General features: G+C 65.0%; 49 protein-coding genes (1 of these 49 running past the window's edge). 25 read left to right on the forward strand and 24 right to left on the reverse strand.

All coding sequences use genetic code 11. From position 1 onward, the window contains the following. The 5 genes from BV95_RS09080 to BV95_RS24020 all read right to left on the reverse strand — a co-directional run. Positions 1–455, reverse strand: a 455-nt coding sequence (locus BV95_RS09080; protein WP_037450395.1) for an AMP-binding protein, incomplete at its 3' end; no start/stop codon positions are given. A gap of 57 nt (positions 456–512) precedes the next feature. Beyond that, the gene (locus BV95_RS09085) at positions 513–2,795 is read right to left on the reverse strand and encodes a TonB-dependent receptor (RefSeq protein WP_037450399.1); all 2,283 of its coding nucleotides are present in this window, start codon (positions 2,793–2,795) and stop codon (positions 513–515) included. Between the two features lie 52 nt (positions 2,796–2,847). Then, entirely contained in the window at positions 2,848–3,342 is a 495-nt protein-coding gene (locus tag BV95_RS09090) for a flavin reductase family protein (RefSeq protein ID WP_037450402.1), read from the reverse strand. Between the two features lie 52 nt (positions 3,343–3,394). Further along, positions 3,395–4,639 (reverse strand): MFS transporter, encoded by a 1,245-nt coding sequence (locus BV95_RS09095; protein WP_037450406.1) that lies wholly within the window; start codon positions 4,637–4,639, stop codon positions 3,395–3,397. A gap of 729 nt (positions 4,640–5,368) precedes the next feature. Continuing rightward, positions 5,369–5,515 carry a hypothetical protein gene (locus BV95_RS24020; RefSeq protein ID WP_162179733.1) on the reverse strand — a complete coding sequence of 49 codons (147 nt, stop codon included), beginning with the start codon at positions 5,513–5,515 and terminating at the stop codon, positions 5,369–5,371. Between the two features lie 296 nt (positions 5,516–5,811). Between BV95_RS24020 and BV95_RS22685 the strand changes: the two genes are divergently transcribed. From BV95_RS22685 to BV95_RS09125, 6 genes are all read left to right on the forward strand, one after another. Beyond that, on the forward strand, positions 5,812–6,618 hold the full coding sequence (locus BV95_RS22685) for an alpha/beta hydrolase (protein WP_162179734.1): 807 nt from the start codon (positions 5,812–5,814) through the stop codon (positions 6,616–6,618). 54 nt (positions 6,619–6,672) lie between these two features. Then, positions 6,673–7,812, forward strand: coding sequence for an LLM class flavin-dependent oxidoreductase (locus BV95_RS09105; protein WP_037450408.1), 1,140 nt, complete (start codon positions 6,673–6,675; stop codon positions 7,810–7,812). Positions 7,813–7,977: 165 nt separating this feature from the next. Further along, positions 7,978–8,652, forward strand: coding sequence for a GntR family transcriptional regulator (locus BV95_RS09110; protein WP_234703133.1), 675 nt, complete (start codon positions 7,978–7,980; stop codon positions 8,650–8,652). 313 nt (positions 8,653–8,965) lie between these two features. Beyond that, the gene (locus BV95_RS09115; protein ID WP_051749675.1) at positions 8,966–10,837 is read left to right on the forward strand and encodes a potassium transporter Kup; all 1,872 of its coding nucleotides are present in this window, start codon (positions 8,966–8,968) and stop codon (positions 10,835–10,837) included. An 85-nt stretch (positions 10,838–10,922) separates the two neighbouring features. Then, the gene (locus BV95_RS09120; protein ID WP_037450413.1) at positions 10,923–11,987 is read left to right on the forward strand and encodes a type III polyketide synthase; all 1,065 of its coding nucleotides are present in this window, start codon (positions 10,923–10,925) and stop codon (positions 11,985–11,987) included. Continuing rightward, positions 11,987–13,105 carry an NAD(P)/FAD-dependent oxidoreductase gene (locus tag BV95_RS09125; RefSeq protein WP_037450416.1) on the forward strand — a complete coding sequence of 373 codons (1,119 nt, stop codon included), beginning with the start codon at positions 11,987–11,989 and terminating at the stop codon, positions 13,103–13,105. Before BV95_RS09120 ends, BV95_RS09125 begins: the two co-directional genes overlap by 1 nt. Here BV95_RS09125 and BV95_RS09130 read toward each other — a convergent pair. Next, entirely contained in the window at positions 13,056–13,754 is a 699-nt protein-coding gene (locus BV95_RS09130) for a methyltransferase domain-containing protein (RefSeq protein ID WP_037450417.1), read from the reverse strand. The genes BV95_RS09125 and BV95_RS09130 overlap by 50 nt on opposite strands. Positions 13,755–14,041: 287 nt before the next feature. On the opposite strand from BV95_RS09130, the gene BV95_RS09135 reads away from it, so the two are divergent. Beyond that, complete coding sequence (locus BV95_RS09135; protein ID WP_037450419.1) at positions 14,042–15,337, forward strand: amino acid permease; 1,296 nt, start codon at positions 14,042–14,044, stop codon at positions 15,335–15,337. Positions 15,338–15,429: 92 nt separating this feature from the next. Here BV95_RS09135 and dnaJ read toward each other — a convergent pair whose 3' ends face one another. Then, entirely contained in the window at positions 15,430–16,563 is a 1,134-nt protein-coding gene (gene dnaJ, locus BV95_RS09140; RefSeq protein ID WP_037450420.1) for a molecular chaperone DnaJ, read from the reverse strand. Positions 16,564–16,626: 63 nt separating this feature from the next. After that, positions 16,627–18,525, reverse strand: coding sequence for a molecular chaperone DnaK (gene dnaK, locus BV95_RS09145; protein ID WP_037450421.1), 1,899 nt, complete (start codon positions 18,523–18,525; stop codon positions 16,627–16,629). A 178-nt stretch (positions 18,526–18,703) separates the two neighbouring features. Here dnaK and BV95_RS09150 point away from each other — a divergent pair, with 178 nt between their 5' ends. Beyond that, entirely contained in the window at positions 18,704–19,177 is a 474-nt protein-coding gene (locus tag BV95_RS09150) for a copper chaperone PCu(A)C (protein WP_037450422.1), read from the forward strand. Then, positions 19,174–19,644: a hypothetical protein gene (locus BV95_RS09155; protein WP_037450423.1), complete on the forward strand. Its 471-nt coding sequence runs from the start codon at positions 19,174–19,176 to the stop codon at positions 19,642–19,644. The genes BV95_RS09150 and BV95_RS09155 overlap by 4 nt, the downstream gene beginning before the upstream one ends. 259 nt (positions 19,645–19,903) lie before the next feature. Here the strand turns inward: BV95_RS09155 and BV95_RS09160 are convergent, their stop codons facing one another. The 4 genes from BV95_RS09160 to BV95_RS09175 form a co-directional block, all read right to left on the reverse strand. Then, on the reverse strand, positions 19,904–21,178 hold the full coding sequence (locus BV95_RS09160) for a cyclic di-GMP phosphodiesterase (protein ID WP_037450424.1): 1,275 nt from the start codon (positions 21,176–21,178) through the stop codon (positions 19,904–19,906). A gap of 65 nt (positions 21,179–21,243) precedes the next feature. Further along, positions 21,244–22,680, reverse strand: coding sequence for an efflux transporter outer membrane subunit (locus tag BV95_RS09165; RefSeq protein ID WP_037450425.1), 1,437 nt, complete (start codon positions 22,678–22,680; stop codon positions 21,244–21,246). A 10-nt stretch (positions 22,681–22,690) separates the two neighbouring features. Then, a complete protein-coding gene (locus BV95_RS09170; protein WP_037450429.1) occupies positions 22,691–24,247 on the reverse strand; it encodes a DHA2 family efflux MFS transporter permease subunit in 1,557 nt (518 codons plus the stop codon). Continuing rightward, entirely contained in the window at positions 24,244–25,410 is a 1,167-nt protein-coding gene (locus BV95_RS09175; protein ID WP_420806750.1) for an HlyD family secretion protein, read from the reverse strand. The genes BV95_RS09170 and BV95_RS09175 overlap by 4 nt, the downstream gene beginning before the upstream one ends. 77 nt (positions 25,411–25,487) lie before the next feature. Here BV95_RS09175 and BV95_RS09180 point away from each other — a divergent pair, with 77 nt between their 5' ends. After that, positions 25,488–25,919, forward strand: coding sequence for a MarR family winged helix-turn-helix transcriptional regulator (locus tag BV95_RS09180; RefSeq protein ID WP_013848803.1), 432 nt, complete (start codon positions 25,488–25,490; stop codon positions 25,917–25,919). 253 nt (positions 25,920–26,172) lie between these two features. Here BV95_RS09180 and ilvD read toward each other — a convergent pair whose 3' ends face one another. Next, the gene (gene ilvD / locus BV95_RS09190; protein WP_037450435.1) at positions 26,173–28,026 is read right to left on the reverse strand and encodes a dihydroxy-acid dehydratase; all 1,854 of its coding nucleotides are present in this window, start codon (positions 28,024–28,026) and stop codon (positions 26,173–26,175) included. Between the two features lie 96 nt (positions 28,027–28,122). Here ilvD and BV95_RS09195 point away from each other — a divergent pair, with 96 nt between their 5' ends. Next, positions 28,123–29,040 carry a LysR family transcriptional regulator gene (locus BV95_RS09195; protein WP_037450571.1) on the forward strand — a complete coding sequence of 306 codons (918 nt, stop codon included), beginning with the start codon at positions 28,123–28,125 and terminating at the stop codon, positions 29,038–29,040. A 13-nt stretch (positions 29,041–29,053) separates the two neighbouring features. Here BV95_RS09195 and BV95_RS09200 read toward each other — a convergent pair whose 3' ends face one another. Then, the gene (locus tag BV95_RS09200; RefSeq protein ID WP_037450436.1) at positions 29,054–29,851 is read right to left on the reverse strand and encodes a DUF2189 domain-containing protein; all 798 of its coding nucleotides are present in this window, start codon (positions 29,849–29,851) and stop codon (positions 29,054–29,056) included. A 322-nt stretch (positions 29,852–30,173) separates the two neighbouring features. Here BV95_RS09200 and BV95_RS09205 point away from each other — a divergent pair, with 322 nt between their 5' ends. Together BV95_RS09205 and BV95_RS09210 are read left to right on the forward strand one after the other, a co-directional pair. Beyond that, positions 30,174–33,026: a TonB-dependent receptor plug domain-containing protein gene (locus BV95_RS09205; protein WP_037450437.1), complete on the forward strand. Its 2,853-nt coding sequence runs from the start codon at positions 30,174–30,176 to the stop codon at positions 33,024–33,026. A 21-nt stretch (positions 33,027–33,047) separates the two neighbouring features. After that, entirely contained in the window at positions 33,048–34,082 is a 1,035-nt protein-coding gene (locus tag BV95_RS09210) for an ABC transporter substrate-binding protein (RefSeq protein WP_037450439.1), read from the forward strand. Positions 34,083–34,088: 6 nt separating this feature from the next. On the opposite strand, the gene BV95_RS09215 is transcribed toward BV95_RS09210, so the two are convergent. The 5 genes from BV95_RS09215 to BV95_RS09235 form a co-directional block, all read right to left on the reverse strand. Further along, on the reverse strand, positions 34,089–34,883 hold the full coding sequence (locus BV95_RS09215) for an N-acyl homoserine lactonase family protein (RefSeq protein ID WP_037450441.1): 795 nt from the start codon (positions 34,881–34,883) through the stop codon (positions 34,089–34,091). 30 nt (positions 34,884–34,913) lie between these two features. Beyond that, positions 34,914–35,795, reverse strand: a complete 882-nt coding sequence (locus tag BV95_RS09220) for an NAD(P)-dependent oxidoreductase (protein ID WP_037450574.1) — start codon at positions 35,793–35,795, stop codon at positions 34,914–34,916. 11 nt (positions 35,796–35,806) lie between these two features. After that, complete coding sequence (locus BV95_RS09225) at positions 35,807–36,604, reverse strand: SDR family NAD(P)-dependent oxidoreductase (protein WP_037450443.1); 798 nt, start codon at positions 36,602–36,604, stop codon at positions 35,807–35,809. Beyond that, positions 36,597–38,027 (reverse strand): MmgE/PrpD family protein, encoded by a 1,431-nt coding sequence (locus tag BV95_RS09230; protein WP_081873328.1) that lies wholly within the window; start codon positions 38,025–38,027, stop codon positions 36,597–36,599. The genes BV95_RS09225 and BV95_RS09230 overlap by 8 nt, the downstream gene beginning before the upstream one ends. Before the next feature lie 68 nt (positions 38,028–38,095). Next, entirely contained in the window at positions 38,096–38,653 is a 558-nt protein-coding gene (locus BV95_RS09235; RefSeq protein ID WP_037450447.1) for a carboxymuconolactone decarboxylase family protein, read from the reverse strand. Positions 38,654–38,842: 189 nt separating this feature from the next. On the opposite strand from BV95_RS09235, the gene BV95_RS09240 reads away from it, so the two are divergent. From BV95_RS09240 to BV95_RS09260, 5 genes are all read left to right on the forward strand, one after another. Further along, positions 38,843–39,619, forward strand: a complete 777-nt coding sequence (locus BV95_RS09240) for an SDR family NAD(P)-dependent oxidoreductase (protein ID WP_037450576.1) — start codon at positions 38,843–38,845, stop codon at positions 39,617–39,619. 71 nt (positions 39,620–39,690) lie between these two features. After that, a complete protein-coding gene (locus BV95_RS09245) occupies positions 39,691–41,064 on the forward strand; it encodes an MFS transporter (protein ID WP_037450449.1) in 1,374 nt (457 codons plus the stop codon). Further along, a complete protein-coding gene (locus BV95_RS09250) occupies positions 41,064–41,996 on the forward strand; it encodes an alpha/beta hydrolase (RefSeq protein WP_037450451.1) in 933 nt (310 codons plus the stop codon). The genes BV95_RS09245 and BV95_RS09250 overlap by 1 nt, the downstream gene beginning before the upstream one ends. Before the next feature lie 21 nt (positions 41,997–42,017). Then, entirely contained in the window at positions 42,018–42,932 is a 915-nt protein-coding gene (locus tag BV95_RS09255) for an amidohydrolase family protein (RefSeq protein ID WP_037450579.1), read from the forward strand. Continuing rightward, entirely contained in the window at positions 42,922–43,716 is a 795-nt protein-coding gene (locus tag BV95_RS09260) for an amidohydrolase family protein (protein ID WP_037450453.1), read from the forward strand. The genes BV95_RS09255 and BV95_RS09260 overlap by 11 nt, the downstream gene beginning before the upstream one ends. Here the strand turns inward: BV95_RS09260 and BV95_RS09265 are convergent. Continuing rightward, the gene (locus BV95_RS09265; RefSeq protein ID WP_051749677.1) at positions 43,704–44,159 is read right to left on the reverse strand and encodes a PaaI family thioesterase; all 456 of its coding nucleotides are present in this window, start codon (positions 44,157–44,159) and stop codon (positions 43,704–43,706) included. The genes BV95_RS09260 and BV95_RS09265 overlap by 13 nt on opposite strands. An 83-nt stretch (positions 44,160–44,242) precedes the next feature. Here BV95_RS09265 and kce point away from each other — a divergent pair, with 83 nt between their 5' ends. Further along, positions 44,243–45,169: a 3,5-dioxohexanoate:acetyl-CoA acetone transferase gene (gene kce, locus BV95_RS09270; RefSeq protein ID WP_037450454.1), complete on the forward strand. Its 927-nt coding sequence runs from the start codon at positions 44,243–44,245 to the stop codon at positions 45,167–45,169. Positions 45,170–45,572: 403 nt separating this feature from the next. On the opposite strand, the gene BV95_RS09275 is transcribed toward kce, so the two are convergent. Next, entirely contained in the window at positions 45,573–46,949 is a 1,377-nt protein-coding gene (locus tag BV95_RS09275) for an MFS transporter (protein ID WP_037450456.1), read from the reverse strand. A gap of 728 nt (positions 46,950–47,677) precedes the next feature. Between BV95_RS09275 and BV95_RS09280 the strand changes: the two genes are divergently transcribed. The 5 genes from BV95_RS09280 to BV95_RS09300 all read left to right on the forward strand — a co-directional run bounded on the left by BV95_RS09280 (position 47,678) and on the right by BV95_RS09300 (position 54,385). Beyond that, complete coding sequence (locus BV95_RS09280) at positions 47,678–50,617, forward strand: TonB-dependent receptor plug domain-containing protein (protein ID WP_037450459.1); 2,940 nt, start codon at positions 47,678–47,680, stop codon at positions 50,615–50,617. Between the two features lie 29 nt (positions 50,618–50,646). Next, positions 50,647–51,549, forward strand: a complete 903-nt coding sequence (locus BV95_RS09285; protein ID WP_037450462.1) for a hypothetical protein — start codon at positions 50,647–50,649, stop codon at positions 51,547–51,549. A 10-nt stretch (positions 51,550–51,559) separates the two neighbouring features. Next, positions 51,560–52,336 (forward strand): HpcH/HpaI aldolase family protein, encoded by a 777-nt coding sequence (locus tag BV95_RS09290; protein ID WP_051749678.1) that lies wholly within the window; start codon positions 51,560–51,562, stop codon positions 52,334–52,336. Positions 52,337–52,352: 16 nt separating this feature from the next. After that, positions 52,353–53,291 (forward strand): DUF6282 family protein, encoded by a 939-nt coding sequence (locus tag BV95_RS09295; RefSeq protein ID WP_051749679.1) that lies wholly within the window; start codon positions 52,353–52,355, stop codon positions 53,289–53,291. Positions 53,292–53,407: 116 nt separating this feature from the next. After that, positions 53,408–54,385, forward strand: coding sequence for a LacI family DNA-binding transcriptional regulator (locus BV95_RS09300; protein WP_037450469.1), 978 nt, complete (start codon positions 53,408–53,410; stop codon positions 54,383–54,385). 139 nt (positions 54,386–54,524) lie between these two features. On the opposite strand, the gene BV95_RS09305 is transcribed toward BV95_RS09300, so the two are convergent. Beyond that, positions 54,525–54,911, reverse strand: a complete 387-nt coding sequence (locus BV95_RS09305) for a carboxymuconolactone decarboxylase family protein (RefSeq protein ID WP_037450472.1) — start codon at positions 54,909–54,911, stop codon at positions 54,525–54,527. Positions 54,912–55,036: 125 nt separating this feature from the next. On the opposite strand from BV95_RS09305, the gene BV95_RS09310 reads away from it, so the two are divergent. After that, positions 55,037–55,786: an SDR family NAD(P)-dependent oxidoreductase gene (locus tag BV95_RS09310; protein WP_037450475.1), complete on the forward strand. Its 750-nt coding sequence runs from the start codon at positions 55,037–55,039 to the stop codon at positions 55,784–55,786. A 167-nt stretch (positions 55,787–55,953) separates the two neighbouring features. On the opposite strand, the gene BV95_RS09315 is transcribed toward BV95_RS09310, so the two are convergent. Together BV95_RS09315 and BV95_RS09320 are read right to left on the reverse strand one after the other, a co-directional pair. Beyond that, entirely contained in the window at positions 55,954–57,561 is a 1,608-nt protein-coding gene (locus BV95_RS09315; RefSeq protein ID WP_037450480.1) for a thiamine pyrophosphate-binding protein, read from the reverse strand. Positions 57,562–57,589: 28 nt separating this feature from the next. Next, on the reverse strand, positions 57,590–57,671 hold the 3' end of the coding sequence (locus BV95_RS09320; protein ID WP_202901554.1) for a TauD/TfdA dioxygenase family protein. The gene runs 833 nt beyond the window's last position; the window shows 82 of its 915 coding nt (coding positions 834–915); its start codon lies beyond the right edge, outside the window; its stop codon occupies positions 57,590–57,592.

Below are 57,671 nucleotides of genomic sequence, written 5' to 3' on the forward strand. Positions count from 1 at the left end.
CCCTTGGGCCGACCCGACGTGCCGGAGGTGTAGATCATGCTCGCGACCACCGGATGCGGGTCGCCGGGCATCGGTTCGCTTGCCGTGACTGAGTTGTCCCAATCTGGCTGAGGCGTTGCCTGTCCCACCGTGAAGACCGCCATGCCCGCGGGCAGCGGATCGGTCAGCTTCTCCAGCAGGTCGGCATGGGCGACCAGCACGCGGGCGCCGCAATCCTGGAGGACATAGGCGATCTCCTGGGCGGTGAAGTGCCAGTTCACCGGGACCGGATAGGCGCCGATATGCTGGGCGGCCAGCGTCGCCTCGATCGCGGTCACGCTGTTGCGCAGCAGCAGGGCCACCGTGTCGCCCGGCCGCACGCCGGACGCGGTCAGCAACCCAGACGCACGACGCACACGCACCCCCAGCGATCCATGGTCCAGATAGGCACCTTCACTCAATATTCCGCTCTGCATTCGGTCCCTTTCAATGCGTTGGGGGCCGGGCGACGGCCCGGCCCCCATGGCGTTCGATCAGAAGTTGAAGGAGCCGCGCAGCCCATAGGTGCGGGGCGGCCTCAGGGAGTTGAACACGACCGGAACGGCGGGCCGCAAGCGGGACGCCGCGTAGATCACCTCGTCCTCGACATTGTTGACGAAGGCGGTCAGCGACCAGTGCTTTTCCGCGTCGGCCAGGGTGAGGTAGAGGTCCGACGACATATAGCCGCCCTGCTTTTCCTCCGGCAGATATTCGATCGCCAGCACGCGCTTCGATTCGATGCGGGTGCGCGCGCCGCCGGTCAGGTTGAAGTTGCCGAGCGGGAATTCATGCTCATAACCGCCGCTGAACGACCATTTCGGCGAGTTGACCGCAGGCATGCCCGCGCAATTGGCCGAATAGAGCCGCGCGGGCGCGACCACCGGCGTGGAGGTGTTCGGCGTCTGCACGCAGGCGCTGCGAAGCGCGGCGCCGGACGGCGAAACCTGGACGTAGGTGAACTCCTTATATTTGCTGTTCAGATATTGCAGCGTGGCGGAGAAACGGTCGCGGGACGACGGCTGGAACAATATTTCGATTTCCGAACCGTACATGCGCGCATTGCCCGCGTTCACCGTCTTGCCGCCCGCGCCGAATATGCCGGGGGAGATTTCGACCGGACCGATGAAGCCGACCTGCTGGTCCTTATAGTCCCAATAGAAGGCCTCGATATTCAATTGCAGCTTGTTGTCGAAGAAGCGGTTCTTCGATCCGACAGTATAGGCGGTCAGGGTTTCGGGCGCATAAGTGTTGTTGCGCGCCGCGACGAAGAAGCCGCCTGCCTTGAAACCAGTCGCGACGTTCGCGTAGAGCAGGGATCGCGGCCCGGCGTCGAATTCCACGCCAGCCTTCCACGTGACCTTGTTGAAGCTGAGGTCGCCCGTCACCGTCGAAGTCGGCGGATTGGGATTGGCGGGCGTGATCTGGCGCAGGGTGGAGGAAAGGGACTTGTCCTCCTTCGTATATCTCGCGCCGCCGACGACGCGGAAATGATCCGTCACGTCGAAGGTGAGCTGGCCGAAGACCGCCTTGCTCTTGGTTTCCAGATAGGGGTCGAGGTTGGTCGTGCTGATCGGCCCCTGATAGAAGCCGTTATGCGCGGTCTGGTCTTCCTTGAAAAGATAACCGCCCAGCGCGTAGCGCAGCCGGTTGTCCGAAGGGGAGGTGAGGCGCACTTCCAGGCTGTACTGGTTGTCGATTTCGCTGATGGTCGCGGAATAGCCCGGAGAATAGGTGAGATAATCCGGCTCGCTGCGGCGGTAGGCAGGGATCACGGTCAATGTCGCGAAACCCAGATCGGCTTCGATCGTGCCGGTCACGCCGTAAAAGTTGCTGTCGATGAAGCCGTCGTTCCTGGGCATCAGGACAAGGCCGGTGTTGGATGCGTTGACCAGCGTCGGAAAACGCCTTGCGACTTCGGCGATGCTGACGGAATTGGAGCTGGAGATCCGGTCGTCGGGATCGGGCGCGCCGGGCGTCACCGGGCCGGGCATCAGCACGGCGCCGCCGCCCTTGCCGCCCTGGTGGAAATAGTCGCCGACCAGCGTCACCTTGATGGTGTCGGTCGGATCGAAGCGCAGCGATGCGCGGAAGGCCTGGCCATTTTCATCGTCATAGCCGTCGCTGAGATAACCGTCGCGGTTGGCGACCTGACCGGCGAAGCGGATCGCGGCGCGGGTGCCGAGCGGGATGTTGACGGCCGCCTGGGCCTTGATCGAATCGTAATTGCCGACTTCGATCGTGGCGCTGCCGCCATATTCGCCCAACTGCGCGCCGCGCGGCAGGACGTTGATCGCGCCGCCGGTGGCGTTGCGGCCGTAGAGCGTGCCCTGCGGTCCCTTCACCACCTCGATCCGTTCCAGATCGTAGAAGCTGCCCAGCGAAGCGGTAGGCCGCGCCACATAGACGCCGCCGAAGTTGAAGGCGATGGCGTTTTCGAAGAAGGCGTTGCCGCCATAGGAGCCGACGCCGCGCAGGAAGAAGTTGGCGAACGAACCGCCCGCCGGGGCGGCGGCGAGCGCGGGCACCAGCTTGCTGAGGTTCGTCACGTCGGCGACGCCCGCCGAATTCACGTCATCCTGGCCGACCGCCGTGACCGCGATGGCGACCTTCTGCAGATTTTCCTCGCGGCGCTGCGCGGTGACGACGATGTCCTGGATGCCGGTCGACCCGTCCTGGGCCGCCGCCTGTTGCGGTTCCTGCGCATAGGCAGCGACGGAGCCGCCCACCATCATCGCCAATGCGGTCGAACAGCGCAATGCATTGTAAAATCCACTCATATTATCCCCTCCATTTTATTCGGTTGCTTTGAGTTGTTGATTGAACTGGTTGTCATTCCAGCAGGCTGGCGGAGCCGAACCGGCCGTCGACCCAGATCAGCGGGTCGATTTCGGGATGATTGGCGATGCGGTCCACCTCGCCGATGAACAGGCTGTGGGTGGCGACGTCGACCGTCGAAACGACCGAGCAGATCAGGCTTGCCACCGCATCGCCCAACACCGGCAAGCCTTCGTCCGAAGCCGTCCAGAGACCGCTTTCGAACCGTTCCGCGCCCTTCTTCGCCCCGCTGAATATGCCGACCAGATCGCGATGCCGTTCCGACAGGAGATTGACGCAGAACCGGCGGCTTTCCATCACGACCGGATGCAGGCTGGCGTTGCGGTTCACGGAAATCAGGATCGTCGGCGGGCTGCCCGCGATGGACGTGACCGCCGTGGCCGCCATGCCCGCCCAGCTATCCCCGCGCCCGGACGTGATCAGCGCTATCGTCGTCGCCAGGCGTCGCATGGCCTGCTTGAAATCTTCCTCTATTGCGACAGTCGTCATGGTCTTTCCTTTTGCTGCCCGGCGGGTTCGGCCGCCGGGCGCTTGTTCTTCGTCAGTGGGCGGGCTGATCCGTGCGGGGCGGCTCCCGATAGAGGGTCGCCGCGATCATGGCGCCCAGCGCCAGGGCGGACGCGCACCACATCGCCGCGGGCAGGCCGAACCGGTCCGCCAGGACGCCCGCCAGCGGCGGCGCCAGGAAGGCTCCGGTGATCTCGCCAAAGGCGACCAGCATGCCGAAGGCCGTGGTGCGCAGCCGGAGAGGAACCGAAGCGCCGGGGATGATGAAGGTCATCAGCGCGATCGTGCCGCTGCTCATCAGCATCGCGAATATGGCGGGGATCAGGAACAGGTGATTCTGGGCGGAGAATATCAGCGCCACCGGCACCAGCGTCAGGAAGGCGGTGGCGACGATCAGGCATCCCCTGCGGGAAAAACGGTCCGACAGCGTGGGCGCCAGCACCGTTCCCGCCGTGGCGGCCAGTCCCTTGACGACCAGCAGGGTGGTCAGTTCCACCGGGGCGAGCCGCACCTGATGTTCCAGGAAGATCGGCAGGAAGCTGGAAAAGGCGATATTGTTGCCCATTGCCAGCGCGGCCCCGCCCAGCGCGACCAGGAAATTCCTGTAGCTGAAGAGTTCGCTGACCATCCTGATCGTCATCGGCCGGGTTTCGCCGCTTTCGTCGCGCTCGTCCGAACCGAGAAGGATGTACAGGATGCCGCCCAGGGCGACGCCCGGCAGGCCGACGGCGAAGAAGGTGATGCGCCAGCCCGCCACCGCCTCCAGCCCGTTCATCAGGGCGGGGGCTATGGCGGCCGAACAGATGGTGACGCCGCCGATGATGATGCCCATGTTGCGGCCGATGCGATGCGGGGAGGATGAGCGCGCGACCACCGACTGGACCAGCGGTATCACCGGACCTGCCGCCAGGCCGATGATGGCGCGGAGCCACATCATGTCGGAGAAATTCCGCGCCAGGCCCATCGCGCCCGTCGCCAGGGAGAAGAGGATCACGCAAGCGACGATGATCTGTTTCGGCCGCCCGCCCAGCCAGTCCGACAAATAGGTCAGGCCAATGCTCGCAATGGCCCATGTCACGGCGGTGGGGGCCATCAACAGTCCCAGATCGGAATGGTTCAGCCCAAACTCTTCCTGAATCCGGCTGAAAACGAAGACCATTCCAATTCGATCGGTGAATGCCAGGCCGGCCGTCACGGCCAGGATCGCGATCAGCAGATTTTCGCTGGCTACTGCCCGCCTGCTATGTATCTGCCCTTGCGTTCGCGACACCATGACCATTTCACTGCTCCTCCTCCGGTCTCGGCGGCCATTGCGCGGGTTCTCCAGGAGATTGCCCGCCGGCCTGCTTCTCGATGTTCCCCGGAGGGGACAGGCTCCAGCCATCCTGCGCAGCGGCGGTTCCGTTCGTCTGGTTCCGAAATCCTGTCGGATGTCGGCCGAACATGCGCTGCGCCATAACCAGGACGACTGTTTCGACTGCCTCCAAAAACGACCGGGGCGGCTTTTTGGGATACAGACTTTTCGTCTTATATGTATCCAATGCGCCAATACTGCGATATTTTTACCCCGTGTCAACATGTTTTGATCAGATTTGGATACAATCTATCATTTTCAGTGGGAAGGCGGATGCCAATGCGCCGACGATGCGGATGTGAGAATGATTGAGATTGGGAGTTTTTCCGCGATTGGGCGGCAAATGTCCGCCAGACCCGGCGCGTCGGCAGCCATTATACAGCAATATCCGCCGAACATGGGTATCCGGCGGGAGGAGTTCACCTGATCCGTTCCGCGTCAAAACCCCGTTCTGCGATTCATCCTCCCGTTTATACTATGTTTCCAAAAGATTTCGGTCTGTTCACGACCGATGAAATCATTCGAATGACGAAGGAAATGGGATCTGGACTCTTATCTGGCCCAATATCCTGATATTTTGCAATTTTCGGGGATTATCGTCCCGAAACTAGGGACGCAAACCCCTCACTAACGCAATCTGCCTGGCCTGATCCTCTATCCAACTATTATCTCCCGTGCCGCCGCAAAGGCGGACAGGTGGCTTTGGTGTAGGATTATGGCTGTACGAAAATGACCGTCCTGCATGAAGATATGGTTTTCCTGCGTGAATTTATCGAAACCCGCCTTGCGCCGGTCGATCATGCGCGCCAGAGAGGTTTCCATAAAATTGGCACCTCGTATCCAATCGTGATGATATCCGCAGATATACGTAGAATTTCCGTCCTTGACGCGATCAATCGGATACATTAAGTCGATAGAGAGCCCGATGGAGCTTATACCTTCCGGAAGAGAGGGACGAGGATGCCGCGCAAAATTCGACGTCTGACGCAGTCGTTGCCCGCCTTGAGGAAGGCGGCGATGCCGGGTCGCATGTCATGCCGCGTGCAGTCTTCGCATCCGTATCATGGCTTTGCCCGGTCAACAACAAGGTTATAATCATGATCGTCAAGTCGAATATTGTCTATGCCAACAGTCCTCGGCCATTATTGTGGGACATATACCGTCCGGACGAGGCGAGTGGGCCGTTGCCTGCGGTGCTGGTCTTCTATGGCGGCGGTTACATGCACGGATCGCCGGAGGACATGGCCGCCGCCTGCGCCGCGCTGGTCGATCAGGGATTCGTCGCCATCGCGCCGGAATATCGCCTTTTCGGGGAGGCCGCATGGCCCGCCGCGCTGCGCGACGCGGAACAGGCCATCGCTGCTGCCGTCGCCAATGCGGGCAGCCTGGGAATCGATCCCAATCTGGTCTTTTGCCTGGGCTATTCGGCGGGCGCGCATCTGTCGCTGCTGGCGGCCGCGTCGACCGGCCTTGCCGCGGGCCTTGCGTCCTTCTTCCCGCGCGTGCGGATCGGATCGGCGGAGGCCGGGCGCTTCGGCCTGTCGGACCCGGCGCAATGGACGGCGGCCAGCCCGATCGCCTTCGCCGACAAGCTGCCGCCGACCATCATCTTCACCGGCGACGACGACGAAGTCGTGCCGTTCGAGGACTCGGTCGACCTCTACCGGGCGATGCGCGCCGCGGGGCGGGTGGCCGACCTGCAGATATTCTCGCCGCTGCCGCATGAATTCGTGACCCTGCCGGGCATGCGGGAACAGACGATCGCCAGCGCCGCCGCCTTCTTCCGGCGCAGCGTCATCGACAGGGAGGAATTTTCCTCCGCCGTCGCGGACCTGCGCGCCTGGTGGGCGACGATCATCCCCACCCTTGCCGCTTCCAACGCGCCGGCCGGCGCGACGTCCTGAACCGGGCGGTCCCGCGTCGACCGCACCGGAATTTGCGAATCAAAGGAGCCTTTCATGATCAAAGTATGGAATTTCGCCTTCAACCACGTGCCCGGCCCGGCCATCCCCAACTATGAGGACCGGGAGCTTGTCCAGCGCGCCTTCAACTTCAACATGAACCTGATCGCCAGCATGGAGAAGCGCGGTTTCGAAGGCGTGTTCTTCAGCGAGCATCATTTCGTCGCCTCGCTCAGCCCCAATCCCAACCTGCTGGTCGCCACGCTGGCGGCGCGCACCGAACGGATGAAGATCGGCGTGATGGGCAATGTCCTGCCCTTCCACACGCCCTTCCGCCTGTTCGAGGATCTGGCGATGCTCGACTATCTGACCAATGGGCGGCTGGAAATCGGCGTCGCCAGCGGCATCCCGCCGGAATTCCTGCTGGTGAAGATTCCCCAGGACGAGATTCGCCCCCGCTTCGCCGAGACGCTGGATTTCCTGGCGGAGGCGGAGAAGGATCTGTTCGTCACCTTCAACGGCCAGTTCACCAATATGGACGACGTGCCCCTGATGCCGCGCCCCCGCAAGGAAGCGCGCCGCCGTCACTGGATGACCATCTATTCCGAATCCTCCTGCCGCGACGCGGCCCGGCGCGACTTCAAGGTCTGCACCGGCTTCCAGTCCAGCGCGGCCGCTGGCGCGGCGTTCGACGCCTATCGCGACGAAGCCGCCAAGCATGGCCGCGACGTGGGCCCCGACGACATCGGCATTCGCCGCCAAGTCGTGCTGGGCGACACGCATGAGGAAGCGGTGCAGTTGAACCAGGAACTGAAGGATGGCGCGATCGAGCGGATCGAACATACCTATAAGGTGGTGTTCGACCGTTTCGAGAAGGCGGGCCTCACCCAGGTCAGCTCCATCCGGTCGAGCGGCATCGCCGACGCCTCCGCGGTCGCGCACAAGGCCGACCCCAAGGAGAAGAAGGGCCCCGCCCCCCGCGGGATCGACGTGTCGGACGAGGAGTTCATCTCCGGATCGCCCGCCACCGTCGCGGAGCAGATCGTCGAACAGTGCCGCATCATGGGCGCGGGCAACATACTGGCCTATCAGAGCACGGCGATGAACGAGACCCAGTTGGAGAAGAATTACCGGCTGTGGGAGCAGGTGATCCCCATCCTGGCCAAGGCCGACGTGCTGGGCGGGGTTCCGGCCTGATCGACCTCCGCGCCGCGGGATGGCTTGCGCCGTCCCGCGGCGCGGGCGGTGCGCCTTGCTATATGCGCCCTGCCAGATGGGCATTTACATCGACGGATCGCCGGGCCATGGGTTGACCGGCCTGCCGGTAGGGGCAGGGCGAAAGGCGCAGGCGGGTTCCTGAACATGGATGAGGAAGGGATGGAGGCGGAAACTTCCGCGGAGATCGGCGGGGCGCGGTTGGCCGAACTGATGCGCGAGCAGATATTGTGCGGCAAGCTGGAACCGGGCATGCGCATCCGTCAGGAGGAACTGGCGGCCCAATATGGCGCCAGCCGCCAGCCGGTGCGCGACGCGCTGCGGATGCTGGCCTCCACCGGGCTGGTGCGGCTGGTTGCCAATACCGGCGCCTGGGTGTCGTCGCTGACGCTGAACGAATGCGTCGAAATCTACCGCATGCGCGAACTTCTGGAACCGTTGGCGCTGCGCGACAGCGTGCCCAATCTGGACCCGCTCGATATAGAGCGGATGCGCGAACTGTGCGACCGCATGGCGTCCGACGGGATCGATGCCAGCTTCATCAAGAACGACCGGCAGTTCCACCTGCTGGGCTATGCCGGATCGTCCATGACCATGCTGCGCGGCATGATCGAGAGTTTCTGGGACCAGACGCAGCATTATCGCCGCACCTTCGTCAGCCTGGTCGAGCCGGGCCGCCAATGGGTCATCCATTCCGAACATCGGCTGATCATGGACGCCATCGAACGCCGGGACGCCATCGAAGCCGCCGCGCTCCTCAAGGGCCATATCCGCAGAACCCGCATCGAACTCCAGAAGCATCCCGAACTGTTCAAGGGATAGGATCGCGGCCTTTTCGGGGAGTCGCGGGATAGCCGTTCCAGAACATTGATCCTCCCTGCGCGAAGCGTGGGGAGGGAACCAGCCGCAGGCTGGCGGAGGGGAATGGGGCACGACCTGCGTATTTCCCCTCCACCACCGCCTTCGGCGGCGGTCCCCCTCCCCATCTTTCGATGGGCAGGATTATGTTGTTCGGCCGATGCGGATTCCGCGTCCATCGCGCAAAGCTTTGCTGGAAATGTCATGCGACTCTGTGCGATGGACGGCGCGGCAACAGCGGGTGGCACGACGGATGACGGATCGAGCGGGCGAGGGGATGGGGCATGGCCATCCGCAGGAAAAGCTTCCTCTGCTGGCGCTGGGCGCGCTGGGCGTGGTGTTCGGCGATATCGGCACCTCCCCGCTCTACGCGCTGAAGGAGAGTTTCGTCGGCCATCATCCGCTGGCGGTCGATCCCCCGCATATCTACGGCGTCCTGTCGCTGGTCTTCTGGACGATGACGCTGATCGTCACGGTCAAATATGTGTTCATCATCATGCGCGCCGACAATCATGGGGAGGGGGGCAGCATGGCCCTGCTCGCCATGATCTCCCGCAAGCTGGGGGAAAGCCGCTGGACGCCGGTCATCGCCATGTTGGGCGTGCTGGCGGCGGCCTTATTCTATGGCGACGCCATCATCACCCCGGCCGTCTCCGTGCTGTCGGCGGTCGAGGGGCTGGAGACGGTGAATGACGGTTTCACGCCGTTCGTCCTGCCCATCGCCATCCTGATCCTGATCGGCCTGTTCCTGATCCAGAAACATGGCACGGCGCGGGTCGGCGCGCTGTTCGGGCCGGTCATGGCGGTCTATTTCCTGGTGCTGGCAGGGCTGGGCATTCTCAACATCGTCCGGCATCCGGACATCGTCGCCATCGTCAATCCGATGTGGGCCATTCACTTCTTCGCGCTGGACGCGAAGCTGGCCTTCCTGGCGCTGGGGTCGGTCGTGCTGGCGGTGACGGGGGCGGAGGCGCTGTATGCCGACATGGGCCATTTCGGGCGGAAGGCGATCAGCATCGCCTGGCTCTACGCCGCCTTTCCCTGCCTGCTGCTCAACTATATGGGCCAGGGCGCGCTGCTGCTCGACCTGCCCGAAGCGGCGGAGAATCCCTTCTTCCTGCTGGCGCCGGAATGGGCGCGGCTGCCGCTGGTGATATTGGCGACGGTGGCGACGGTCATCGCCAGCCAGGCGGTGATTTCCGGCGCCTTTTCCGTGACGCAGCAGGCGGTGCAGCTTGGTTTCCTGCCCCGGCTCAAGATCGCGCATACCAGCGCGTCGGCGGCGGGGCAGATCTATGTGCCGCTGGTGAACTGGGCGCTGCTGATCCTGGTGGTGCTGCTGGTGCTGGGCTTCCAGTCGTCCAGCAATCTGGCGGCGGCCTATGGCATCGCCGTCACGGGCACCATGTTCATCACCACCTGCATGATGGGCGTGCTGACCTTCAGCGTGTGGCGCTGGAACCCGTTGCTTGCCGGAGCGGTCACGATACTGTTTCTGGTCGTCGACGGCGTCTACTTCCTGTCCAACGCCACCAAGATTCCCGATGGCGGCTGGTTCCCGCTGCTGGTGGCGGCGGTGGTGTTCATCGTGCTGACCACCTGGTCGGCGGGCAGGAAGATCATGAACTTCTATCTATTGGATGGCGCGATGGATGTGGAACTGTTCATACAGTCCGTTTCCGCATCGCTAAAGCGCGTACCGGGCACTGCGATCTTTCTCAATTCCCGTATCGAGGGGGTGCCGCCCGCGCTGCTGCACAATGTGAAGCATAACAAGGTGCTGCATGAGCGGGTCATCATCCTGACCGTGCGGACGGAGGGGGTGCCGCATCTGCCGCTGACCGGCCGGTCGGAGGTGAGCAACCTGGGCGCGGGATTCTACCGCGTGGTGCTGCGCCACGGCTTCATGGAGGAGGTCGACATTCCCGCCGCGATGAAGGCGGTGGACGGCTGCGGCGGGCCGATCAACGTCAGCCAGACCAGCTATTTCCTCAGCCGCCAGACCCTGATCGCGTCGGAAAAGCCGGGCATGGCGATCTGGCGGGAGAAGCTGTTCGCCTGGATGATGCGCAACGCGGTGACGCCGATGGACTTCTTCAAGCTGCCGACCAACCGGGTGGTGGAATTGGGATCGCAGGTGGAGATTTGAGGAAATCGCCTTTGCCGAGGCATGGAAACTGATCTTTCCCCCTAATGGGGCGTTTCGCAAGAGACTGAAAAAAAAGGCGATTCCAATGACCGATATGCGCGCTCGCATCAATGCCATCGGTTGCGCCGTGCCCGCGCAGGACATGCACGCCCCTTTCGTCGACTGGGCCGCCCGGCAACTGGACGATCCGCGCGAAAGGCGGCTGTTCCTGCGCATGGCGGAACGGTCGGGCATCGACCATCGCTGGTGCGCGCTGCCGGTGACGGCGGAGGGCGGCTCCCCCGTCGATCCGGGCGGCTTCTACGCCGGGGAGATGCCGCCGACATCGATCAGGATGCGGCTCTATGCGGATTACGCCCCGGCGCTGGCGCTGGAGGCGATAGCGCGGTTGCGGGAACAGGTGGCGGTCGACCGGATCAGCCATCTGGTGGTGGCAAGCTGCACCGGCTTCGTCGCGCCGGGGATCGACCAGATCATCGCCGAACGGTTGGGGCTTGAGGGTGTCGAGCGAACGCTGGTGGGCTTCATGGGCTGCTATGCGGCGGTGGCGGCGTTGCGCACCGCCCGGCATATCGTGCGTTCGGAGCCGGAGGCGCGGGTGCTGGTGGTGACGGTCGAACTCTCCTCCCTCCATTTCCAGCCGGAACGGCAGATCGAACGGCTGCTGATGATGCTCCAGTTCGCGGACGGCGCGGCGGCGGCGCTGGTGACGGGGGCGGGGCGCGGCGTCGCCATCGACCGGCCCTTTTCCTTCAACCTGGCGGATTCGGCGGAACTGATCCGCTGGGACATAGGGGACAGCGGCTTCGTCATGCATTTGTCGGGCGAGGTGCCGGGACGCATTCAGTCGGCGCTGGCCGATCCGGACGTCAGGCGGCGCATGTGGGGCGGCGACGATCCTGCTCAGGTCGACGATTGGGCCGTGCATGCCGGGGGCCGATCGATCCTGGATGCGGTCGAACATGGGTTGGGGCTGGACGGCGCCGCGCTGGCCCCATCCCGCAGCGTGCTGGCGCGGTTCGGCAACATGTCCTCCTCCACGCTGATGTTCATCCTGGGCGACATGCTGGAACGGGCGCGGCGCGGGGTGGCGATGGCCTTCGGGCCGGGGGTCGCGGCGGAAGGATTCCGGTTCGAAGGGATCGGCTGATGCGCGGCGTGGCGGCGCTGATCGTCGGCGGCGGACCGGCGGGTGCGGCGGCGGCGATCATGTTGGCGCGGGCGGGTGTCCGGGCGCATCTGGCCGACCGGCAGGCAGGCCCGCATGATGTGGTCTGCGGCGGATTTCTGGGCTGGGACGCGCTGGCGGAATTGCGGGCGCTGGGCGTCGACGCCTTCGCTTTGGGTGCGCGGCCGATCGGGCGGTTGCGGCTGCTGGCGGGCGACCGCCAGGTGGAACTGGCCCTGCCGCATCGTGCGGCGGGCCTGTCGCGGCGCGTGCTGGATGAAGCGTTGATCGGGCTGGCGGGGGAGGCGGGCGCGGCCATCATGCGGGGCCGGGCGGTGCGGGCCGCCGACCCCGCCCGCCGGTCGGTTCGCTTCGACGATGGAGAGGAATGGGCGGCGGACGCCCTGTTCCTGGCCACCGGCAAACATGAGCTGCGCGGGCTTTCCCGCGATCTGAACGGGCGCAGGGAGTCGCCTTCGGCCGGGTTGCGAGCGGCATTGCCCGCCGTTGTGGGGCGCTCCCGCGATCTGGACGGCATGGTCGAACTGCATCTGTTCGACGGGGGCTATGCCGGGCTGCTGTTGCAGGAGGATGGAACCGCCAATCTCTGCCTGTCCGTCGCCCGCGAGCGTCTGGCGGGCGGCGTGACGGCGCTGATGGCGGAGATCATGACGGAGGCGCCGCGCCTGAGTGACCGGATGAAGGGCGAAATCCCCGCTTTCGATGCGGTGGCGGGCGTGCCCTATGGCTGGCGGGCGAAGGCCACGTCGCCGGGCATCTTCCGCATCGGCGACCAGGGGGCGGTGATCGCGTCGCTGGCCGGGGATGGCATCGCCATCGCGCTGGGCAGCGGGACCAGCGCCGCTACGGCCTATCTGAACGGCGGTGCGGACGCGGCGGCCGACTGGCAAGCGCGGATGCGCCGCCGCAGCTTTCGCCCGCTGGCGGTGGCGGAGGCGCTGCGCCACGGCGCGGCGGGACCGTTCGGGCGCGGGCTGCTGATGCGATTGCTGCACGGGATGCCGGGGCTGGGCGCGCAGGCCGCGCTGCTCACCCGCATATCCGCTCGACGCACAGGCGGAAGGCGAAGCGGCGTTTGATCCGCACCTGATCCGGATCGATGCCCGCCTGCGGCAGAATCTGCGCCCAGTCGCCGGGGCGGAAGGCGCGGGCGATGGACAATCGGCCATCTTCCCGCACGATGCGGTGGACGCGCAGCAGCCGGGCGAGCAGGGGAAAGCCCCAATGGGCGAAGCCGTGCCGATGCAGGTCGCAGATCAGCCAGCCTCTGCGCGCATTCGCCTCCATATGGCGCAGGAAGGTCATCAGTTGCGCGTCCGTCATGTGATGCGTCACCTGACTGGAGATGATGAAGTCGAACCGCTCCGGCTGGTCGAGATAATCCCCGGCGCGATAGTCGATGCGCAGGTCCGGCGGCGTGGCGTGGCGGGCAGCGGCCAAGCTTTTCTCATTCAGGTCGACGCCGATCAGTTCCGCCTCTATGCCCCGCTTTCTGGCCCAGAGGGCGACGGCGCGCAATATGTCGCCGTCCCCGAAGCCGACGTCGAGCAAGCGGAAATGCCGGGCCGAACCGACGGCTCGGTTCAGGAAGGCGATGGTCGGCCAGGCGGTGAAGGTCCAGCGATTGACCCGCGCCAGATCGTGCAGCACGCGCTCATAGACGGCCGGGTCCAGGTCCGGCGCATCCATCTGCTCCTCCTGCCGCGACCGGATCGAAAGGTCGGCCATATGTCCTCTCTTCTTGCCCATCCTCATTAGCATATTCCGGCGTGGGGGGCAGGTCCGTTGCTGGGCAATCCAGGACCTATCCTATTCCTCCCTGCGCGCAGCGTGGGGAGGGGGACCGTCGGCGTAGCCGATGGTGGAGGGGAAATATGCAGGTCGCGCCAATTCCCCTCCACCAGCCTTCGGCCGGTCCCCTCCCCATCTCTCGATGGGGAGGAATAGGACAGGTCCGCGCTTGGCCACCCCAATCCCGACTGGCCAAGTCATTCCGGCATCTATAGCATCCGGACATGAACGCCAGCACCGGAACCCCGCGCACATTGGGCCTTGCGGCCTGCATCGCGCTGGTCATGGGCAATATGATCGGGTCGGGCGTCTTCCTGCTTCCCGCCGCGCTCGCGCCCTATGGCTGGGACGCGGTGGCGGGATGGGTCTTCACCATCGCCGGGTCGCTGGTGCTTGCCTATGTCATCGCCCGGCTGACGGTTCTGATGCCCGATGCCGGGGGCACGGCCCAGTTCATCACCCGCGCCTACGGCCCCATCGCCGGGTTCGCGATCGGATGGATCTACTGGATTTCAGTGATCTTCACCAACGTCACCATTGCGGTCGCGGCCACCGCCAATCTCAGCAGCATCCTGCCCGCGCTCAACCGTCCCGGCCTGGGCGCGCTGGCCTCCATCGCCTTCCTGTGGGCAACCACCGGCATCAACCTGATGGGCGCGCGGACAGCGGGCATGGCCCAGCTTGCCACCACCGCGCTCAAGCTGGTGCCGATCGCGGCGGTCTTCATCCTGCTCGCCATCATGCTGGGCAGTGGTAGGGCGGAGGTCGCCCCTTTTCCCGCTCAAGGCTTCACCAGCGCGGGCATCACCGCCTCGGCCGCGCTGACGCTCTGGGCGCTGCTCGGCTTCGAATCCGCCAGCGTCGCCGCCGACAAGGTGCGCGATCCCGCCCGCAATATTCCCCGCGCCACGCTGATCGGCACGGCGGTCACGGGCCTCATCTACCTGCTCGTCTGTTCCGGCATAGCCCTGACCCTGCCCGCGGCGGAAAGCCAGTCAGGCTCGCCCTTCGCCGCCTTCGTCGCTCATTATTGGTCGCCCGGTCCGGCCCATCTCATTGCCGCCTTCGCCGTGATATCCTGCCTTGGCGCGCTCAACGGCTGGACGCTGCTGCAAGGGGAAGTGCCGCTGGCCATGGCGCGGGGCGGGGAATTGCCGCGCTGGCTGGCAGGGACCAGCGCACGGGGCACGCCGGTGCGCGCATTGCTGCTGTCCTGCGCGCTGGGGACGCTGATGCTGATCGCCAACAGCCTGCAGGGGCTGGTCGCGCTGTTCACCGCGATGGCGCTGTTGTCGACTTCTGCCACGCTCTGGCTCTATGTCGGGTGCGCGCTGGCGGCGCTCCGGTTCCGGCTGGCGGTTCCGGCGGCGGTGATCGGGCTGGGTTATGCGCTCTGGACATTATGGGGCGCGGGACTGGTGCCCAGCGGGGCCAGCTTCCTGCTGATGGCGGGAGGGTTTCCCTTCTACGCCTGGGCGCGGAGGGAGGGAAAATCTGGATCCTCTCCCCGTTCGGGGTGAGCCTGTCGAAGCCCTTTACTTCTCTTCGAAGAAAGGGAAGCCCTTCGACAAGCTCAGGGCGAACGGAAGGTGGGAATGAAAGGGAAGGGAACTCAATCCCCCCACAATTCCTTGAGCTTGCTGAAAAATCCCGTCGACTGCGGGCATTCCTCGCCCGTCTCGGTTTCGCGGAACGCCTCCAGCAGTTCGCGTTGCTTGGCGCTCAGCTTGGTCGGCGTCTCGACATCGACCTGGATCACCAGATCGCCTTGTCCGCGCCCGTTCAGCACCGGCATGCCCGCGCCGCGCTGGCGGATCTGCTTGCCGGACTGGATGCCGCTGGGAATCTTGATCTCATGCCGCTGCCCGTCCAGGCCCGGCACCTCGATCACGCCGCCCAGCGCCGCCGTGGTGATGCTGACCGGCGCGCGGGCGAACAAAGTCGTCCCGTCCCGCTCGAAGATCGGATGGCGCTTCACATGCAGGAAGATATAGAGGTCGCCCGCAGGAGCGCCCCGCGCCCCGGCCTCGCCCTCGCCCGACAAGCGGATGCGCGTGCCTTCATCGACGCCGGCGGGGATGTTGACGGACAGGGTCTTGGGCTTGTCCACTCGTCCTTCGCCCCGGCACGACCGGCAGGGGCTTTCGATCACCTGGCCCGCGCCATGGCAGGACGGACAGGTCCGCTCGACCACGAAAAAGCCCTGCTGCGCCCGCACCTGGCCATGGCCATGGCAGGTGCCGCAGCTTTTTACGCCCGTCCCCGGCTGCGCGCCGGACCCGTCGCAGCTTTCGCAGGCCGCCGAAACTTCGATCTGAATTTCGGTCTTCTTGCCGTGATAGGCGTCGTCCAGCGTGATTTCCATGTCGTAGCGCAGGTCCGCGCCGCGCCGCTGGGCCTGCCGCCCGCCGCCGCCGAAACCGCCCGCTGCCTGGCCGAAGATCGTCTCGAAAATATCGCCCAGGTCGGAAAAGCCGCCCGCGCCGCCTCGTCCGCCGCCGAAACCGCCGCCGCCATTCTGGAACGCCGCATGACCGAACCGGTCGTAAGCGGCGCGCTTCTGCGGGTCTTTCAGGCAATCATAGGCTTCGGAAACGGCCTTGAACTTGGCTTCGCTGTCGGTGCAGCCGCCGTTCTTGTCCGGGTGATATTTCATCGCCAGCTTGCGATAGGCGCTCTTGATCGCAGCCGCGTCCGCGGTGCGCTCGACTTCGAGCAGTTCGTAATAGTCGATTTCGGTGCTCATCTCGCCCCCGGCGTCCCTGCCCCGTCACGGCCATAACAGTCATGACGGGGCAAGCACATCAGCTTACGCCTTGTTGTCGTCCACTTCGGAGAATTCGGCGTCGACGACATCGTCATCGGCCTTCGGCGCGTCCCCGCCCGGAGCAGCCGCAGCCGCCTGTTCCTTCTCGTAAATGGCCTGGCCCAGCTTCATGGCGACCTGCGCCAGTTCCTGCGCCTTCGCCTTCATCGCCTCGGCATCGCCGCCCTCGACCGCCGACTTGGTGGCGGCAATCGCGGTTTCGATTTCCGACTTCAGGCCAGCGTCCACCTTGTCGCCATGCTCGGAAAGCTGCTGCTCAGTGGTGTGGATCAGGCTTTCGGCATTGTTCTTCGCCTCGGCCGATTCGCGCTTCTTCTTGTCTTCCTCGGCAAAGCGTTCGGCATCCTTGACCATCTGGTCGATGTCGGCGTCGCTGAGACCGCCCGAAGCCTGGATGCGGATCTGCTGCTCCTTGCCCGTGCCCTTGTCCTTGGCATGAACATTGACCAGACCGTTGGCGTCGATGTCGAAGGTGACTTCGATCTGCGGCACGCCGCGCGGCGCGGGCGGGATGCCGACCAGATCGAACTGGCCGAGCAACTTGTTGTCCGCCGCCATTTCACGCTCGCCCTGGAACACGCGGATCGTCACCGCCTGCTGATTATCGTCAGCGGTCGAATAGACCTGAGACTTCTTGGCGGGGATGGTGGTGTTGCGGTCGATCATGCGGGTGAACACGCCACCCAGCGTCTCGATGCCCAGCGACAGCGGCGTCACGTCCAGCAGCAGCACGTCCTTGACGTCGCCCTGCAACACGCCCGCCTGGATGGCGGCGCCCATGGCGACGACTTCGTCCGGGTTCACGCCGGTGTGCGGTTCCTTGCCGAAAAATTCCTTCACGGCCTCGCGCACCTTGGGCATGCGGGTCATGCCGCCCACCAGCACCACTTCGCTGATCTCGCTCGCCGAAACGCCCGCATCCGCCAGCGCCTTCTTGCAAGGCTCCATCGTCCGCTTGATGAGGTCGGCCACCAGCCGCTCCAGATCGGCGCGGGTGATGTTCTTGACGAGGTGCTTGGGACCATTCTGGTCGGCGGTGATGAAGGGCAGGTTGACTTCGGTCGACTGCGCAGAGGACAGTTCGATCTTCGCCTTTTCGGCCGCTTCCTTCAGACGCTGGAGCGCCAGCTTGTCCTTGGTAAGGTCGATGCCTTCCGACTTCTGGAAGTCGGAGGCCAGGAATTCGACCAGCTTGGCGTCGAAATCCTCGCCGCCCAGGAAGGTGTCGCCGTTGGTCGACTTCACCTCGAACACGCCGTCGCCGATCTCCAGGATGGAGATGTCGAACGTGCCGCCGCCAAGGTCATAGACCGCGATGGTCTTGCCGTCCTGCTTCTCCAGCCCGTAGGCCAGCGCAGCCGCGGTCGGCTCGTTGATGATGCGCAGCACTTCCAGACCAGCGATCTGTCCGGCGTCCTTGGTCGCCTGACGCTGGGCGTCGTTGAAATAGGCCGGAACGGTGATGACCGCCTGCGTGACCGTTTCGCCCAGATAGCTTTCGGCGGTTTCCTTCATCTTCTGGAGCGTGAAGGCGGAAATCTGCGACGGCGAATAATCCTTGCCACCCGCCTGCACCCAGGCGTCGCCGTTCGGACCCTTCGAAATCTCGTAGGGGACGAGTTCCATGTCCTTCTTGGTCATCGGATCGTCGAAGCGGCGGCCGATCAGGCGCTTCACCGCGAAAACCGTATTGTCCGGGTTGGTCACGGCCTGACGCTTGGCGGGTTGGCCGATCAGGCGTTCGCCGTCCTTGGTGAAGGCGACGATGGAGGGCGTCGTGCGCGCGCCTTCCGCATTTTCGATGACCTTGGGCTTGCCGCCGTCCATCACAGCGACGCAGCTATTGGTGGTGCCCAGGTCGATACCGATTACTTTTGCCATTGTGTCCTCTTTGAACCCCAAATCATATTCAGCGGTTGACGGCCCCATACCTCACGAAAGCGCCAAGGCAAGGGCGTTTGCGCATGGGATATAGGCGCGCTTTCGCTTGGCACAAGAAGCTTCGGACATTAGCTAGTCAAACGACCGGAAACGAGACAGTTACAAAGGCCCCTAGTCGATGCGCGCTTATTTTATCCCCATTGTCCTTGCACCCCTCATGCTGGCGGCCTGCGGCGATCCCGCGCCCACCTATATCGACCAGGCCTGGGTGCGGCTCAGCCCCAACAAGGACATGCCGTCTTCCGGCTATTTCGTCGCCCATGGCGGCGATGCGGACACGGCGCTGCGCGGCGTGCTGACCGACTATGCGCTGAAGGTCGAGATGCATGAAAGCATGAGCGAGGGCGGCAAGATGACGATGAAGCCCATCGACAACGTGCCCATCCCGGCCAAGTCGAAGGTCGCCTTCGCGCCCGGCGGCAAGCATCTGATGCTCTGGGGCGTCAACGACACGGCGATCGGCCGGGGGAAGATGACGCTCACCTTCCTGCTCGCCAATGGCGACCGCCTGCTGGTCGATGCCGTGATCCAGAAGCCCGGCGCGGCCGATCCCGCCACCGCCGCCATGGCGGAGGATCATAGCCAGCATTGACCAGCCGCCCGCTGACCCCGGCGGAAATCGCCCTGGCCCGTTCGGTTTTCGGTGAAGCGATCGACTATGGGCGGGTCCGGGCGCATAACCGCAAATGGTGGCCGCTCCAGCCCAGGGGCGTCACCATGGCGCCCGACGGCGACCTCTGGTTCCATCCGGAAGGCGGCCTGTTCTGCGCGGATTTCTGCGACAGCCCCCTGCACATCCAGGGCCATTTCATCCATGAGATGACGCATGTGGCCCAGACGGCCAGGGGCGGAAAATGGTATCTGCCGCTGATGCGCCATCCCTTCTGCCGCTATGATTATGTCATCGTGCCGGGAAAGCCCTTCCACCGCTACGGCATCGAACAGCAGGCGGAGATCGTGCGCCATACGTTCCTGATGCGGAACGGTATCACGATAGCGGGCAAACCGCCGTTGCAGGTTTATGAGGCTTTGTTGCCATTCAGAGGCGATAACGACTGATTTGGGGGGAAAGCGGACCTTTCTAATCCTCCCCATCGGGAGATGGGGAGGGGGACCGCGCGAAGCGTGGTGGAGGGGAATGGGGCACAACCTCCGAATTTCCCCTCCACCACTCGCTTCGCGAGCGGTCCCCCTCCCCACGCTGCGCGTAGGGAGGAATTGAGGTCAGCCATTGGCCATTTCCGGAAATCCACATTCCGTATTGCAATCCGATTTTGCCAATGCACCTGCCCGCGCGGGAACATGGCTCCACCCAAATCTAACCCGCCGCCGCCAGCAACTTGGCGCTCAACGCGGGCCATTCCGCCATGTCCCACCCTTCGGGCGTTTCGCGTGTCATGATCTGGTCCGCGCCGAAACAGTTGGACAGGTCGATATCCTCGGCCTTCACGAAGCAGCGGTCGTTCAAGGAATAGAAGGGGCGGACCACCGGCAGGGTCAGGTCGTCCCGGTTCTGCTCCACCACGATCGCCAGCCGATGCGAACGTAGCCGCACCAGCGACCCGATCGGATAAATGCCCACCGCCTGCTGGAAGGCCTGGAAAATCTCCGGATCGTAGAGCGTCTGCGCCTCGTCCAGCATCAGCAGCGCCCGCGACGGGTCTTCGCCATGGCGGTGGATGCGGTTGGACGTCATCGCGTCATACGTGTCGCAGATCGCCGCCATGCGCGCGAACAGGCCGATCTCATCCCCCTTCAGCCCATGGGGATAGCCGCTGCCGTCCAGCCGCTCATGATGGTGCAGGCACACGTCCAGCACCGCTTCGGGCATCTCCCCGCCCAGCGTCAGAAATTCATGCGCCAGCGTGGTATGGCTCTTCACCACCTCCCATTCTTCGGGGGTGAGGGGGCTGTTCTTGTCCCATGTTTCCTGCGGCACATGGCCCATGCCCACGTCCATCAGCAATCCGGCCAGCCCCGCCTGCTGCACCTGTTCCGGCGAAAGACGCAGTTGCTGCGCCAGGCTGATCATCAGCGTGCACACCGTCAGCGCGTGGAGATAAAGATATTCGCTGCTGTTCTTCAGCCGCGTCACCGCCATGAAGGCATGGGGATTGCGCTGGATCGAGCAGGAAATCTCCTCGATCATCGGCTCCAGTTTGGTCAGCTTGATCGCCTTGCCCAGCCGCACGTCGTCGAAAATCTTCTGCATCGCCCGCACGGACTTGCGCGCCAGCCGATTGGCGTTGACCATCTCCACCTTGGTGGACAACCTCTCCTTCGACAGCGGGTCGAAGGGGCGGCTGACTGGCGCTGGCGCTCGCCGCGCGCTGGCGCCCGCACGGCCGAAAGTGCGTTCACGCTGGTCCGGAACGGCGACGGGCCGGGAAGGCGGCGGCGCGGGTTTCAGATCGATGCCGCGGGACGTGTCGATCTGCACCCATTCGACCTTGCTGGCCTTCAGCGTTTCCAATTGATCGCCATCGTCGAGCAACATCCTGCTCTTCCAGAAGGGGTGGGAAAACCACGACCCTTCCATCTTGTGCAGGAACATGCCCAGTTCGACGTCCTGCGTGCGGATTCTCTTCAACATGGCGCGACCCCTTTTTATGGCCGCATTTCGCCCTCAAAGCCTTGCGAAAGCGTTAAGGGCGCCCCCTATCGCCAGCCCAGCCCCAGCGCCTTTTGCAGGGCGATATAGTCCGCCGTCATGGCCGCCGTCGCCTGCGACAGCGCCTGCGCCGCGGACAGGCCCTGCCGCTCCGCGTCCAGAAGCTGGATGCGGGTCGCGGTGCCCGCCTCGAAACGCTGGCGCATCAGCGCGGCGGTGCGGTCGGCCGACGTCTTGGAGCGTGCGGCGCTGGCGACGCTTAGCCGCCCCGCGCCGAAACGGGAAAGCGCATCCTCGCTGTCGCGCAGGGCGGTCAGGACGGCCTGCCGATATTGCGCCGCCGCCTCGTCCCGCGCCGCTTCCGTCTGTCCGACGCGGGCGGCGTTGCGGCCGAAATCCAGGAAGCTCCAGCTCAGGCGCGGCATGGCGATGGCGGCCAGCTTGTCGAAATCGACCAGATCGCCCGCATTGGTGCCGCCGATGCCGATCAGCCCCATGAAACTGATGCTGGGGAAGCGCGCCGCCTCCGCCACGCCGATTTTGGCGGTGGCGGCGGCGAAGCGGCGTTCCGCGGCGCGCACGTCGGGGCGGCGCTTCAGAAGCGCGGCGGGATCGCCCACCGCGACCTCGGCCGGGGGCAGGGGGACGATGGGGTTGACGGGGTTGACGGGGGCCAGCATCCCGTCCAGCGCGCCGGGCGCTTCGCCCGCCAGCGTCGCCAGCGCGTTCAGATAGGCGTCCCGTTCGGCGGTCAGGGGCGGAAGCGCGCCGTCGGCCTGCTCCACCAGATGGCGCTGCTGCTCCACCTCCAGCGCGGAGGCGGTGCCCCCGGCATGGCGCTGTTCGGCCAGGCGCAGCATCTCCCGCTGGCGCGCGAGCGCCTCCTGCGCCAGGGCGATGCGCTGCTGCCGGTCGCGCAGATTGACATAGGCCTGAGCGATTTCGGCGGTCAGGCTGACCTGCGCGTCCGCGACATCGGCCTCCGCCGCGCCCAGTTGGGCGCGCGCCGCCTCCACCCCGCGCCGCTTGCCGCCCCACAGGTCAGCCTCCCAACTCGCGTCGAAGCCCAGATTGTAGAAGTTCAGCGACTGGCTGTCGCCGCTGGACTGGTCGCCCTCATCGGAACTGCCCAGATCGACGCCGGGCAATGTCGCATGGACGTAGAGGGCCGACGCATTGGTGCTGGGCAGGGCGTTGGCCCGTTCCGAACGCAACGAGGCGCGGGCCTGTCTCATCCGCGCTTCCGCTGCCGCCACGCCGGGGTTGGCGGCGAGGGCGCGGCTTTCCAGCGCGTCGAGCACCGGATCGCCCAGCGCCGTCCACCACGCCGCGGCGGCGGGCGCTTGCGCGCTGGCGCCGTCGGCAGCCCGCGCGAATTGCGCGCCGGGGCTTACGGGTTTGGCGGCTTCCGGCCCGCGATAATCCGGCCCAGCCGTGCAGGCGGCCAGCGCGAGCAGGGGAAGGGCAATGAAGGGAAAACGCATGGAACCAGCCTCAATGCATCGCGACGGCTTGCCCCTGGGGCAAGGGGCGCAGGAACAGGACCAGCGGCAGCACGGCGATGATGCCGACCGCCAGCATGGTGAAAATGTCGTTATAGGTCATCACCAATGCCTCCCGCTGGATCGTGCCCGCCAGCGTGCGGAGCGCGGCTTCCTGACCGCCCAGGCCATGGGCCAGCCCGCCGATGTAATCCTGCACCTGGCCGCTATTGGCGTTCAGGCTTTCCTCTATGCGGCGGCTGTGCAGCCAGCTTCGCTGATCCTGGATGGTGGCGATCCCCGCCAGCGCCAGCGATCCGCCCAGATTGCGGACCGCGTTGAACAGCCCGGCGGCATCGCCCGCATCCTCCCGCGGGACGGACGCGATGGCGGCCTGGTTCAGGAACAGAAATCCGAAGATCGTGCCGGTGCCGCGCAGCAATTGCGACGCGATGAAATCCTCGCCGCCCGCCTGGTTGGTCAGCACCGTGTCGATCCAGCAGCTCGTCGCCATGATGAGCAGCCCGGCGCAGACCGCCACGCGTATGTCCAGATGCCGGATCAGCAGCGGCGTCAGCGGCATCAGCATCAGGCTGGGAATGCCCGACAGCAGCACGATCCGCCCCGATTGCAGCGCGTCGTAACCGGCGATGGCGGCCAGGAACTGCGGAATGACGAAGGCGGTGCCGTAAAGCATCATGCCGATCACCAGCCCCATCAGCGCCACCGCGCCGAACTGCCGGTCCAGCAGCAATTTCAGCCGGATCACCGGCCTTTTCGCGAAATATTGCCCGGCGAACAACAGGATGAAGCCGATGCCGGAGACGATCGACATCAGCACGATCTCCCGGCTCTGGAACCATTGTTCGCGCTGCCCCTCCTCCAGCACGATGGTCAGGCCGCCCAGCCCCAACGCCATGCCCGCAATGCCCAGCCAGTCGGCCTCCCGCAATTCGCTCAGCAGCGGCTTCTGGTGCGGCATCGTCACCAGCAGCAGCGTGATCAGGACGATGCCCACCGGCAGGTTGATGAAGAAGGCATAGTGCCAGCTAATATTCTCCGTCAGCCAGCCGCCGATCAGCGGACCCAGGACCGGCCCCAATATCGCGGTGACGCCGAACAGCGCGTTGCCGATCGGCTGCTGCGACCGGGGCAGGCGCATGGCAATGATCGTCATCGCCGTGGGGATCAGCGCCCCGCCGGTAAAGCCCTGGCCGACGCGCCCGATGATCATGGTCGTCAGATCGTCGGCGATGCCGCACAGCATCGAAAAGCCGGTGAACAGGAAGGCGGCGGTTAGCAGCAGCGTGCGCAGCCCCAACAGCCGTTCCAGCCAGGCCGCTAGCGGGATGACGATGATTTCCGCCACCAGATAGGATGTCGCGATCCACGTCCCTTCGGTGCCGCTGGCGCCGATTTCGCCCTGTATGGTGGGCAGGGCGGAATTGACGATGGAAATGTCCAGCGTCGCCATCATCGCGCCCAGGCTGCCCGCCGCGACCGCCAGCCATGCGGCGGCGTCGGCGCGTTCGGGCGCGGGGGGCGATGGCGAAGCGGCGGCGGCGGTCATCCGCCGGTCCGTGCGTTATGCCGCTCCTGCTCCCGGCGGATCTGCGCGGCGGCGTCCCTGGCCGAACGGGTGTCGACCGAAACCTCCACCGACATGCCGGGCACCAGCAGCTTGCGGGTTTCCGGCCCGGCGTCAATGGCGATGCGGACGGGGATGCGCTGGACTATCTTGGTGAAATTGCCCGTGGCGTTCTGCGGCGGCAGGACGGAAAATTGCGCGCCGGTGCCGGGCGCGATGCTGGCCACCCGGCCGCGCAGTTCGACGCCGGGCAGCGCGTCCACCTCGATCGTCACGGGCTGACCGACGCGCATCAGGCCCAGTTGCGTCTCCTTGAAATTCGCCTCGACATAGAGGCTGGCCCTGGGGACCAGGGTCATCAGCCGGGTCGCCGCCTGGATGAACTGGCCCTGCCGCACGCTCCGGTCGCCGATCCGTCCGTCGACCGCGGCGCGCAGGATGGTCGCTTCCACATCCGTATTGGCGGCGGACAGTTGGGCGCGGGCGGCCTCGCCCTGGGCCTGCGCCTGCCTGACCTGCGCCTCCAGCGTGGCGACCCGCTTCTGCGCGCTGGTCAGCGCGGCCTGCGCGGCGGCGGCCCTGGCTTTGGCCTGTGTTGCCTGATTCTGAAGCTCCGACAGGCGCTCGCGGCTCTCCGCGCCGCTGGCGGCCAGCGGGCGATATCGTTCCGCCTCGCTCGCGGCGAAGGCGGCGTTGGCGTTGGCGGCGTCCCGTTCCGCCTTCGCCTGGGCGATGGCGGCGCGCTGTTCCTCGATCTGGGCGGCCACGCCAGCGGCGCTGGCCCTGGCCACGTCGATCTGCGCCACCGATTGCGCCGCCTGCGCCCGATAGTCGCGGGGGTCGATCTGGACCAGCGGCTGCCCCGCCTTCACATCCTGATTCTCCTCCACGAAGACGCGGTCGACATAGCCGGAAACCTTCGGCGCGATGGTGATCGAATCGGACTGGACATAGGCGTCGTTGGTCGATTCCTGATATCGCCCGACGGCTTCGTACCGGATGAACCACAGCACGCCGCCGACGATCAGCGCCAGCGCCGCCAGCAGCAGGGCCAGCCGCACGCGGGGATTGTTGAGCAGGGAAGAGCGACTCTGGCCCGAGTCGCCGGCGGATGCGGAGGTGGAGGCCATATCGTCAGAACTCATGAAAAACCGGAAATTCGAATCTCGACCCATATGCTCGCTCTTGCAGCACCTCGCAATACCATTTATTGAGGTTCCTCATGAATCTCTCCGACGAACAACTGCTGACGGATTTGTCCCGCGTCATCACCCTGATGCGCAGATCCTTCGACCGTGCCATGACGGAGCAGGGCGCGTCCCTGGCCCAAACGAAGCTGCTGACGTGCATAAAGGCGCAGTCGGGAACGGCGCGCGCGGCCGATATCGCCGAGATTATGAGCATTGCGCCGCGGACCGTGACCGAGGCGCTGGACGGGCTGGAACGCGAAGGGTTGATCCAGCGGACGCCCGACAAGGCGGACCGGCGGGTCAAGCGGCTGACCCTGACCCCGGCCGGGGAAGCGGCCGTAGCCGTGACCGAACCCCTGCGCCGCGAACTCAGCGCAAAGATGTTGGCGGCTCTAAACCCGTCGGATCGGGCGCATTTTCATGCTGCACTGCAAAAATTACTGGAGGCGCTGGCCGACGGTTGACCTTTGATTCGCGCTTTTTTCTCTGTTATCATCCCGCCGTCGACCAGCATAAGCCTGGCGGCAGGGGAGAGTGCGATGGAGCGTATGCATCATAGCATGTGCCAGTGCAGCGTCGGGCTGTTGAGCCTGTTCAGCGCGTCGGCGTTGATGCTGACAGGCACGTTGTTCGTCCTGCTCAACTGATTGCACCCCACCGCGACCATCCTTCCCGGCGCGCCGCCGCTTCATGCGAGTGCGACGCGCCCCTTCGGGATCAATCCTTTTCGATCTGACCGACGTCGCGCACCGCGCCGCGCGCCGCATTGGTCGTCAGCGCGGCATAGGCGCGCAAAGCGGGCGAAACGTTGCGCTTGCGGCCGAACGGCTTCCACGCCCTGGCGCCCCGGCTCTCCATCTCCGCCTTGCGTTCCGCGATGACGGCGTCGTCCAGGTCCAGCCTGATGACGCGGTTCGGAATGTCGATGACGATCGGATCGCCGGTCGCGACCAGCGCGATCAGCCCGCCTTCCGCCGCTTCGGGCGAGACATGGCCGATGGAAAGGCCGGATGTGCCGCCCGAAAAACGCCCGTCGGTGATCAGCGCGCAGGCCTTGCCCAGCCCTTTCGACTTCAGATAGCTTGTCGGATAGAGCATTTCCTGCATCCCCGGCCCGCCCTTCGGCCCTTCGTAACGGATGACGACCACGTCGCCCGCCTTCACCTCGTTGCCGAGGATGCCCGCGACCGCCGCGTCCTGGCTTTCATAGACCCGTGCCGTGCCGTGGAAGGTCAGGATGGATTCGTCCACGCCCGCCGTCTTCACGATGCAGCCTTCCGGCGCGATATTGCCGAACAGGACCGCCAGCCCGCCATCCTTGGAGAAGGGGTGCTCCGCGCTGCGGATGACGCCGGTCTCGCGGTCGGTGTCCAGTTCCTTCCAGCGGTTCGACTGGCTGAAGGCGACCGTCGTGCGCACGCCGCCCGGCGCTGCCTTGAAGAAATCCTGCACCGCCGCGCTGTTGGTGCGGCTGATGTCCCAGCGATTGAGCGCCTCGCCCATGGTCGTGCTGTGGACGGTCGGCAGGCTGGCGTCGATCAGGCCCGCCCGTTCGAGCTGGCCCAGGATCGCCATGATGCCGCCTGCGCGGTGGACATCCTCCATATGCACGTCCTGCTTGGCGGGCGCGACCTTGCACAGGCAGGGAACCCTGCGCGACAGCCGGTCGATGTCCGCCATGGTGAAGTCGACCCCGCCCTCATAAGCGGCGGCCAGCAGGTGCAGCACCGTATTGGTCGACCCGCCCATGGCGATGTCCAGGCTCATCGCATTTTCGAACGCGGCGAAGCTGGCGATGGAGCGGGGCAGGACCGATGCGTCCTCCTGCTCATACCAGCGCTTGGCGAGATCGACGATGGTGCGGCCCGCCTCCAGGAACAGCTTCTCCCGGTCGCTATGGGTCGCCAGCGTCGATCCATTGCCGGGAAGCGAGAGGCCGAGCGCTTCGGTCAGGCAGTTCATCGAATTGGCGGTGAACATGCCGGAGCAACTGCCGCAGGTCGGGCAGGCCGACCGTTCGATGACCTTCACTTCCTCGTCAGTATAGCTTTCGTCGGCGGCGGCGACCATGGCGTCGACCAGGTCGAGCGCGATGGTCTGGCCATGGATGTCCGCCTTGCCCGCTTCCATCGGCCCGCCGGACACGAAGATGGCGGGGATGTTGAGGCGCATCGCCGCCATCAGCATGCCGGGCGTGATCTTGTCGCAGTTGGAGATGCAGACCAGCGCGTCGGCGGTATGGGCGTTGACCATATATTCGACGCTGTCGGCGATCAGGTCACGGCTGGGCAGCGAATAGAGCATGCCGTCATGGCCCATGGCGATGCCGTCGTCGACCGCGATGGTGTTGAATTCCTTGGCGACGCCGCCCGCCGCCTCGATCTCGCGGGCGACCAACTGGCCCAGATCCTTCAGATGGACATGGCCCGGCACGAACTGGGTGAAGCTGTTGGCGATGGCGATGATCGGCTTGCCGAAATCCTCGTCCTTCATGCCCGTGGCGCGCCACAGGCCGCGCGCGCCCGCCATGTTGCGGCCATGGGTGCTGGTGCGTGAACGATAATGCGGCATGATATTTCCTCGGTTCCTCGCGTCCTGAATACGCCTGCATGAACAAGTTGTGAAATATATTGCAAAGCCAATATAAAGTCGCATGGTGAATGAATGATCGACCTGCGCCAACTCAACCATTTCCTTGCCGTGGCGGATGAACTGCATTTCGGCCGCGCCGCCGAACGGCTGGGCATGACGCAACCGCCGCTCAGCCAGTCGATCATGGCGCTGGAGAGGGAATTGGGCGCGCCGCTCTTCGCCCGCACTAAACGCCATGTCGCGCTCACCCCCTTCGGCGCGCAATGGCTGGAGCATGTTCGCCCGGCGGTGGCCGCGATCGCCGAACTCGGCCCCATGGCGCAACGCCTGCGGGACGGGACGGCGGGTCGGCTGGCGCTCTCCTTCGTCAGCCCCGCCGACTACTCCATCCTGCCTTCGCTGGTGCGGCGCTATTCCACCGCCTTCCCCAACGTCGAGATGGCCTTGGCGGAGGCCACCAGCGACGTCCAGATCGAGGCGCTGGTCGAAGGGCGGATCGACGCGGGCATATTGATCCCTCCGGCATCGGGCCTGCCCGCGCTCATCGAATATCGCCCGCTGCTCCGAGAACCGCTGGTCGCCGCCGTGCCGGATAGCTGGGTCGCGGACGGAAGCCTGCGCGTCGAGCAGGGCAGGCTGACGGGGGAGGATTGGCTGGACCAGCCGCTGCTGCTCTTCCCGCGCCATGTGTCCCCCACTTTTCACGACCTTATCATCGACCATTATCGGGCCAAGGGGCGGACGCCGCATATCCGCCAGCGCGCCATCCAGATGCAGACCATCATCAGCCTGGTCTCGGCGGAGATGGGCATGGCGCTGGTCCCCGCCTCGCTCCGGAATCTGGCGCGGACCGGCGTGCGTTATCTGCCGCTCGCCGATGCCGCGCCGGTTCTGGAAACCGGCCTCGCCTGGCGCCGCGCGGATGAGGCGCCGACATTGCTCGCGCTGGTGCGCATCGCGCTGGAGGCGAGGGAGAATGCCCTCGCCGGATGAGACGGTCAGTCCGTTATCGCACCACCGCCCGCGTGTAGAGATGCCAGGTCGCATAACCCAGCACCGGCAGCACCACCGCCAGCCCCACCAGCGCGGGCAGCGCGCCCAGCACCAGCAACGCCACGACGATCAGGCCCCAGATCGCGACCGTCACCGGATTGTGCCATGCCACCCGGCATGACGTGCGCAACGCCACGCCCCAATTGACCGGCCTGTCCACCGCCATGGGGAAGGACACGACGCTCACCGCCAGCGTCAGCAGCGCGAAGCCGAAGCCGACCAGATTGCCGACCACGATCATCTCCCAGCCCTCCGGCGTGCCGAACACCGCCGACAGGAACGCCCCAACGGAGGATGTCGACCCCGGCACATTTTCCAGCGTCGCATGATAGATGAACCAGGCCGCCGCCATCCACGCCATGAACAGCAGCGCCAGCACGCAGGTCAGGTCGAACAGGGCGGACCCGCCCGGCTTGCGGATCACGTCCAGGAAATGGCGCCAGCGAGCGTCCAGCCCCGCCTCCCGCCGCCGCGCCAGTTCGTAAAAGCCGCTGGCGAAGGCCGGCCCCAACAGGATCGCGCCCGCGACCAGCGGGAATATCAGCGGCAGGATGGACATGCGGCTGGCCGACATGATCGCCAGCGCGACGATCACCGGATAGATGAAGCCGATGAACACCAGATCGCCCCGCTTGGCGAGGAAATCGTCCCACCCCTGACGCAGGGCGATGCGCAGATCTTCGAAACCGATAGTGCGGATGGAAATATCTTGCCCCGCGGACTCCGCCTGGGACGGATGAGCCATTGCCATGGTTCGCTCTCCTGACCGAACGCCACGACGCGCCTTGCTCTGCTTTGGTCCTCTGTCGGGACATGCCCGTCTTTCGGGGCGGGCATCTCTCGGCATGAGGGGAGCGCCTCATGGCCAATGGCGGCATCCTACACGTGGAATGCGGGGGCCGCCAGTGCTTTGATCGGACCGGCCGTCGCTACGGCATGCCTGCGCGGCGACAATGCCAGCCTAGCATGCCCGATGGTTATCAAGAATGTCATTTCGTTCAGCGATTTCCTGGCCATCCCCGTCTACCGAAATGGGGACAGACCTGCACCACGCAGGCGATCGGGAGGATCATATGCGGATTTCATCGGCCGGGATTGCTCTGCTTTCCAGCATCGCCCTTGCCGCCATCGCCCCGCCGGGCGCGGCCCTTGCCCAGCAGAATGATTTAGCCGGAAACCGTACGGCCAGCGTGCCCGAACAGCCGCCCGAAGCCGACATCGTCGTTTCGGGTTCCCGCATCGTGCGGGACGGCTTCAACGCGCCGACGCCCATATCCGTGATCGGCGCCGACCAGGTGGAGAACCGGGCGGCGATCAGCATCGGCTCCGTATTGCAGGAGGCGCCTGCGTTCCGCCCTAGCCAGAATCCTTCCGCCGCCCGCACCTTCACCAACAGCGGCTATTATGCCGATCTGCGCGGGCTGGACGCCAACCGCACGCTGGTGCTGGTGGACGGCCACCGCTTCGTCCCCACCTCCAACGTCGGCACCGTCGACCTCAGCCTCATCCCCACCTTCCTGGTCGAGCGGGCCGAGGTGGTGACCGGCGGCGCGTCCGCCGCCTGGGGATCGGACGCCGTCGCAGGCGTCGTCAACATCATCCTGAACCACAAGCTGACCGGCCTGCGCGGCGAAGCGCAGGCGGGCATTTCGGAAGAGGGCGACGGATATAATATGAAGGCGGCGCTGGGCGGCGGCACCGGCTTCGCCGACGGCGCGGGCCATATCATCCTGGGCGCCGAATATTCCTATGACGAAGGGGTGGGCGACAATTACACCCGCGACTGGGGGCGGGAGGAATGGTGGTTCGTCACCAATCCCAATTTTGCGACCAACGGCCAACCGGCGCGCATCTGGACCAGGAACGTCCATTATGCTTCGCAGACGCCCGGCGGCCTGATTGCCACCGGCCCGCTGCGCGGCACCGCCTTTGCGCCCGACGGCACCCCCTTCCAGTTCAATTTCGGGGAAGTGTGGGGCGACGACCAGATCGGCGGCGACGGTTACGGCACCAGTTCCTGGACCGGCGTCAACATCCGGCAGCCGCATGAGCGCATCGTGGCGATGGGCCGCGTCAGCTTCGAAAGCGGCGACACGACCTTTTTCGCGGAGGGTAATTACGCCCATGTCGACTGGACCGTGCCCAGCATCGGCACGCGCAATTTCGGGACGCAGACGCCCAGCACCAGCGCCTTTTCGCCCATCGTCGTCAGCGCGGACAATCCCTTCATCCCAGCAGCGACGCGGGCGGCCATCGACAATTACAACGCGACCCGCCCCGCTGGCGCGCCCGCGCTGACCAGCTTCCAGTTCGGCCGCTTCGGGACGGAGAATTTCCAGCAGATCGTCAGCAAGGCGAATGAAACCGCCCGCGGCGTGATCGGCGCGGAAGGAAAGTTCGGCGGCGTCAAATGGGATGTCTATGCACAACATGGCCAGAACCGTTTCGTCCGGGGCGTCATCGGTCAGCGGATAGAGGCGAATTGGCGCCGCGCCATCGATGTGGTGAGCGTGACGCAGAACGGCGTCTCGATCCCCGTGTGCCGCGACCTGCTCAGCCCCAATGCCGCCATTCGCGAAGCGGCGGCGGGCTGCGTGCCCTATAATATCTTCGGCACCGACACGGCGAGCGACGCGGCCAAGGCCTATGTGACCGGCCTCTCGCTCCAGCGTCAGAAGACGACGCAGACGGTGGTCGCGGGCAATCTTCAGGCGGAACCTTTCTCAACCTGGGCAGGCCCCGTGTCCATCGCGACCGGCATCGAATATCGACGGGAGACATTGCTTTCCATCCCCAGCCCGCTGGAGGCCGCCCGCGCCTTTTCCAGCGCCAATTCCGCTTTCGTGGATGGAAACTTCGACGTGAAGGAAGCCTATGTCGAGGCGCTGGTCCCGCTGGCGGCGGACAAGCCCTTCTTCCGCCACCTGGATGTCAACGCCGCGGCGCGCTATGCCGATTACAGCGGCGCGGGCAGCGTCTGGACGTGGAAGGCCGGCGTGAACTGGTCAATCACCGATGAATTCCGGGTTCGCGCCACGCGCTCCCGCGATGTCCGCGCGCCCAACCTTACCGAAATGTTCACGCCGGAAAGAAACCAGAATGCGCGCGTCATCGACCCGGTGACCAACACGGCCTATACGGTGCGCACCTTCTCCGTCGGCAATCGCAACCTGAAGCCCGAAGTCGCCAATTCCCTGACGGCCGGTTTCGTCTATCAGCCGCAATGGGCGTCCGGCCTGCAATTGTCGGTCGACTATTACGATATCGACATAAAGGGCGTCATCAACACGTCCAACGCGCAGGTCGTGCTGGATTCCTGCGTTGCGGGCGACGCCAGCCGGTGCGCCTTCATCACCCGCCCGGCCGCCAACGGACCGATCACGGAGATGGTGACGCCCTATCTGAACCTCAACCGGTTCCAGACCAGCGGCGTCGACGTGGAACTGTCCTATCGCATGCCGTTGGGGGCGGGCAATCTCAGCACCCGGCTGCTCGCCACCTATGTCTGGGACTATACGCTGACCGACACGACCGGCGCCATCGACCGGTCGGGCCAGAACGGCACGCCGGTGAACGGCGGCACGACCGGCATGGTCGACCTGACGATGAACGCCACCATCGCCTATGACACGGACGATTTCGGCGTGAACCTGCAGGCGCGCTACATCAATGGGGGGAAGATCGACACGGCGGCGGTGCCGGGCACGGCCACCAGCCTCAACATCAACAAGATTCCCAGCCGCGTCTATTTCAACCTGGGCGGGAAGCTGACCCTGACGCGCAGCGAGGACGGCGACCGCAAGGTGGAATTGTTCGGGACCGTCGACAATCTGCTGGACACCGATCCGCCATTCCCCTCCTTCGACGGGACATATTATGATCTGATCGGGCGCGCCTATCGCCTTGGCGTGCGTTTCCGTTACTGACGGGCCTTGGGGAGAGTGAAGATGCGCAGGAACAAGGCGGTGATCGCCGTAAGCATCGCCGCTCTGGCGCTTGCCGGATGCGCCACCGCGCCGACGGCGGCGCGTCCGGCCTCCCCGATTCCGGCGGACCCGCTTTCGGTTTTCGGCCATCGAACCGTGCTGGAATTCGGCCCCGCCTTGCTGGCGGCGAAAAATGCCCCGCCCGGCACCGTCGTCACCGCCAGCGGGGGCGTGCCCAATTTGTGGGCGGCCCCCGACCCCGCGCTGGCCGCGTCGGTCGGCGGCCATGCGGATGGCGCGCCCCCGCCGCCCAATCCGGGCGTGGCCGACCTTGCCGGCAATGCGGAGACGCAGACGCTGCGCATGTCGCTGAAGCATCCCGATGTCCGCATCATCGTCACCACGACAGAGGGGCTGTACCGCATCGTCGCCCGCCGTTCCTCCGGAATCGCCTCCGTCGCGGACCTTCGGGGCAAGCGGATCGCGGTGTTCGTCAACACTTCCGCCGCCTTCTACCTCCACCGGCTGCTGAAGGGCGCGGGCCTCAGCGAAGCGGACGTCACTATCGTCCCCCTGACCGCGAAGGCGGGCGCCGACGCCCTGATCAAGGGCGATGTCGACGCGCTCTCCACCTGGGAACCGGAGGCGGAACGGGCGTCCCTGGCGCTGGGCGACAACGGCCTCAGCATCCAGCCTGAGGGCGTCTATCGCGAAATATACAGCCTGAACGCCAAGGCCGCCACGCTGGCCGATCCGGCGAAGCGGGCACAGGTCGTCGCCTTCCTGCGCGAACTGCTGGTCGGTTGCCGCAAGGCGGAGGAAGACCCCGCCGAAATGCAGGCCATGCTGGCGGAGCGGACCGGCCAGAACCTCCAACTCATCCGCCAGTCATGGCATCATCACCGCTTCCCCTGCACGCTTCCCGGCGATCTGCTGGACGTGATGGTGGAGGAGGAGCAATGGCTCGCGAAAATCGATGGCCGCCAGCCGCGAGACCGAGCCGCGCTCTCCCGGCTTATCGACGCCAGCCTGTTGCGGGAAGCCGCTGCGCCCTGACGTCCCTCAAGACCCGACCGGCTCCACGTCCAGCCTGACCACCCCTGCCACGTCGCCGCGCGCCAGCGGATAGCGGCTCAGCACCAGTGGATCATGGCCGGGGATGATGTGGCTTTCCGAACTGGCCAGTTCCCGCATCCGGTCGAAGCCGAACAGCATGTCGGTCATGCTGTCGAAGGAGGGGAAGGGTCGGGCCTGCTCGAAATTGGCGTAGAGATGCGCGGCGTCCGACCCCAGCACCACCCAGCCGCGCCGGGTCTTCACCCTGACCACCTGCAACCCCCGCGTATGCCCGCCGACCCGGTGCAGAGTCAGACCCGGCGCCAGTTCGCTGTCGCCGTCGTGAAATTGCAGCCGCCCGTCGAACAGCCGCCCGATCATGGCCTGGACATCGCCCGGCTCATAGGCGTGGCGCAGCGGTTCGTGGCACATGCACCGGCCGGTGCAATAGGCCATTTCCGCATCCTGCACATGGTAGCGCGCCTGCGGGAACATCGCATGATTGCCCGCATGGTCGAAATGCATGTGCGATATGATGACGTCGCTGACCGTGGCGGCGTCGATGCCGATGGTCCTCAACCCCTCGTTCACCGGGCGCACCAGTTGCCGGTTGCGCTTAAGCCCCATCGCCGCGTCGAAGCCGGTGTCCAGCACATAGGTGCCGTGATCGCCGACAATCGCCCAGACGAAATAGTCCAGCGGCATCGGCCGGTCGTGCGGATCGCCGCCGACGAAATTGGCCGACGCGGTCCGGTCGTGATGGCCGTACTGGACGGCATAGACTTGGTAGCAATCTTCCAACGGCTATTCTCCGAACGCGTCCTGTCCCATTCAGCCGATTTCGACCCCGGCCCATTGCTCCACGACCCTGGCCATCATCGTGAAGTCGGCATCCGGCCCGAACTGCGCGGCCGTGATGTCCAGCATCGTCTTGGCCAGATTGCCCAGCATCATGGGTACGCCCAATGCCTGCGCCTCGTCCAGGCAAAGGCGGACATCCTTCAGCGACAGGCCCGTCGCAAAGCCGAAATCGAAGGTGCGCGGCACGACGGCGCGGGGGAATTTGTCCTTCGTCGCGCTGTTCTGCCCGCTCGATACATTGAGCACGTCCAGCATCACCCTGGGGTCCAGCCCGGCCTTCACGCCCATCGCCATGCCTTCGGACGTCGCGGCCAGAGCCACCACCGACATGATGTTGTTGATCAGCTTCATCGTCTGCGCCTGCCCCGGCTGGGCGCCGACGGGAATGACCTTGCCGAAATGGGAGAGCAGCGGCGTGACCTCTTCCTGCACGGCGGGCAGCGCGGCCAGCATCAGCGTCAGCTTGCCCGCCAGCGCCCCGGCGCGCCCGCCGCTGACCGGCGCGTCCGCGAAAGCCTTGTCGCGGTCCGCCAGCGCGACGGCTGCGTCCATCGAAGCGCGCGAACCGACGGTGGACAGGTCGACCATGATCCGGACCCTCGTCTCCGCCAGTTCCGCCGCCACGTCCCGGACGATCTGGGGGGAGGGGAGGCTGGTGAAGACGATTTCCGACCGGTCGCCCACCTCCGCCACGCTTTCGCCCGCCACGCCGCCTGCCGCCGCGAAATCCTCTCGCGCCGCGCCGTCTATGTCATAGGCGATCACCACATGGCCGTTCTTCAGCAATCGGGGCGCCATCGCACTGCCCATGCTGCCCAGGCCGATAAATCCCAAATTCCGGCTTTGCGTCATCAATCGCTCCATCAGCGGGCCAGCCATCCACCCTCGATCGGCAGGATCGCCCCATTCATATCCGTTCCGGCCGGGCCGCACAGCAACAGAAGCACTTCCGCGACGCTGTCGGCGTCGACGAACCGGCCACTGGGCTGCTTGCCGTCCAGAAAGCGTATCTCGGCTTCGGGTCGGGTCAGCCCTTCCTCGATCATCATCCGCTCCAGCCGGTCTGACCAGAGCGGCGTCAGCACCGATCCCGGCATCAGCGCGTGGCAGGTGATCGGCCCGCCCGCCGTTTCCAGCGCGGTCGCCCGCGTCAGCCCCTGGATCGCCGTCTTGGTGGTGACATAGTCCACGCGATTGACGGTGCCGCGATAGCCGTAGACCGACGTCATGTTGAACACCCGCCCATAATGGGCCGCCCGCATCCCCGGCAGCACCATCTGGGTGGCAAGGAAGGCGGCGGTCACGTTGACGGCCAGCGCTTCGGTCCATTTCTCTATGGGGAAATCCTCTATCCGGGCGAAATGCCGGACGACGGCGTTGTTGATCAGGATATGGACCGGACCCAGCGCTTCCTCGGTACGGTCGACCAGCTCCCGCACCGCCGCCGTCTGGCGCAGGTCGGCGCGGCAATAGAGGGCGCGGACGCCGAATTCCCGTTCGATCGCTTCCGTGAGGCAGGCGGCTTCCTCCGGCTCTTCCAGCCCGTGCAGCATGACGTTCGCCCCGGCCGACGCCAATTTGCGCGCCATCGCTTGGCCCAGCCCCCCGACCGATCCAGTGATCAGCGCATTGCGGCCGGTCAGTCTCCTGGCGTCAGTCATGGTCCGTCACCGTCAGTTCGGTAAAGCGCGAAACATCATCGAACCGATCCAGCGCCAGCGCGGCGTCGACCAGGCGTTCGGTCTGGTCTGCGGAGAGCGTTCCGGCCACATTTTCGCGGAACTTAGCCACGATCTCTTCGGTGGTCATCGGATTTTCCGCCGATCCGCGATTATGCTCCTCGACTTCCTGCAGGATCGTGCCGTCGGTCAGTTCCACCGAAATCACGCCCTTGAACTGCTCCGGACCGGGCAGCGTCTCGTCCACCCGATAGTCTACCCGTCGCGTCAGGGAGAGGATGGCCTCGTCGCGGAGGAATTCCGGCTGATAGGCGTCCTTCCCTAGCCGCCCGCGCACCAGCGCCTCGGCCAGCGTATATTGCAGGCTGACGCGTCCGTGCGAGTCGGTCAGCGGATGCAGCTTCTCGTCCTGCGGTTCGCAGACGATGCCGACGATATAGGGCGCGACGTCGCAACGGATGCGGCTAATCCGCTCCTCCGAAAGGCCGTGTCGCTCGCGCAGCCGCAGCAGCGCGCTGATATAGGGATGGATCACATGGGCGGCGGGAAAGGGCTTGAACGATGCGTTGCGGCTTTCCCATTCGTCCCCCAGCGCCTCGGTCAACCGGTTCCAGTCCGGGACGACGGCGCTGTCCTGAAGATGGGAGGCATAAAGGCCGAACCGCCCCTCCAGCACTTCGCCAGGGCCGGTGACGCCCGCCTTCGCCAGCGTCGCGGCGGCGATCCCGCTCTGCGCCGCCCAGCCGGGGTGCAGGAATTTGGATTGCGTGCCGTCTACCCAGCATTGGATCAGCCCCGCCGCGAAGCTGCCGGTGATCCCGGCCGCGCAGATCATCTGGCGCTGGTCCAGCGACTGCATCTTCGCCGCCAGCCAGCTTACGCCGAAGGGCGCGAACAGGCCGGATGGGTGGAAACCCCGCTTGTGGAACTGCCCCGGCGCCAGGCTGCCGACCCGGCAGCTTATCTCATTGCCGATGGCGACGGCCAGGATCGCGTCGCGCCCGCCGCTGCGCAGACGGTCGCCCAGCGCCAGCGCCGCCGCGACCGCAGGGCTGCTCATATGGACGATGGATTCATTGTGCGTGTCGTCAAATTCCAGCGCCTGCGACAGCGCGCCATTGGCGAAGGCCGCGCCCGACATGCTGGCCCGGGCCTTCGCGCCCCAGATGCGGGCCTCCGTTCCGGGATGCAGGTTGGCGGTGGCGCGGCGCACCGACTCGCCGAAGGGGCGCTGGCCGCCGGCGATGGAGAGGCCGATGACGTCGATGATCCGCAATCTGGTCGCGGTCACAACATCTTCGGGCAGATCCCCGAAGCGTAATCCCCCTACCCATTCCGACAATTTTTGCGAGGCGGCTATCACCCTCAAACCCCTCCAGTTCATTTTTTGAGATACCGGTATCATGATTTGGATACGACGCGAACGGCTTCGGCACAAGCCCCAAAACTTCAGATCATCTCTTTGTGACGGATTCAGCCCCGATGCGGTTGCCGGGGATGCCAGGCTGTTACGGCTTCGACGTCAATCTCCGGGCCGCTGACCGCCGCAATCCTCGCCAGCATCATATAAGTGCAGGCGATGATGAGGACTTCGAAGATGGCGGGCAGGCTGAAATGCTCCTGCATGGATGCCAATGTCCGGTCCGAAGGCGAGACGTTCGTCACCACTTCGCTGACGAATTCGCACAGACAGGCTTCGTCTGCCGCGAAGGCGACGAAATCCCCGGTTTCAAGGGCTTTCATCTCCGCATCCGTCATACCCAGCGCGGCGGCGATGCTCTCATGATGATAGATTTCATAGTCGGATCGGGAGAGATAGGCGACCCGCAGGATGATCAGTTCCCGCTGGCGCTGGCCGATGCCGATGTCGAAAATGGCGGCCCGCCCCAGCGCGCGCTGGGCCGCCCAGAAGGCGTCCGGGGCGTGCATGGCCATGCGCGATATGTTCAGCACGCGGCCGAAGGCGCCCGACAGGACTTCCCGTTTCGTGTCGGAAAGGGTGGCGGGGTCCGGATAGGGAATGCGGGGCATGGAATCTCCTGTTTCTTCTACTTTTCAAAGGGTTTTCGCCGACGCGGGGCATGTCGGCGGCGGCTGCGCTATCGAATATCGTTATGCTGATGGCCTATCATGTTGTGCCTCTCCGTTACTTTGGCCCTAGCTAAAGCGAGCGATCTTATGGTACCGGTATCTCATAAAGATGCAAAGAGGATGCGATCCATGTCCGACAATCTCTTTTCCCTGCAAGGGCGCAAGGCGTTGGTCGTGGGCTGCGACAGCGGCATAGGGCTGGCCTGCGCCCGTGCCATCGCCGCGGCGGGCGCGAGTCTGGTGATGTCGGGACTGGACAGCGAAAGGGGGGAGGCGCTGGCGCGGGAGATCGCTTCGGACAGCGGCCGATCCGTCCATTATCGCGCCGTCGACGTTCGCGAAGAGAAAAGCGTCGAAACGCTCGTGGCGGCGGCGGCGGAAATGATGGGCGGGCTGGACATTGCGATGAACAATGCGGGCATTCCCGGCCCGGCCGCCGCCATCCAGGATCTAAAGGCCGCCGATTTCGACAATCTGTTCGCGATCAACGTGCGGGGGGCATGGCTGGGCATGAAATATCAGGTTCCGGCCATGCTGGCGGCGGGGCAGGGCGGTTCCATCGTCAACCTCGCCTCTACCGCCGCCTTGTCGGGGCTTGCCTTTGTCAGCGCCTATTCCGCCAGCAAACATGCGGTCGCCGGGCTGACCAAATCCGCCGCCATCGAACTTGCCCCCCACAATATCCGGGTGAACGCGATCGCGCCGGGGCCGGTCCAGACCGGCCTGCTGCACAATATGCGGGCCAATCGCAGCCAGGTCGGCCATGCGCCGCCCGCATCCGTGCCGATGGGCCGCGTCGCCCAGCCGGAGGAGATGGCGGGAACGGTCGTCTGGCTGGCCTCGCAGGCGTCATCCTTCGTCACCGGATCGATCATATCCGTCGACGGCGGCGTGATCGCGGCCTGATCGGAAAAGCACATGCGCCACACAGATGGCGGAAAGACGGAGGAGATGGAGATGGCGGCGGAGGCAAGGAGATGAGCGGCGGAGCCCCTATCGATGCGGTGCGCACCGGGTCCGGCGCGGAGGCGGCGGTGGGCGCGGCGCTCGACGGCATTACCTCGGCCCGGCTCAGGATTGTCCCGCCGCTGCTGCTGGGCTTCATCATGCTGTTCGATTCCTGGGACAGCATCGCCATCGCCTATGTCATGCCGTCCCTGACCCGCGAATGGCATCTGACGCCGGTGGCCGCGGGCAGCCTGATCTCCGCGGGCTATGCCGGGCAGTTCGTCGGCGCGATCCTGCTGGGTTCGCTGGCCGAACGGTTCGGCCGGATGCCGGTGTTTCTGGCCTCGGTCGTCTGGATGGGATTGCTGGCGATCTTCTGCGCGCTGACGCCCGATTACGGGACGCTGTTCGCCCTGCGCGTGGTCCAGGGCGTGGCGATCGGCGGCGCGCTGCCGGTATCGATCACCTATATCAACGAAATCGCGCCTTCCGCCACGCGGGGCCGCTACTTCGGCATATTCCAGTTCATCACCATGGCCGGTTACGCGGCGGCCTCCTTTTCCAGCACGGTCGTCATCCCTTATCTGGGATGGCGCTGGCTGTTCGCCTTCGGGGCGACGCCCCTGTTGCTGCTGCCGGTGGTGGTGATGCTGCTGCCGGAATCGCCGCGCTGGCTGGTCCGCAGCGGTCGCGCGGCGGACGCGGCGCGGGCGCTCCGCAAATTCGGCGATCCCACCGCCGAACCGCAGGCGTTCCACGCCGCCGGGTCGACAGCCGGACCCGCGCCGCGCCTGCCAGCGACCGTCCTCTTCTCCCCCGAATTCCGGCGGCGCACGACGGTCGTCATGCTGCTCTGGTTCTTCACATCCTTTGCCAGCTTCGGGCTGACGACCTGGCTGCCGTCCATCTATGTGTCGGTCTTCCATATTCCGGTGGCGACGGCGCTGCGCTATTCGGCGACGGCCAGCCTGCTGTTCCTCGTCCTGGCCCCGACCATCGCGCTGGTGATCGACAGCGTCGGCCGCCGTCCGCTGGCGATAGGCGGATCGCTGATCGCCACCTGCGCGTTGCTGACGCTGGGCTTCACCCTGCCGAAGGATGTGATGATCCTGGTGCCATTGGTGATTGCGGGTCAGCTTTCGATCTTCACCGGCTCCATCGTCCTGTGGCCCTATACGGCGGAAACCTACCCCACCCATGTCCGGGCGGTCGCGCTGGGCCTCAGCAGTTCGCTGGCGCGGGGGGCGTCCACGCTGACGCCCGTCGTCGTGGGCGCGATCCTGGCGAGCGGGGCTTCGGTCGCCATCGTCTTCGGCATATTCGGCCTGTGCGCCGCCGGGGCACTGATCCTGTGGGTGACGGCCACCAAGGAAACCGCCCGGATGCGGCTGGACGCGATCTGATGCTGGATGCCGACGCGCGCGCCGTGCTCGACCTCATGGAAGCGAGCGGCAGGCCGCCGCTCCACACGCTGAGCGTCGAAGAAGCGCGGGCGGCCGTCCGCGCCTCGCTGGACGCGTTGGGCAAGCCGCCCCCGCCGGTCGGGGAACAGGATATTTTCGCGGACGGTCCGCTGGGCGCCGTCCCCCTCAAATTATACCGCCCCTTGCATGCGCCGGAGGATGTTCCGCTGCCGGTCATGGTCTATTTCCACGGCGGCGGCTGGATGACCGGGGATCTCGCCTATGGCGCATGGTTCTGCGCCTCGCTGGCGGATCGGGCCGGGATCGCGGTGGTTTCGGTGGATTACAGGCTGGCCCCCGAATATCCCTTTCCCGCCGGGCTGGAGGATTGCGTGGCCGCACTCCGTCATGTCCGTCGCGAGGCTCCGGCACTGGCCATTGACGGGACGCGCATCGCCGTCGGCGGAGATTCCGCTGGCGGCAATCTCGCCGCCGCGTGCGCGCTATGGGCGCGGGACGAAGGGCTACCGCTCAGCGCGCAGATATTGCTCTATCCGGTGACCGATCTGATGGAGGAGCATGAATCCTATCGCCGCAATGCCGACGGATTCGGCCTGACGGCGGATGCGATGCGATGGTTCCGCGACGCCTACCGGAACGGGGCCGATGCCGCCGACTGGCGCCTGTCGCCGCTGCGCGCCCGGCGGCTGAAGGGCGTTGCGCCCGCGCTGGTGCTGACCTGCGGCTTCGACCCCCTGTGCGCGGAGGGCGACGCCTATGCGGACCGGCTGGCGGGCGCGGGCGTACCGGTGAACCGCATCCGCTATACCGACCAGATACACGGCTTCGTCCTGTGGGCGAAAAGGGTGCGCGCCGCCGATCAGGCCCTGTCGCAAATAGCGGAGGAATTGCGCGGCAGGCTGTTCGCCTGAACCAGCGGGAGGATGATGAACATGGCAAAGGACCAGATTTTCGACACCCACGCCCATCTGATCGCGGATGACGACGTCGCCTATCCGCCGTCGCCCATGCGCGGCACGACCCATGTGACGCGGATGACCTATACGGCCACCGCCGAATGGCTGATCGGCCAGATGGACCGCAATGGCGTCGGCAAGGCGTGCATCGTGCAGCGCGGCCATGTCTATGGCTATGACAACAGCTACATCATCGATTCGGGCAGGAAATATCCCGACCGCTTCGTGCCGGTGGTCATATTGGACGCGCAGGATCCGGAAACGCCCGCCAGATATCGCGACATGGTGCTGAACCAGGGCGTGCGCGGCTTGCGCCTCGCCCAGACGCATTTCGAATATTACGACACCGCGTGGATGAATTCGCCCATGGCCATGGAATGCTGGCGGACGGTGGCCGATCTGGGGACGCCGGTGGCGATCATCTTCTTCCGCAGGCATTTATCCTGGGGCCTGCCGGCGCTGAAGTTCATCGCGGAATCCTTGCCGTCGCTGCGGATCATCGTCGATCATATCGGCACGCCGCACACCCTCTCCAACCCCGAAAAGGCGCGCTATGTCGAGGCGGGGCTGGACAGTTCGATGCCGCCGCCGCCGGATTTCGGCATTGCCGAGACCATCTCCATCTTCGAAAAACTGCCCAATGTCAGCTTCAAGTTCACGGAGATCAACATGGAACGGCTGGCCGACCAGAAGGCGGAACCCGCCGCCTTCATCCGGCGGCTTGCGGATGCCTTCGGCGCGGACAGGTTGATGTGGGGTTCCGATCTGGGGCAAAGCGAATGGCCCTATGAGGAAAAGGCGGCATGGGCGCGACGGGCGGCGGGCGAACTCAGTCCCGACGAACGGCGCGCCTTCCTCTACGAGACGGCGGAGAGGCTGTATGAACGCTGAGCTTCGGGTCGACACGCACGCCCATATCTGGGGGGAGGCCATGCCCTTCTGGAGCAAGGCCTGGAACCGGCCGGCCTACCCCTATACGGTCGAAACCTATCTCGAAACGCTGGACGCCAGCGGCGTGGAGTGCGCGGTGATCGCGGCGGCCAGCCTGTTCGGCACCTATAATGACTATGTGATCCGCGCCTTGCGCCAGCATAAGCGCCTGCGCGGAACCGTGATCGTCGATCCGGAGATCGGCCTGTATGAGCTGGAAGCGATGCGACGCGACGGCGTGGTCGGCGTCCGCCTGCAACTCTTCCACACCGACCTGCCGGACTTCGCCGATGACGGCCATAATCGCCTGTTCCATCGGCTTCGCGACCTCGACATGCATGTCCACGTCAATATCGAAGCGCATCGTCTTGCCGCCGTGCTGGAGGGCCTGCGACCTAGCGGGGTCAAGGTGGTGATCGACCATTTCGGCTGGCCGGACGCGGAAAAGGGGGTGGACTGCCCCGGCTTCCAGGCGGCGGTCGACGCCTGTCGCGACGGGCGGGCCTGGGTGAAGCTGTCCGGCGGTTTCCGGCGGCCCGATCAGGACATACCCCGCCTGTTCGCGCAGGCCTATGTCGAACGCGTCGGCACTGACAGGCTCTTCTGGGGCAGCGACGCGCCCTTCGTGGGCATGGAGGGCAAGGTGACGCACCGGGAGACGTTGGACCAGCTCAGCTATTGGCTGCCCGATCCGGAGATGCGCGCCGCTATCCACCGCAATGCCCATGATTTCTACTTCGCCTGAGCCGGGCGCGACGAAGGGAGTTTGAAAACGCCATTTGCCCGCGCCACCGTACCGTCGGCGCCCATCAGCACGCCGTCGCAAAAGGCGAGGGAACGGGTGACGCGCAACAGGCGAACGCGGGATTCCAGCCAGTCGCCGGGCAGGGCGCCGCGCATGAAGTCGATGGTCAGCGATATGGTGGGCGCATGGGGCACCGCGCAGCCCGCCTGCACGTTCAGCCCAAGGGAGACGTCCAGGATCGCCGAAAGCCAGCCGCCATGGGCATGGCCGGAATAGCTGCAATTATGCGAAGAAACCCGGAACCCCAGGCGGACGGCTTCCTCTGCGGTGGGTTCGAAGGGGTCCGCGATGTAGAAGGGGCCGTTGAGATGATGGAAGGGGTCGATGTCGGCGCCTTCCTTGACGCGCCAGCCGGGCGGGGCGGATAATTGCGGCGGGTTCATGACTTTTCTCCGTTATGGCTTGCTGCGGCGATGTGATACCGGTACCAATTTCTTAGGGACAGGATGATGGAAAGGCAAATGCCATGAAGAAGAGCAAGGTCATCATAAGCTGCGCGCTGACGGGGAGCATGCATACGCCCGCCATGTCGCCATTCCTGCCGATCACGCCGGAAAAGATCGCGGAGGAGGGGATAGCGGCGCACCGGGCGGGCGCGGCCATATTGCACCTGCACGCCCGCGATCCAGGCAATGGCCGCCCGACCCCCTCGGCCGAAGTCTTCATGCAGTTCCTGCCGCAGCTTCATGCGGAGACGGACGCGGTGATCAACATCAGCACGGGCGGCGGGCCGGGCATGACGCTGGAGGAAAGGCTGCGCGCGGCGGTGCAGGTCAGCCCCGAACTCTGCTCGCTCAACATGGGCTGCATGAACATCAACCTGTCGGACCTGGCGGGCCGGTATGACTTCAAACATGATTGGGAAAAACCCTTTCTGGAGGCCACGGAAGATCTGGTGGCCAAGAACACGTTCCGCGACATCCGCCATATCATAGAGACGTTGGGACCGGGCGGCACCCGGTTCGAGATGGAATGTTATGAGATCGGCCATCTCCACAATATCGCCTATTTCGCTGACAAGGGGCTGTTGAAGCCGCCCTTCCTGATCCAGTCGGTGCTGGGCGTGACCGGCGGCATGAGCGCGGACGCCGACAGCGTCTTCTTCATGCGCCAGACCGCCGACCGGCTGTTCGGCAATGATTATATCTGGTCGCTTTTCGGCGCGGGACGGCACCAGATGGGCGCGTGCACCATGGGGGCGCTGATGGGTTCCAGCGTGCGGGTTGGGCTGGAGGACAGCCTGTTCATCTCCAGGGGGCAGCTTGCCCACAGCAATGCCGATCAGGTGCTGAAGATCCGCCGCATCCTGGACGAGCTGGGCCTGGAGGTCGCGACTGCCGACGAAGCCCGGCAGATGCTGGCTCTGAAGGGGCGTGAGAACATCAACCTCTGAACGCCTGATCGGCTCCCGAATCAAAGACCCGTCATGCTGAACTTGTTTCAGCATCCATTTCTCCCCACGCGCCTTGGCTTGTGGGGCACGATGGACGCAGAAACAAGTTCAGCATGACGAAGGCGATAAAGGCGCTGTCCTAGGCCGTAAACTCATAAATGGCGCGTTCGAGGTTTGAGGCAAAAAGGCCCAGCACAAGAAGAGAGGGCGCAGGAATATGTCGATATTTCGAGCCCTCTTGACGCCGGGATGGGCCTTTTTGGTCAAATCCGCAGGACGTCAAAATGGCTTCCATCTCGAACCGAAATGCGCTTGCAAAGGTGTCCAACCTTCGCGGCGCGCATTTCGGCCCGATATGTTCGCCATTTTGGCGCCTCGAACGCGCCATTTATGAGTTTACGGCCTAGATCGTCTCCAGCTTTCGCCGCGCCGTTTCGGTCGTGGCGAATATCCAGAGCAACGCCGCCCCGAAGGCAAAGGCCGCGAAGGCGCTGTAGACCAGCGAAATCGCCGCCCCGGTGCTCAATATCACCCCCACGAACAGCGGCGTCAGCATCGACGCCGCCCGCGCCATGGAACTGGAAACGCCCATGCCCACCGCGCGCAGATGGGTGGGGAAGCTTTCCGCCGTATAGGGCCATTGGATGAAGGAGCTGAGCGCGCTGCCCAGCGTGCCGATCACCACCAGCGCCACCAGCGCCCCGGTGTCGAAGCGGAAGAGGGCGAGCGACAGCAGCGCCATCCCTGCCGCGATGCAGCCGCCGATGGCATAGGGCCGCCGCCCGACCCGGTCCATGGTCGCGCCGATGAACGGCGTGGCGATCAGGAACAATATCGGCGTCGCCGCAGCATAGCGCAGCGCGTCGGCCAGCGGGATATTATAGACCGTGACGAAGATAGACGGCGCCCAGGTGGTGAGCCCGAAATTGGTGAAGGCGACCGTGAACCAGATGCTCATCAGGATGACGGTCGATGCGCGCTGCCGGGGCGCGAACAGGGCGGAGATGGGAATCCTGGCCGGTCCCTGAAGGCTGGGCGCGGCGGGGCGCAAGTCGGCGTCGGTCAGATCGATCCTGCCGCCCAATTTGGCGAGCGCGCCCGGCACCTGTGCAGCGCGGCCGGTGCGCGCCAGCCAGCGCGGCGATTCCGGCAGCATCAGCATCACGACCGGCAGCAGCAGCAGCGGAATGCCGCCCAGCCCGATCAGCCATCGCCACCCCAGCATGGGTATGACGACGGTGCTGGAAAGGGAGGCGGCGGCATAGCCGCTCATGCACAGCCACTGGAAGATCATGAAATAACGGCCGCGAGTCATCGTCGGCGCCAGTTCGTTGATATAGGTGATCGAAACCGGCAGCGCGCCGCCGATCGCCAGCCCCTGAACGAAGCGGATCGCCAGCAGCGCCTCCGGCCCCGGCGCGACGGTGCAGGCCAGCGCCAGCGTCGCCATGACCGCGACGGACGCGACGAACACCGGCATCCGCCCGAACCGTTCGGCCAGCGATCCGAGCGCGATGGCGCCCATGAACTGGCCGATATATCCCGAAGAGATCAGCGCGCCCATCATCGCGGGATGCAGGCCCCATTCGCGGGAGAGTGATGGCATGACATAAGCGATGGCGATGCTGTCCCAGGAATCGAACAGCATGATGAAACCCATCAGCAAGGGTGCCAATATGCCCACCCGAAAGGTGCGGAGATTGTCGAGCGTGTCCCCCACGCGCAGTTCCAAAGGACTGGCGGCCGTCCTGTCGGCCTGAGCAGCGGTCAGGCTGTCCATGATGCGATCCTCTCCTGTTCCGGCCGGGCGTCCAGCGGATGCTGCGCCCTTTCTCGATGCCATTGCTTAGCTGTCCCGCAAGCAGGGCGCAATGATACCGTTCCCAAAATAACCGCGCCGAAGCTGCATGCATGATGGAGGACAGCCTTGCGCCACGCCGCCCCTCCGGCGCTTCCCCGCCGTCAAGCTCGCCAAACAGCCCGAAAAGCGCCAATCCGACCGCAGTCCTAAATCCGCCGCCCGACCATCCACTGAATTTCCTCGCCTTTCCGTCATGCTGAACTTGTTTCAGCATCCATTTCTCCCCACGCGCCAAGCTGGGAAGACACAAGCTGCAACCGGACCCAAGAAAATATCATTATATAACATATATTTAAATGCACTCCTCCGCCCCCGCAGCCGGAGCGCCCAAAACCATCGGCCACTCAATGCCGCGATCATGCGAGCAGCCCCAAAATCCAGCAAAAAATCTCGTGCCATGCTATGCGCATATATTATGCTGTAACGATACGTAGATATTCTCTGGCATAGTGGAGGCCATATTTCCTTGCCAAACGGGCGCCATATCGGCGCGAACGATGGCCCATGACCCCAGGCGGAACTTGCCTTCTCGGTCATTTTCGCCGTCACGCCGTTTGACACCGGCCCAACTCTGAGATACCGGTAACAAATATTCCGCCATTGCGCTGACGTCGCCCGGCAGGAAAAATAAGAGGAGGAGGGGTGAAATGAATTTGCAGGGTGCATTGCTTTGCCGCAGTTCGGCCTTCGCGCTGACATGCGCGGCCGTCGCGGCGCTGTCTCCGGCCTTCGCGCAGGACAATCCTCCTGCGGACCAGTCCCCGGCGCAATCCAGCGCCGCCGCCCCCAGCGACGCCGACATCGTCGTCACCGGTTCCCGCGTCGGCCGTAAGGGCTATGACGCGCCGACGCCGGTCAATGTCGTTGGGGAGGAACGGCTGAAGCAACTGGCCATCGACAATGTGGCGGACGCGCTGAACCAGATTCCGTCCTTCCGCCCGATCAACACGCCGGCTTCCACCTTCTTCCGGGTGTCCGGCAATATCGGCGCCCGCACGCTCGACCTGCGCGGCCTGGGCGCGACGCGGACGCTGACCCTGGTCGACGGCCGCCGCTTCGTGCCTAGCGCGGATGACGGCACGGTCGACATCAACGGCGTCCCGTCCATGCTGATCCAGCGGACCGAAGTCGTGACCGGCGGCGCTTCCGCCGCCTATGGCGCGAACGCGGTGTCGGGCGTGGTCAACCTGATCCTCGACACGAAACTCAACGGCATAAAGGCCAATGCCAGCTACGGCATCAGCCAGCGGGGCGACGCTTCCAGCCTGTTCGTCGGCGCTGCGGGCGGCACGGATTTCGCGGGCGGGCGCGGGCATATCGTCGCTGCCGTCGAATATGCCAGGGAAGGCGGCATCGGCCCGTGCGAGGAACGAAGCTGGTGCACCCGCTACACCAATTACGTTCCCAATCCCGGCTATAATACGACGACCCGCACCAGCACCAACGGCCTTCCGGCGACGCTGGTCCTTCAGGGCACGTCCTTCGTCTATAATGAGAATGGCATCCTGGTCGGGGCGCGCAAGCCCAACGGCACGGGTGGGACCATCACTTTGGGTCAGCAGGTGCTGAACACCGGCGCGACGTCGCTGCCCAACGCGCTGCGGGGCAAGCAGTTCGATTCCAGCGGCAATCTGGTCCCTTATCAGTTCGGCAATTATCTGAGCGGCATATTGCAACAGCTCGACGATCCGACCCAGCCTTATGCGTTGGGCCTCAGCCCACTGCCGCTGATGGTGCCGACGAAGCATGTGTCCGGCACGGTCCATGCCGATTATGAACTGACGGACGCCATCACCGCATCGGTCGAATTCATGTATTCAAAGGTGACGGGCGGCCCCACGGCCCGTTCCGCGCCGCTGGACGCGGGCGTCGCCATCGACATCAACAATCCCTTCGTGTCCAACGCGACGCGGGCGACCATCCTGGCCGCCGATCCGTCGATCACCCATCTGATCGTCAATTCGTCAAGCTGGGCGCTGGGCAGCCTGTCCAAGGCGACCAGCAAGGTGAACACTTATCGCGGCGCCTTCGCCCTGAAGGGCGAATTGTCCGAACATTGGGATTGGGACGCCTATTACACCTATGGCCGCGTCGACAGCCGGGTGGGCGCGGACAACAACCGCCTGGCCGAATGGAACAACGCGCTGGACGTGGTGTCCGCCCCCGCCGGTCTGCCCGGCATAGCGGCGGGCACGCCGATCTGCCGCACCACCATCGCCAATCCGACCAACGGCTGCATCCCGATCAACCTGTTCGGCTTCGGCAATATCAGCCAGGCGGCCATCGACCGCTACATCGTCCCCGAATGGCAGACCCGCCGGTTCGAACAGCATGCCGCCGCCGTCAACCTGCGCGGATCGCCCTTCTCCACCTGGGCGGGCGAGGTGAAGGTCGCCCTGGGCGGCGAATGGCGCCGCGACACGGCAGAGGGTGATGTCGATCCCAACACGCGGGCGGGCAAATTCATCGCCGCCAACGGATCGGTGCTTCCCTTCACCAAGACCAGCGTGGTCGAAGGCTATCTGGAGGTCGCCGTTCCCCTGCTCAAGGATTCGGCGCTGGGCCGGTCGCTGGATGTGGACGGCGCCATCCGCCAGACCCATTACGACCCCTTCGGCAACGCCACGACATGGAAGCTGGGCGCGGTCTACAGCCCGATCGAGGACATCACCTTCCGCGTGACGCGCTCCCGCGACATTCGCGCGCCCTCCGCCCGCGAATCCAGCCCCAACGCGACGACGATCCAGTTGCCGCTGCCCGATCCGTTCGTCGGCGGCACGACCAGCCAGTTCGTTGTGACCGGCGGCAATCCGGGGCTGAACCTGGAAAAGGGCGACACCTTCACCGCGGGCGTGGTGCTGCGGCCGTCCTTCATCCGCAACCTCAACATTTCCATCGACTATTATGACATCAAGGTGAAGGGCGCCATCGACTCCCTGACCGGGACCGCTATCGCCAACGCCTGCAAGCAGAAGAATCTGCTCTGCAACCTGATCCAGTTCAATCCCAACGGATCGATCAACACGGTCTTTTCCAATTTCCAGAACCTCAGCAAGCTTCATGCGGAGGGGATAGAATTGGTTTCCGACTATCAGGTGCCCGCTTTGGGCGGCAATCTCAATTTCCAGATCAACGGCAACTATGTGATCGACCTGTCGACCATCGACGCGACGGGGGTGAAGACGCAGCTCGACAACTGGACCGGCAACGCCGGATCGGTGACGAATATCCAGGGCGTGCCGCGCTGGAAACTGGACGGCGTGATCACCTATTCGCGGCCGACCTGGTCCATGACCTTCCACGGCCGCTATATTCCCCGCGCCCTGCTGGACCCGACCAAGATCGGCCCGGAACAGGCCGGTTACGACATCAACGATCCGAACAGCATCAGCGAAAACCATATTTCCGCGCGCTTCTACCTCGACATGACGGGAACGCTGAAGGTCAACGACTCCTTCGAGATTTTCGGCACCGTCAACAATGTGTTCGACAAGGACCAGCCGCAGGAACTGCGTTTGATCGGCAATCCGTTGCATTTCGATCCGATCGGGCGTTTCTTCAAGATCGGGGTGCGGACGCGGTGGTGACGGCAGGCGGCGGGCACTGGAGATAATCGATGTACGACAAGACCGACCTTCGTTCGACATTGGCAGGCTCCCCCGCCGGGGCCGCGCCGGTGGACCGGTTGTACGACGCGGAATATGGCCTGTTCTACCGCGATCCGCCGGTGGAGGATGATGATCGCGGCAGGAACTGGTATGTGCGCGGCCAGAATTTCGTCATCGCCTATAGCGAGGCGCTGCCCGGCGCGACCTTCGAACGGACCGGGCAGGCGGACGAATATATGGTCCTGCTGCCCGATGAAGACACCCCCGCCATCGCCAGCGCGGGGAACCAGAGCGAACGGAGCGGGGGATATGCGCTGTTCGTCATGCCGCCGGGCGACAGCCGGATCACGCTGGAGAAGGGTGGGCGCATCGTCCGCATCTTCTCCGCCCGGTCGCCGGATCTGGTGGCGAAATGCCCCAATGCCGACGCCTATGCGGATCGGCATGCGAACATCCCGCCCTTCCAGCCCTGGCCGGAACCGCCGGGGGGATACAGGGTGCGCCTCTATTCGCTGGACGTGCCAATCGAGCCGGGGCGGTTCGGGCGCATCTGGCGCTGCACCACGGTCATGGTCAACATCCCCAACAGGCAGAAGGGGCCACGCGATGTCACCAAGGTGTCGCCCCATCATCATGACGATTTCGAACAATGTTCGCTCGCGCTGGAGGGGGAATGGCGGCATCATATGCGCTGGCCCTGGGCAGTGGACATGAACAAATGGCATGACGACGTGCATGTCGCTGTGGATTCGCCGTCGGTGACGGTGATCCCGGCGCAGGTGATCCACACGTCCACCTGGCATTCGGACGCCAATCAACTGGTCGACATCTTCGCGCCGCCACGGATCGACTTCTCGCTGAAGCCCGGATGGGTGCTGAATGAGGGCGACTATCCGATGCCGGCCCAATAGGAGGGATATTTTGGATCGCAAACCAAGCCTGATCGAACGCCTTCGCGCCAAGGACGCGTTCCTGGTCGGCACCTGGGCGAAGATCGCGTCGCTGGAGACGGTCGAACTGATCGGCCATGCCGGTTTCGACTTCGCCGTGGTGGACATGGAACATGCGCCGCACAGCTTCCAGACGGCCTATCAGGCCATCGCGACGGCGCAGGCGGTCGGGCTTCACGTAATGGCCCGCCTGCCGGACCGGAGCGGCGGCGCAGTACAGAGACTGCTGGACGCGGGCATAGACGGGCTGCTCGTCCCCAGGGTGGAGACGCCCGAAATCGCTGCGGAGGTGACGGCGGCCATGGCCTTTCCTCCGCTGGGATCGCGGGGCATGGGCTATACCTCCCGCGCGGCCCGCTGGGGGCTGGACAGCGCGGCGGACTATCTGGAGCGGGGGCGCAACCATGTCATGCGCGGCGTCCAGATCGAGGACGTCAGCGCGCTGGAGCAGATTGACGGCATATTGGCCGCCCCCGCGCTCAACGCCGTCTTCATCGGCTTCGGCGATCTGGCGCTGAGTTCGGGCCTGCCCGGATCGCACCCGACGCTGCGCGGGCTGGAGGCGAAGGTGCTGGAGGCGGCGAGGGCGAAGGGCGTGCCCTGCGGCACCGCCGTGCAGACGCCGGAGGAAGCAGTGCGCTGCCGCGAGGCGGGCTATTCCTTCGTCATGATCAGCGCCGACACGACCTTGTTCGCCCATGCGGCGCGCAAATTGATGGACGACACGAAAAACGCGTTGGGGCGCTGAAAACGAAGAGGCGAAAATGGTTTCACTATTGGACGAAAATGTCGCGGACCAGGCGGTGGAGGATCGGATTTCCAGCCTGCTGGTCGGCGCGGTCGACATGCATTGCCACAGCGGCCCGTCGGTCATGCCCCGGTCGCTCGACCATATAGAGGCGTTGCAGGATGCGGCGGACGCGGGATTTCGCGCCATGCTGATCAAGGATCATTATTATTCCGCGACGCCGATCACCGAACTGCTGAACCGGTCGCACGGCCATTTGAAGGTGCAGTTGTTTTCGGGCGTCCCGCTCAACAACACGACCGGCGGTTTCAACAAATATGCGGTCGACCACGGCATCGCCCTGGGCGCGAAACTGGTGTGGATGCCCACCTTCGCGTCGAAAAATCATGTAGAGGCGGACCAGAAGCGCAAGAAAGGCTTCCCCCACACCATAAAGCCGCTGCTGCCGCCCGATCCGCTGACCCCGCTGGACGCCAACGGCGCCCTGAAGGACGAGGTGAAGGAGATATTGGACATCATCGCCGAACATGACGTGATCCTGTCGGGCGGCCACCTCCATATCTCCGAAATCTTCCCTGTGTTCGAGGAGGCGGTCAGGCGCGGCGTCAAGCGGTTGCTGGTCAACCACCCGACCTTCATCATCGGCGCGTCGCTGGACGACATCCGCCAACTGGTGGGCATGGGCGCTTATATCGAACATTCGCTCTGCATGTTCATCCAGATGGTCGGCCGCGAACAGGCGATGTTCCCGCCGGAGGAACTGGACGCGCTGATCCGGGCGGGCACGGTGGACCGCACCATATTGGCGTCCGATCTGGGTCAGGTGGGCAATGATCGCCCGGTCGACGGCTTCCGGGGCGTGATCCGCAATTGCATCGGCCTGGGTTATTCGGATGAGGATATCCGCAAGATGATCTCGACCAATGCCCTGCGCCTGCTCGGTCTGGAGGATTGACGGGGTACCGCGCCCGCCCTCAGTTTATCATGGCACGGCCCACCGAGTTACGGTAACGAGCTTCCATCAGGAGGAGCCACTTGCCGGTATCGAAGAAAGCCAACGGAACGATCCGGATGCGCGACGTCGCGGAACGGGCGCAGGTCTCGCGCATGACCGTGTCGCGGGCGCTGAACAGCCCGGAATCCGTGAACGAGACGCTGCGCAACCGCGTGCTGGAGGCGGTGCAGGAACTGGGTTACGTCCACAACCATCTGGCGCGCAGCCTGTCCTCGCGCCGTTCCAACGTCATCGGCCTGGTCCTGCCCAGCCTGGAAAACTCCATCTTCTCCCAGACGGTGAAGGGCATATCGGACGTGCTGCGACCGCTCGGCTATCATCTGATGGTGGCGGAAAGCTCCGACGATCCGGAGGATGAGGAACAGGTCATCGCCGCCTTCCTGGCGCAGCGGGTAGGGGGGCTGATCCTGCATTCGACCAACCATTCGCCCACGGCCGTCCGGATGCTGAAGGCGTCGGACACGCCGGTCGTGGAAAATGGCGATTTCCCGGTCGACCCGGTCGACATGGTGGTCAGCTATTCCAACCGCGCCGCCGCCAAGGCGATGACGCTGCACCTGGCGCGTCTGGGCTATAAGCGGATCGTCTTTGCAGGGCTAGCCGCCAATCCCCGCGCCGCCGAACGGCAACGCGGCTTTCAGGACGCGCTGGCGGAAATCGGGCAGAAGGCGGATCGCAAGCATGCGGTCGCCGTGTCCCGCGGCTTCGGCGGCGGGACGGAGGCGATTTCCTATATAGAGGCGAATGTGCCCGACGCCGACGCGCTGTTCTGCGCGGGCGACGTGCTGGCCGTCGGCGCGCTGCTGGAGTGCGACAGGCGCGGATGGGCCGTGCCGGATCGGCTGGCCATCGCCAGTTTCGACGATCTGGACCTGATGCGCCATGTCAGCCCGGCGATCACCTCGCTGCGCCTGCCGCGCTATGAGATCGGCCGCCGCAGCGCCCAGATGATCCTGGACAGGATCGAGGAACGCACCATGCCGGTCACGACGATCGACCTGGGCTTCGAAATCGTCCAGCGCGCCAGTTCCTAAGCAATTGCCGAAGCAAATTCGGGGCCGATTCGGGTGGAAGACATTCCCCCTCCCGCAAGCGGGAGGGGGACTATGGTCGCCAACCTCCGCCAATGGCCATTTCCCCACCTTCCGATCCTCCCCGCGCAACCCAGCTCCTTCACTCCGCCGCCTGATCCACTTCCGCAAAAGCCTCCCTCGCGATCCGCGTGGAATCCAGCCCGGCCGGTACGCCGCAATAAATGGCGACCTGCAGCAGCGCTTCGCGTATCTCATCCCTCGACAAGCCGTTGGTCAGCGCCGCCTTCACATGCAGCTTCAACTCATGCGGCCGGTTGAGCGCGCTGATCATGCCGATGTTGAGCAGGCTGCGGTCGCGCCGCGACAATCCCTCGCGCCCCCATATCTTGCCCCAGCAATATTCGGTCGACAATTGCTGCATGGGACGGCTGAAATCATCGGCATTGGCGAAGGAGCGTTCGACATAGTCGGCCCCCAGCACTTCCTTGCGCAATGCCAGTCCCCGCTCATATTCTTCCGTGGCCATGACGATCTCCTCTACCGATGATTTGAACCGCTATTCGGGCTTGCCGAAAGACTATGCGGATGCGATACCGGTAACAACAGTAAAAATCGCGGCATAAGCCATATTTTTCAAGGGAGGGATCGAAGATGCGGCTGGACGGGAGGATCGCCATCGTGACCGGCGCGGCGCGGGGCATCGGACGGGCGATCGCGCAGGGACTGGCCGAAGCGGGCGCGCATGTCGCGCTGACCGACGTGCATCGGGATGAAGCCGTCGAAGCGGCGCAGGCCATCGCCGGTGCAGGCGGCCAGGCCGCGCCCTTCGGCCTCGACGTTTCCGATGCGCAGGCGTGCGATGCGCTGGCGGCGCGGCTGGAGCGGGAGATCGGCCCGGTCTCCATCCTGGTGAACAATGCGGGCGTCATCTTCCCCGGCCGCATCGACGATCCGGGCGCGAAGGAAAAATGGGATCGCACGCTGGCGATCAACGTCGGCGGCCCGTTCAACATGTGCCGCGCCTTCTATCCGCAGCTTCGCGCCACCAGGGGGGCTGTGATCAACCTCGCCTCCATCCGCTCCTTCGTCGCCGCGCCCAATGCGGCGGCCTATGCGGCTTCCAAGGGCGCGGTGATGCAGTTGACGCGGGCGCTGGCGGTCGAATGGGGCGGCGACGGGATCAGGGTCAACGCCATCGCTCCGGGCTTCATCGAAACCACGCTGGTGCCGGACCATGAAAAGACGGCGGAACGCGAAGCCGCCATCCTCGCCAGGACGCCGCTGCGCCGCCAGGGCCGGCCGGACGAGATCGCGGGAACGGCGGTCTATCTGGCGTCGGACGCGGCGCGCTATGTGTCGGGGGCTATCATCCCGGTCGACGGCGCCTATCTGGCCGGGTGAGGAGGCTCGGCTTAAAATTCCTCCCCATGCTTGCATGGGGAGGGGGACCGCTCGCGAAGCGAGTGGTGGAGGGGAATTTCGGAGGTCGTGCCCCATTCCCCTCCACCAGCCTTCGACCGTCCCCATCTATCGATGGGGAGGATTAGCAACATCCGCCAACACTCAAACTACCCCCGAATGGCCAGGATCTGATCCTCATAACTCGCCGGATTGATCGCCACATCGATCAGAGCCGGACGACCGCTCGCCAAGGCGTCGGCAAAGGCTCCGGCAAGCCCACTTTCCTCCTCCACCCGACAGGCATGCCAGCCGAAACCGGCGGCGACCTGCGCGAAATCGGTGGGGGAGAAATCCACTCCCGCCGCCGCCAGTTGCCGCCGCCGCTGCTTGGCCCCGATCAACGTCAGGCAGGAATCGTTGAATACCACGACGATGGGCTTCGCCCCGCTCTGGACAGCCGTGCCCAGCTCGCCCAGGCACATCATCGCCCCGCCGTCTCCGGTAAAGGCGATGGTGGTGCGTTCCGGATCGGCCAGGCTGGCGGCAATCGCGGCGGGAATGGCGAAGCCCATGGTCGAAAGCCCCCGCGAGATCAGCGACCGGTTCGGCTCGTCGCACCGCCACATATGCAGCACCGGCAGCATATGCGCGCCCGCGTCAATGGTGATGCGGCTGTCCCCAGGCACCGCTTCCCGCGCCGCGCGAACCAGCGCCGCCGGAGAGATGCCCGAACCCCCGAAAATCTCCGCCGCCGCCCACAGGGCCTCCTTGCGCCGCTCCAGTTCGCCCGGCTCCCATCCGCTGCTGTCCACCGCATCGCGCAGGCTGGCGATGGAAGCGGCTATGTCGCCCACCACCGACAGGCGGGGCGCGAACAGCGGATGCTCAAAAGGATGATTAGTGAGTTCCACCGTCGGAATGGCGCCATATCGCCATGGCTGCGGCGGCCCTTCGACCGGATCGAAGCCATAGAGGATGATGAGGTCGGCGGACCCGATCAACGGCTGCTCCGGCACGCCATTGGCATATAGTCCCAAGCCGAGCGGCGCATTTTCCGACACCACCCCCTTCGCCTTGTAGGTGGCGAGCACGGGACAGCCGGTCGCCGCGACGAAGGCGCGCAAGGCTGCGGCTGCATCGGGAGACCGCGCCTGAAGCCCCGCCAGCAATATCGGCCGCCGGGCCGCAGCGACCAGCCTCTTCGCCTCCGCCAGCGCGGACGGGTCCGGCGCGGGCAGGGCAGGGGCGGGATGGGCCGCAGGCACCGGCCCGGACCGCCCGCGAATGAAGGAACCGGCGACCTCCAGATAGGCAGGCCCCGGCGGATTCCCCATGGCGGCGTCGATCAGCCGGTCCACCTCCGCGATGGGATCGCCGCCCCGCAGGTTGGACGAAGCCCGCAACATCGGCGCCAATATAGCCGTCTGGTCGATCCGTTGATGGCTGATATAGGCCTGATCATCCTCATAACCGTCCGCGATCAGCAGCATCGCCGCCCGGTCCAGATCGGCATAAGCCACGCCATTGGCAACCGCAGCCAGCCCCGGCCCCCGCGTCGTCATCGCCACGCCGGGCGCTCCGGTGATTTCGGCGGTGACGCAGGCCATCATCGCCGCCGCCGTCTCCGTCCGCGTCAGGATGAAGCGCATCCCCTGCTTTTCCGCCGCCGCGATGAAGTCCAGATTGCACTCGCCCCCCGGCACGCCGAAGATGAAGCGCGCCCCCTTTTCCGCGAGGCGGGCGACTATCGCCTCGCTTACCGTTCCAACGGTCATTCTCTTTTCCTTCCGGACGCCTGCCCTGTCAGATCGGCTGTTCCAAAGTGGGCGCGCTGTCCTCCAGCGTCACCCGGCGCATGTCGCGGGGATATTTCTTGTCGTCGAAG

The organism is Sphingobium chlorophenolicum (assembly GCF_000722875.1).
Taxonomy (GTDB): domain Bacteria; phylum Pseudomonadota; class Alphaproteobacteria; order Sphingomonadales; family Sphingomonadaceae; genus Sphingobium; species Sphingobium chlorophenolicum.

What these genes read in the sequence shown, in the direction of transcription:
- BV95_RS09085 (WP_037450399.1), bottom strand. Translation starts at nt 2,795, where the DNA reads ATGAGTGGATTTTACAATGCATTGCGCTGTTCGACCGCATTGGCGATG.
- BV95_RS09090 (WP_037450402.1), bottom strand. Translation starts at nt 3,342, where the DNA reads ATGACGACTGTCGCAATAGAGGAAGATTTCAAGCAGGCCATGCGACGC.
- BV95_RS09095 (WP_037450406.1), bottom strand. Translation starts at nt 4,639, where the DNA reads ATGGTCATGGTGTCGCGAACGCAAGGGCAGATACATAGCAGGCGGGCA.
- BV95_RS24020 (WP_162179733.1), bottom strand. Translation starts at nt 5,515, where the DNA reads ATGATCGACCGGCGCAAGGCGGGTTTCGATAAATTCACGCAGGAAAAC.
- BV95_RS22685 (WP_162179734.1), top strand. Translation starts at nt 5,812, where the DNA reads ATGATCGTCAAGTCGAATATTGTCTATGCCAACAGTCCTCGGCCATTA.
- BV95_RS09105 (WP_037450408.1), top strand. Translation starts at nt 6,673, where the DNA reads ATGATCAAAGTATGGAATTTCGCCTTCAACCACGTGCCCGGCCCGGCC.
- BV95_RS09110 (WP_234703133.1), top strand. Translation starts at nt 7,978, where the DNA reads ATGGATGAGGAAGGGATGGAGGCGGAAACTTCCGCGGAGATCGGCGGG.
- BV95_RS09115 (WP_051749675.1), top strand. Translation starts at nt 8,966, where the DNA reads ATGGGGCATGGCCATCCGCAGGAAAAGCTTCCTCTGCTGGCGCTGGGC.
- BV95_RS09120 (WP_037450413.1), top strand. Translation starts at nt 10,923, where the DNA reads ATGACCGATATGCGCGCTCGCATCAATGCCATCGGTTGCGCCGTGCCC.
- BV95_RS09125 (WP_037450416.1), top strand. Translation starts at nt 11,987, where the DNA reads ATGCGCGGCGTGGCGGCGCTGATCGTCGGCGGCGGACCGGCGGGTGCG.
- BV95_RS09130 (WP_037450417.1), bottom strand. Translation starts at nt 13,754, where the DNA reads ATGGCCGACCTTTCGATCCGGTCGCGGCAGGAGGAGCAGATGGATGCG.
- BV95_RS09135 (WP_037450419.1), top strand. Translation starts at nt 14,042, where the DNA reads ATGAACGCCAGCACCGGAACCCCGCGCACATTGGGCCTTGCGGCCTGC.
- dnaJ (WP_037450420.1), bottom strand. Translation starts at nt 16,563, where the DNA reads ATGAGCACCGAAATCGACTATTACGAACTGCTCGAAGTCGAGCGCACC.
- dnaK (WP_037450421.1), bottom strand. Translation starts at nt 18,525, where the DNA reads ATGGCAAAAGTAATCGGTATCGACCTGGGCACCACCAATAGCTGCGTC.
- BV95_RS09150 (WP_037450422.1), top strand. Translation starts at nt 18,704, where the DNA reads ATGCGCGCTTATTTTATCCCCATTGTCCTTGCACCCCTCATGCTGGCG.
- BV95_RS09160 (WP_037450424.1), bottom strand. Translation starts at nt 21,178, where the DNA reads ATGTTGAAGAGAATCCGCACGCAGGACGTCGAACTGGGCATGTTCCTG.
- BV95_RS09165 (WP_037450425.1), bottom strand. Translation starts at nt 22,680, where the DNA reads ATGCGTTTTCCCTTCATTGCCCTTCCCCTGCTCGCGCTGGCCGCCTGC.
- BV95_RS09170 (WP_037450429.1), bottom strand. Translation starts at nt 24,247, where the DNA reads ATGACCGCCGCCGCCGCTTCGCCATCGCCCCCCGCGCCCGAACGCGCC.
- BV95_RS09175 (WP_420806750.1), bottom strand. Translation starts at nt 25,410, where the DNA reads ATGAGTTCTGACGATATGGCCTCCACCTCCGCATCCGCCGGCGACTCG.
- BV95_RS09180 (WP_013848803.1), top strand. Translation starts at nt 25,488, where the DNA reads ATGAATCTCTCCGACGAACAACTGCTGACGGATTTGTCCCGCGTCATC.
- ilvD (WP_037450435.1), bottom strand. Translation starts at nt 28,026, where the DNA reads ATGCCGCATTATCGTTCACGCACCAGCACCCATGGCCGCAACATGGCG.
- BV95_RS09200 (WP_037450436.1), bottom strand. Translation starts at nt 29,851, where the DNA reads ATGGCAATGGCTCATCCGTCCCAGGCGGAGTCCGCGGGGCAAGATATT.
- BV95_RS09205 (WP_037450437.1), top strand. Translation starts at nt 30,174, where the DNA reads ATGCGGATTTCATCGGCCGGGATTGCTCTGCTTTCCAGCATCGCCCTT.
- BV95_RS09210 (WP_037450439.1), top strand. Translation starts at nt 33,048, where the DNA reads ATGCGCAGGAACAAGGCGGTGATCGCCGTAAGCATCGCCGCTCTGGCG.
- BV95_RS09220 (WP_037450574.1), bottom strand. Translation starts at nt 35,795, where the DNA reads ATGACGCAAAGCCGGAATTTGGGATTTATCGGCCTGGGCAGCATGGGC.
- BV95_RS09225 (WP_037450443.1), bottom strand. Translation starts at nt 36,604, where the DNA reads ATGACTGACGCCAGGAGACTGACCGGCCGCAATGCGCTGATCACTGGA.
- BV95_RS09230 (WP_081873328.1), bottom strand. Translation starts at nt 38,027, where the DNA reads ATGATACCGGTATCTCAAAAAATGAACTGGAGGGGTTTGAGGGTGATA.
- BV95_RS09235 (WP_037450447.1), bottom strand. Translation starts at nt 38,653, where the DNA reads ATGCCCCGCATTCCCTATCCGGACCCCGCCACCCTTTCCGACACGAAA.
- BV95_RS09240 (WP_037450576.1), top strand. Translation starts at nt 38,843, where the DNA reads ATGTCCGACAATCTCTTTTCCCTGCAAGGGCGCAAGGCGTTGGTCGTG.
- BV95_RS09245 (WP_037450449.1), top strand. Translation starts at nt 39,691, where the DNA reads ATGAGCGGCGGAGCCCCTATCGATGCGGTGCGCACCGGGTCCGGCGCG.
- BV95_RS09250 (WP_037450451.1), top strand. Translation starts at nt 41,064, where the DNA reads ATGCTGGATGCCGACGCGCGCGCCGTGCTCGACCTCATGGAAGCGAGC.
- BV95_RS09255 (WP_037450579.1), top strand. Translation starts at nt 42,018, where the DNA reads ATGGCAAAGGACCAGATTTTCGACACCCACGCCCATCTGATCGCGGAT.
- BV95_RS09260 (WP_037450453.1), top strand. Translation starts at nt 42,922, where the DNA reads ATGAACGCTGAGCTTCGGGTCGACACGCACGCCCATATCTGGGGGGAG.
- BV95_RS09265 (WP_051749677.1), bottom strand. Translation starts at nt 44,159, where the DNA reads ATGAACCCGCCGCAATTATCCGCCCCGCCCGGCTGGCGCGTCAAGGAA.
- kce (WP_037450454.1), top strand. Translation starts at nt 44,243, where the DNA reads ATGAAGAAGAGCAAGGTCATCATAAGCTGCGCGCTGACGGGGAGCATG.
- BV95_RS09275 (WP_037450456.1), bottom strand. Translation starts at nt 46,949, where the DNA reads ATGGACAGCCTGACCGCTGCTCAGGCCGACAGGACGGCCGCCAGTCCT.
- BV95_RS09280 (WP_037450459.1), top strand. Translation starts at nt 47,678, where the DNA reads ATGAATTTGCAGGGTGCATTGCTTTGCCGCAGTTCGGCCTTCGCGCTG.
- BV95_RS09285 (WP_037450462.1), top strand. Translation starts at nt 50,647, where the DNA reads ATGTACGACAAGACCGACCTTCGTTCGACATTGGCAGGCTCCCCCGCC.
- BV95_RS09295 (WP_051749679.1), top strand. Translation starts at nt 52,353, where the DNA reads ATGGTTTCACTATTGGACGAAAATGTCGCGGACCAGGCGGTGGAGGAT.
- BV95_RS09300 (WP_037450469.1), top strand. Translation starts at nt 53,408, where the DNA reads ATGCGCGACGTCGCGGAACGGGCGCAGGTCTCGCGCATGACCGTGTCG.
- BV95_RS09305 (WP_037450472.1), bottom strand. Translation starts at nt 54,911, where the DNA reads ATGGCCACGGAAGAATATGAGCGGGGACTGGCATTGCGCAAGGAAGTG.
- BV95_RS09310 (WP_037450475.1), top strand. Translation starts at nt 55,037, where the DNA reads ATGCGGCTGGACGGGAGGATCGCCATCGTGACCGGCGCGGCGCGGGGC.
- BV95_RS09315 (WP_037450480.1), bottom strand. Translation starts at nt 57,561, where the DNA reads ATGACCGTTGGAACGGTAAGCGAGGCGATAGTCGCCCGCCTCGCGGAA.